The organism is Nonomuraea sp. NPDC050310, from assembly GCF_040655795.1.
Lineage (GTDB): Bacteria > Actinomycetota > Actinomycetes > Streptosporangiales > Streptosporangiaceae > Nonomuraea.
In genome coordinates this window covers 109,573-166,901 of sequence record NZ_JBFAKP010000010.1, presented here as the reverse complement: position 1 = coordinate 166,901, position 57,329 = coordinate 109,573, and the positions used below count along the sequence as shown (strand labels likewise).

The window sequence follows — 57,329 nt, the reverse complement described above, 5'->3', positions numbered from 1 at the left end:
CACGTAGTCGTCGGCGCCGGAGTCGAGCACCGGCACCATCTCCGCGTCCCCGTCGCGCGCGGTGGCGACGATGACCGGCACCTTGGAGACCGCGCGGATCATGCGCAGCAGCTCGCGGCCGTCGAGGTCGGGCAGGCCGAGATCGAGCACGATCAGGTCGGGCCGGTCGTCCAGGGCCTGGCGGAGTCCGTCGAGCGCGGTCGGCGAGGAGGCGACGGCGTGCCCGAACTCGCGCAGCCCGCGGGTGAGCGCGGTGCGAATCGTCGCATCGTCTTCGATCAGCAGGATGTCCGCCATAGAGGGCTACCGTAACCGCTGGCGGAGCGTGGTCCATGCCGGCTTATCGTCGGCTTAACCTGGCCTTAGCCCGAGATGCGGAAGAGTGGGGGAGATGACCCGTCTGGTGCTGGCCTGGGGCGCGATCGTGGTGGCGGCGACCGCCGCGGCGGTCGCGGTGCTCGGCCTGTTCGGCGGGCTGCTCGGCACCCACGGGCACGTGATGAGCCAGGACGAGGTGCGCGCGGCCCTCGCCTCGGCGTCGGCCTCCCCGCGCCCGGCGCTCAGCCCCGCCTCGCCGCGCCCGTCGCTCAGTCCATCCTCGCCGCGCCCGGCCGTGACCGGCGAGGCGACCGCACTGACCTCGCCCGGCGGCACCGTCGTGGCCGTCTGCGAGGCCGGCCAGGTCATCCTGAGGTCGTGGAGTCCCGCGCAGGGCTACTCCATCGACGAGGCCGACCCTGGTCCGGCGCCGGTCGCCCGGGTGGAGTTCGACGGCGACGACCGCGAGGACGTCGAGGTGCGCGTGGCCTGCTCCGGCGACCGGCCCGCGCTGGTGACCGGCTAGCTCTCCGCGCTCAGCGCCGCCTTGGTGAGCTCCGCCTGCCGCCGGATCTGCCGTAGCACGACCGCGTTGAGGTGCTTTCCGGCGAAGGTGTCCACCATGTCGTCCAGGACGGCGTAGGCCCGGTCGAGGTCGCCCTTGCGTGCCTCGGCCCTGGCCAGGCGGCGCATCGCCAGGTTGAGGGTGATGTTGTCGACGCGGCCCTCGCGGACCACCGAGCCGAGCTGGGTGATGCTCTCCTGCGCGTCCGGCGGGCGGATCTGCAGCCGGCTGCCCTCCAGGTGCTTGAACTCCCGCTCGGCGTTGAGCCCCTTCACCAGGCGCGCGTAGGTGGCCAGGGGATGCCCGCCGTACCGGTCGATGACCTCGTCGAGAGCCGCGTTGCCGGAGCTGAGGGTGGGGGAGTCGGAGCCGAGCAGGGAGAAGAGCTTGCCCTGCTCCTCGCCGAGCATGAGCTCGGCCACCTTGTGGTCGGCATCGGCGACCGGGTAACGCACCCGCACCAGGCAGGTCGGCGAGACGATGCGCGAGCCGTCGGCGGCGATGTACTGCGCGCGGACGCGGTACTCGCCCGGCTGCTGGAAGTAGTGCCCGTCGCGCCCGTGCCCGATGTAGGCGCTGCGGTACATGGCCGGGTTGCCGGCGTCGAGCCGCACGTCGAGCGAGTGGTCCACGCAGTGCCGCATCATCGGCCGGTAGAGCACGGTCCGCCCGGACGGCTGGGTGATCGAGACCTGGGTGAACTCGGTGTCGGGGTGCAGGTGGCTGTGCGTGTGCCGGGGCTCGCCGGCGGTGGCCAGCTTCAGCTCGACGACCACGGGCTCGCCGAAGCCGAACCACTCCTTGGCCCTGACCTCCAGCCGCAGCCCCGAGTGGTCCTCGACCGGCTGCTCGAAGGGCTGGATCTCGGCCGCGCCGCTGCCGAAGGCGTTCGCGCCCATCGCCACGTCGCGGTAGAAGCCGTGCCGCAGGTGGATGAGCTCGGTGTCGGTGAACTGGAAGGGGAAGGCCGCCCAGTAGCCGCGCTCGCCGCCGGGCCGGTAGTTCTGGACGTAGTTCATCCACGACAGGTCGCCGAAGCCGCCGTCGGGGCCGAGCGGCTGGGGCGGCGTGGCCAGGTTCTTCTGCCAGGAGTGCAGTAGGTTGAAGGCGTGCCCCAGCTCGTGCACGTAGGTGCGGAGCTGCGCGCGTTGCGCCTGCGGGCTGTCGCCCTTGATCGCGTCGTGGAAGACCGCCGCGCCCTGGCGCTGGCAGGCGTCGTTGTAGTCGAACATGATGCCGCGGTAGCCGCCCACGTGCTTGCTGGCCACCAGCAGCCACACCCGCCAGGCCGCGCCGTCGCCGAAGGCGGTGAACGCCTGCGTCATCGCATGGTGCAGCTCGGCGTCGTCCCAGGCCAGGTCGGCGCCGGAGCCGTCCACCGGGATCACGCCCGGCGGACCGGTCACCAGCTCGACGCCGGCCTCGGCGTAGGCCTCGGTCACGCCGAGCACCCGGGGATCGCCCGGCGGCCCGGGCAGCGAGCCGGTGTCGTAGGCGACGAAGGGCACGGCCCCGACCACGGAGTCGATCTCCAGCAGCACCCGCCGGAAGTACGGCGAGGCGAACTCCAGCGGGTACCGCACCCCGTCCAGCAGCAGCTCGGTCTCGCCCAGCTCGACGTCCCTGCCGGTCACCGGGTAGGTGAACGCGCCCGTGCCGCCCACCACCGCCCCGCGCCGCTCGGGCGCGTGCACGACGAACGAGCCGACGTAGGACAGCGTCTCCCCGGCGCGCGCGAACAGGTCCCCGCTCACCCGCCCGGTCGCCCTCGGGCCGTCGAGATCCACCCTCAGCTCGACCTCGGAGTCACCGTTCCGGCCGCGATAGAGCCCGCTGATCATTGGCGTCCCTCCTCAGGAGGGACGCTTCACCGCATCGGGGCGGTTGTCAACGCCCGATCTGCAGGGAGCTGAGCAGTTCCTCCGACGCGCGGGTGATCTCGGCGACCGCGCGGTCGAAGGCCTCGGCGTTGTGCTTGGCCGGCGCGCGGAAGCCGGAGATCTTCCTGACGTACTGCAGGGCGGCCGCGCGCACGTCCTCCTCGGTGACTTCCTCGGTGTACGGCGGGCGCAGCGTCTTGATGCTTCTACACATGTCTCAACGGTAATAGCCGATCCGCTGGCTGATCTCACCCGCGCCCTCGACGAGCGCCGCCGCCACCTCCGCGAGCCGCTCGGTGGTCAGCCGGTAGGACGGCCCGGAGGCGCTCACCGCGGCCACGACCGAGCCGTCGGCGCCTCTGACCGGCGCCGCGACCGCGTTCAGCCCCACCTCCAGCTCCTCCACCGTGGCCGCCCAGCCGCGGCGGCGGATCTCGTCGAGGCCGAGCGCGTCCGGATCGGTGACGGTCGCGGCGGTGTAGCGCTCCAGCACCGGCGCGAGCGGAAGCGCCCCGAAGGCCAGCAGCACCTTGCCGCTGGAGGTGGCGTGGGCGGGCGTACGCTGGCCGACCCAGTTGTGGCCGCTGATCGCCGCCGGGCCGCGCACCTGGCTGATGTTGACCGCGTGGCCGTCCTGCGGCACCGCCAGGTTGACCGTCTCGCCGACCGCCTCGGCCAGCCGGCGGCAGACCTCGCGGCTCTCGCGGGACAGGTCGAGCTGCGCGCTGGCCGCGCCGGCCAGCCGGACGACGCCGAAGCCCAGCCGGTAGCGGCCGCGCTCGCCGCTCTGCTCGACCAGGCCGCCCTGCTCCAGCGCGGCCAGCAGCCGGAAGGCGGTGGACTTGTGCACGTCGAGCTCGGCGGCCAGGTCGGTGACGCGGGTGGCGCCCTCGCGGGCGAGGATCTCCAGGATCGCGATGGCCCGGTCGACCGACTGCACGGAGCTGTTGCTCATGGCGCAACAGCGTAGCCGCGTCAGGCCCGCAGCGGGTTGAGCTCCGTCCCGAAGGCGTAGGCGATCTTCCGCATGCCCTCCGCGAGCTCCTCGCGGTCGAGGGCGTCGATGCGCTCGGCCGGGCCGGAGACCGACATCGCGGCCACCACCCGCTCCCCGTCGTGCACCGGCACGGCCAGGCAGTGCACGCCCAGCTCCTCCTCGCCCAGGTCGAGCGCGTACCCCTGGTGCCGCACCCGCGCCAGCTCGCCCAGCATGGCCTCGGTCGTGGTGATGGTGTTGGCGGTCTTGCGCGGCATCCCGGTGCGTTCGAACAACGCCACGGCCTCCGCCTCCGGCCGGTCGGCCAGCAGCACCTTGCCCACCGCCGTGCTGTGCGGCAGCAGCCGCTTGCCCACCTCGGCGAACATCCGCAGCCGCCGCGGCGAGCTCGACTGGGCCACGTAGACGATGAAGTCGCCCTCCAGCACCGCCAGGTTGGCCGTCTCGCCGGACAGCTCCACCATCCGCGCCAGATACGGCCGGGCCCACTCGCCGACCATCCGCTCGGCCACCCCGCCGAGCCGGACCAGCGCCCCGCCCAGCGCGTACCGCCGGTCCGCCTCCTGACGCACGTACCCCCGGGCCAGCAGCGTCTGCAGCAACCGGTGGATCGTCCCGTACGGCAGGCCGGTGCGCGCGGCCAGCTCCGACAGCCCCGCCTCGCCCCCGTGCGCCGCCAGCGCCTCCAGCACGTCGAAGGCGCGCTCCACGCTCTGCACGCTCACAACCCCACCCCCCGGAGCGACGCGTCCAGCACCTGCGCGGTGTGCGCGACCCGCACCCGCCCGCCCCGCCGCCGCATGGCCGAGGCGATCTGCAGCGTGCACCCGGGATTGGCCGACACCAGCAGGTCGGCCTCGATCCCGGCCAGCCCGGCGGCCTTGCGGTCGCCCAGTTCGGCCGCCGCCCGCGGCTGGAAGATGTTGTAGGTGCCGGCCGAGCCGCAGCAGATCTCCGGCTCGGGCAGCTCGCGCAGGGTCAGGCCGGGGATGGCCGCCAGCAGGTCGCGGGGCTGGCGGCGGATGCCCTGGGCGTGGGCCAGGTGGCAGGCGTCGTGGTAGGCGACGGTCAGCGGCAGCGGGTGGCGCGGCGCGACCGGGCCCAGCTCGGCCAGCCACTCGGCCAGGTCGACGGTCCTGATCCGGGAGGCGCGGCGGGCCCACTCCGGCTCGGCCTTGAGCAGGTCGGCGTACTCCTTCATCGATGAGCCGCAGCCGGCGGCGTTCACCACGACGGTGTCGACCCCGGCGCGCTCGAAGGTGCGGATCGTGCGTTTGGCCAGCCGTACCGCCTGGTCCTCGCGGCCGGAGTGCACGCTGAGCGCGCCGCAGCAGCCCTGCCCGGGCGGGATGACCACGTCGCAGCCCTCCATCGCCAGCACCCGGGCGGTGGCCGCGTTGACCTGCGGGAAGAACTCGCGCTGCACGCAGCCGAGCAGCATGCCCACGCTCGCCCGGCGCGGGCCGCGGGCCTTGACCAGCCGGGGCAGCCGAGAGCGCGGGCCGGGTTCGGGGGCGAGGGCGGCCATCGCGCCCAGGCTCGGGTGCACCCGCTCCAGGAAGCCGCGCAACGGGCCGGTCAGCCGCATCGGCAGCCGCAGCAGCCGCAGCCGGCGCGGGTAGGGGAAGAGGCTGAAGACCAGCCCGCGGATCGCGCGCTCCTGCGGGTCGCGCACGTGCACGCGCTCGACCTCGGCCCGCGTCTGCTCGATCAGCCGGTCGTACCGCACGCCGGAGGGGCAGGCGGTGACGCAGGCCATGCAGCCGAGGCAGGCGTCGAAGTGCCCGGCCATCTCGGGGGTGAGCGGGGTGCCCTCGACGTGCTGGGCCATCAGGTGGATGCGGCCTCTGGGGGAGTCCATCTCCTCGCCCCACAGCACGTACGTCGGGCACGCCGGCAGGCAGAAGCCGCAGTGCACGCAGTCGCCGATCAGCTCCGGATCCATTCAGAACCCTCCGAGAAGGCGCCCGGGCGCCAGCACGCGACCGGGGTCGAACCGCTCCTTGACCCGCTGGAGCAGGGGGTTGGGCGCGGCCTGCGGCTGACCGAGCACGCGCACGCGACGCCCGTCGCCGTGCAGGCGATCGGGCCCGGCGGCGGTGTAGGCCACCAGGTGGTCGGCCAGCCACAGCCGCGTCCTGGCCTCGCCCAGCGCGTCCAGGAGCGCGGGCAGGCCGGTGGGCAGGGTCCTGACCTCGGTCACCGGCTCGTCCAGCCCGGCCCAGCCGGCCGGCTCCCCGGCGAGCAGGTCGCCGCCCACCTCCAGGCGGAGCGCCTGCGCCCTGGCCTCGGCTGCGGCGCCCTCGACCAGGACGGTCACCGTCCCCTCCGGCCAGTCGAGAGTGATCGCGCTCGGCTCGGCCTGATGCGCGGCCAGCACCGGGAAGACCTCGCGCGGGTCGCGCCGCGTCACCAGCCAGCGGCGGTCCTGCGGCCGCGGGTGCAGCCGGAAGGTCGCCTCGGCGATGACGCCGAGCGTGCCGTAGGAGCCGGTGAAGAGCTTGCCGAGGTCGTAGCCGGCGACGTTCTTGACCACCTTGCCGCCCGAGCGGGCGATCGTGCCGTCGGCCAGCACCACGGTGATCCCGATCAGCAGGTCGCGCGGCGTGCCGTAGCGCAGCGCGCGCGGCCCGGCCAGGCCGGTGGCCAGCGTCCCGCCGACGGTCGCGCCCGGCAGCGGCAGGTCGAGCGCGAGCTCCTGGCCCGCGGCGGCGAGCGCGGCGGCCAGCCGGTCGAGGGTGAGCCCGGCCTGCACGCGCACGACCAGGTCGCCGGCGGCGTGCTCCAGGACGCGGTCGAGGCAGCACAGGTCGAGCAGCACGTCGCAGCGCTCGGGCGGGCCGCCCCAGTCGAGCTTGGTGCCGCCGCCGACCGGGACCGCCGCCAGCCCGCGCTCGGCGCAGGCCCGCAGCACCGCGGCGAGCTCCTCGGTGCTCTCCGGCAGCGCCACCCACGTCGCGGGCACGCCCGCGACCACGTCGTCCGGCCCCGCCGCGCGTACGGTGACCCCGTCGATGCTCAGAACTGCTCGGCCCTCCCCGACTCGACCAGCGGGTGCACGCCCTTGCGCACGCCCGGCACCTCGCCGCACAGCCGCGGGGTGGGGAAGACCTTGCCCGGGTTGGCCAGGCCGCGCGGATCGAAGGCGCAGCGCACGAGCTGCATGGTGTCCAGGTCGTCGGGCGTGAACATCTTCGGCATGTAGCGCGCCTTGTCGACGCCCACGCCGTGCTCGCCGGTGATGGAGCCGCCGTGCGCCAGGCACAGGTCGAGGATGGCGCCCGAGACGGTCTCGGCCCGCTCGCCCGCGCCCTCCTCGGCGTCGTCGAACAGGACCAGCGGGTGCAGGTTGCCGTCGCCGGCGTGGAAGACGTTGGCCACGGCGATCCCGTGCCGCGCGGACAGCTCGTCGATGCCGGCCAGCACGCTCGGCAGCGAGGTGCGCGGGACCACGCCGTCCTGCACGATGTAGGCCGGGCTGATCCGGCCCACCGCGGCGAAGGCGGACTTGCGGCCCTTCCAGATCGCCGCCCGCTCCAGCGCGTCGGCCGCCACCCGCAGCTCGAAGGCGCCGGAACAGATCTCCTGGAGCTGCTCGAACTGCCGCCGCACCTCCTCGGCCGGGCCGTCGAGCTCGACGATCAGCACGGCGCCCGCGCCCCGCGGGTACTCGCACGCGACCGCGGCCTCGGCGGCCTCGATGGCCAGGGCGTCCATCATCTCGATCGCCGCGGGCACGATCCCGGCCGCGATGATCGCCGAGACCGCCCGGCCGCCCTGTTCCAGGTCGGCGTAGGCGGCCAGCACGGTGATCACCGACTCGGGGGTACGGCTCAGCCGTACGGTGATCTTGGTGGCGATGCCCAGGGTGCCTTCCGAGCCGATGAAAGCGCCCAGCAGGTCGAAACCGGGATCCATCCGGTCGAGCGTGACCAGGTCGCCGTCCGGGGTGACCAGCTCGCAGGCCAGGACGTGGTTGACGGTGAAGCCGTACTTCAGGCAGTGGGCGCCGCCGGAGTTCTCCGCCACGTTGCCGCCGATCGAGCAGACCTGCTGGCTGGAGGGGTCGGGGGCGTAGTAGTAACCGTCGGCCCGCACCGCCTCGGTGATCGCCAGGTTGGTGACGCCGGGCTCGACCACCGCGCGGCGGTTGGGCAGGTCGATCTCCAGGATCCGGCGCATCCGCGAGGTCACGATCAGCACGCCGTCGCTGCGCGGCAGCGCGCCGCCGGACAGGCCCGTGCCCGAGCCGCGCGCCACGAACGGCGTGCCGTACTCGTTGCAGAGCCTGACGACGGCGGCGATCTGCTCGGCGGACTCCGGGAGGACCACCACGCCCGGGGTGACGCGGTGGTAGGTCAGGCCGTCGCACTCGTAGGTGCGCAGCCGTACCGGATCGGTGATCACCGCCTCGGGCGGGAGGAACTCCCGCAACCGGGCGGTGAAGGCGGACAGGTCGCGCACGTCACCCCTCCCGTCGGTCCGGAAATATCATGGCATGCGGGCGTAGGCCGGGAGGGTCAGGAACTCCGCGAACCGGTCGTCCAGCGCGACCTCCTTGAACAACGCCTCCGCCTGCGCGAACAGCTCCTTGTCGTAGCCCGGCTCCTCGGCGATCTTCGCCAGCTCCTCGGCGATGATCTGCTCGACCAGTTCCTTGGTCACCACCTGGCCGGTGTCGCCGAGCTCGATGCCGTTGTGGATCCACTGCCAGATCTGCGAGCGGGAGATCTCGGCGGTCGCCGCGTCCTCCATCAGGTTGTGGATGGCCACCGCGCCCAGCCCGCCCATCCAGGCGGCCAGGTAGCGCAGCGCCACGTCCACGTTGCCGCGCAGGCCGTTCTCGGTGATCCCGCCCGGCGTGGCCGAGACGTTGAGCAGGTCCTCGGCGGTGACGCGGACGTCCTCGCGCTTGTTGCCGAGCTGGTTGGGCGCGCCGCCGAGCACGCCGTCGAAGACCTCCCGGCAGATCGGCACCAGGTCGGGGTGGGCCACCCAGGAGCCGTCGAAGCCGTCGCCGGACTCGCGGGTCTTGTCGGCCCGCACCTTCTCCAGCGCGACCGCGTTGACCTCGGGGTCCTTGCGGCTCGGGATGAACGCGGCCATGCCGCCGATGGCGTGCGCGCCGCGCTTGTGACAGGTGCGCACGAGCAGCTCGGTGTAGGCGCGCATGAACGGCGCGGTCATGGTGACGGCGTTGCGCTCGGGCAGCAGGAACTCCCGGCCGCGGGTACGGAACTTCTTGATCACGCTGAACAGGTAGTCCCAGCGGCCGGCGTTGAGCCCGGCGGAGTGCTCGCGCAGCTCGTAGAGGATCTCCTCCATCTCGAAGGCGGCCGGGTAGGTCTCGATCAGGACGGTGGCCCGGATCGTGCCGCGCGGGATGCCGAGCAGGTCCTGGGCCCGGTTGAAGACGTCGTTCCAGAGCCGCGCCTCCAGGTGCGACTCCATCTTCGGCAGGTAGAAGTACGGCCCGCGGCCCTTGTCGAGCTGGCGCTGGGCGCAGTGGAAGAAGTACAGCCCGAAGTCGAACAGGGAGGCCGAGATCTCGGCCCCGTCCACCACGGCGTGCTTCTCGGGCAGATGCCAGCCGCGCGGCCGGACCACGATGGTGGCCAGCTCGGCGTCGGGCTTGAGCGCGTAGGACTTGCCGCCGGTCTCGAAGTCGATGGTGCGGTCGAGCGCCTCGCGCAGGTTGAGCTGGCCGAGCACGCAGTTCTCCCAGAGCGGGGAGTTGGCGTCCTCGAAGTCGGCCAGCCAGACCTTCGCGCCGGAGTTGAGGGCGTTGATGGTCATCTTGCGGTCCACCGGGCCGGTGATCTCGACGCGCCGGTCCTCCAGGCCCGGCGCGGGCGGCGCGACCTGCCACTCGCCGTCGCGGACGTGGGCGGTCTCGGGCAGGAAGGCGAGGGTGCCGCCCGCCGACAGCTCCGCCTGCCGGGCCCGCCGGGCCTCCAGGAGCTCCAGGCGCCGGGCGCCGAACTCGCGCTGCAACGTCCCGACGAACTCCAGCGCCTCCGGCGTCAGGACCTCGTCGAACCTGCCCAGCATGGGGCCGGTGATCTCCATGCGCCGCCCTCTTTCCATTCCGTGGAAAACGACTTCTGAATGATGGAAGCGAAGCTACTTCATGGGATTCCATGGGTCAAAGGCCGGGGGTCCCCCTAGCGCCGCTCGGGGTCGTTCCCCGATGTGAGGCCTGCCGTACCTCAGCAGGATGGACGTCATGAAGAAGACGTTCGCGATCGCCGGGGCGCTGGCCGCCGGTGTGCTGCTCACCGGGTGCGGGATCGGCGACCTGGTCGGGTCGCGCAACCAGGAGCAGGTCTCCTACGACGTCACCGACAAGGTGGCCAAGCTCACGGTCGACAGCGGCGCGGGCGACATCGTGGTCAACGAGAGCGACCGGACCGGCATCCGGGTCACCGAGACGCTCCACTGGCGCTCGGGCAAGCCCCGGACGGCGCACGAGGTCGGCGGCGGCGGGCTGAGCCTGAACTACAACTGCCCGGACACCTTCGGTGACTGCGGCGTCGACTACCGGATCGAGGTGCCCAAGGGCATGGCCCTCCAACTGGCCACCGACGCCGGGAACGTGACGCTGCGCGCGGTCTCCGGCGCCGCGGACGTGAGCACGCGCGCCGGGAACATCGACGCGGACGGGGTGCTGGCCAAGCGGTTCGAGGCCGAGACGGACGCGGGGGAGGTCGAGGTCTCCTTCGCCGGCGAGCCGGACCAGGTGCGGGCGAAGACCGGGGTCGGGGACGTGACCGTGTACGTGCCCAAGGGGAGCTACGACGTCGAGGCGAGCACGGGTGTGGGGGACAGGAAGGTCGAGGTGCCGGACGACCCGGCCTCACCGCGCAAGATCACGCTGACCACGAACGCGGGAAACGCGCAGGTCCTCGAGACCTCCTGACGGCCGGCGCGCCGGTGTGGGCGCTGATAAGGAGATGAATCCTGTCGGGGGCGCGTGTCACCATCTTTGGGAGGGCACCCTCGGGGAAGAGACCCGGGTGTCCAGACGTTCCCTATTAGAGATGACAGGAATGCACGAAGAAATTCAGTTTGACCTCGAAGAGCGCCACGCGCTCCGCCGGGTGGCCGGTCTGTCGACCGAGCTGCAGGACGTCACCGAGGTCGAGTACCGCCAGCTTCGGCTCGAGCGCGTCGTCCTGGTGGGGGTCTGGACGTCCGGCACGGCGAACGACGCCGACAACTCCCTCCTGGAGCTCAAGCTCCTGGCCGAGACCGCCGGATCCGAGGTCCTCGACGGCCTGATCCAGCGGCGGCAGAAGCCCGACCCCGCCACCTACATCGGCTCCGGCAAGGCGCTGGAGCTGCGAGACATCGTCGAGTCCACCGGCGCGGACACCGTGATCTGCGACGGCGAGCTCACCCCTGCCCAGCTCCGCGAACTGGAGGAGATCGTCAAGGTCAAGGTCATCGACCGGACCGCGCTGATCCTCGACATCTTCGCGCAGCACGCCAAGAGCCGCGAGGGCAAGGCCCAGGTCGAGCTGGCGCAGCTCCAGTACCTGCTGCCGCGCCTGCGAGGCTGGGGCGGCAACCTCTCCCGGCAGGTCGGCGGCCGTGCCGCCGGCGGTGTCGGCATCGGCGGCCGCGGCCCCGGTGAGACCAAGATCGAGCTTGACCGGCGGCGCATCCGCGAGCGGATGGCCAAGCTGCGCAGGCAGATCTCCGGCATGTCGGTGGCGCGCGAGACCATGCGCTCGCACCGCGCCTCCCGCGAGGTGCCGGCGGTCGCGATCGCCGGGTACACCAACGCCGGCAAGTCCTCCCTGCTCAACCGGCTGACCGGCGCGGGCGTGCTGGTGGAGGACGCGTTGTTCGCCACCCTCGACCCGACCGTGCGCAAGGCGCGCACGCCGGAGGGCCGGCTGTTCACCCTCGCCGACACGGTGGGCTTCGTGCGGCACCTGCCGCACCAGCTCGTCGAGGCGTTCCGCTCCACGCTGGAGGAGGTGGCCGAGGCCGACCTCATCCTGCACGTCGTGGACGGCTCACACCCCGATCCCGAGGGGCAGATCGCCGCGGTCCGCGAGGTCTTCGCCGACATCGAGGGCGCGCTCGACGTGCCCGAGATCATCGTGGTGAACAAGGCGGACGCGGCCGACCAGGACACCGTCGACCGCCTCACCCGGCGCTTCAACGGCGACAGCATCGTCGTCTCGGCGCGCACGGGGGCGGGCATCGAGGAGCTCATGGCGCTGATCGAGGAGCGGCTGCCGCGCCTCGACCACGAGGTGCAGTTGCTGGTGCCGTACGACCGGGGGGACCTGATCTCCCGGGCGCACAAGGAGGGCGAGGTGCTCTCCGTCGACCACACGGCCGACGGCACGGTGCTGCACGCCAGGGTGTTGTCGAGCCTGTTCCACGAGCTGGAGAAGGTTGGCAAACCGGTCGAACATGTCTGATTCCGGATTTATCCGGATTTCATAGGTGAAAATAGACAGGGGCTGGCAGGGTGTTAAGATAAGCCCAGCTTTCCCCTACTATGGCGCGGGTTTCGGATGCTGGCTGCTGTGAGTCAAGTCACCTGCGGGGGTCCCAGGGATGATTGGGCTTTCTTCCGAATAACCCTGTACAGCAAGCGCACCTGTGAAATAACGTAACTGAACTGAAATCGCCGGATCATGAGTCCGGCGATCGGTCACCGCACAATCTTGCGCGGGTGAGAGCAGGAGACCCCATGTCGTCCGGACCCGGAGCGGACTCAGTGGGCGCGGCGCCAGCCGTTAGCTCAGTGCTGTCTTCGTGGTCCGTGCGTGCCTGCACTCTGGGTGAGGCGGTGATGCGGTGACCGTACGGCTCCTGACCAACATCGGCCGCTTGTGGACTGGGCACGACGTGCTCAGCAACGCGGCGATCCTGGTCCACAACGATCGCATCGCCTGGGTCGGCCGTGCCGCCGACCTGCCCCAGCACGTGCCCGGCGTCGTCGACGACATCGTCGATGTCGACCACGTCGAGAACCTGGGCGGTGCGCTGGTCACCCCCGGCCTCATCGACGCGCACACCCACCCCGTCTACGCCGGCAACCGCTACGCCGAGATGGCCATGCGGTCCGGCGGCTCCAGCGCCTCGGCCATCACCGCGGCCGGCGGCGGCGTGGGCTCCACCGTCACCGTCACCCGTGGCACCGACCCCTGGACGCTCTGCAACGGCGTGCGCGAGCGGCTGCGCTCCTGGCTGCAGAGCGGCACCACCACCGTCGAGGCCAAGACCGGCTACCACCTCACCCGCGACGGCGAGCTCGCCGACGTGCGGCTCCTGCGCGAGCTGGAGAAGGAGCCGATGATGCCCCGCGTGCACGTGACCTTCCTGGCCGCGCACGTGGTGCCCCCTGAGTACTTCGGCCGCCAGCGTGACTACGTCGAGGCCGTGGGCGCCTGGTGCGCCGACGCCGCCGCGGCGGGAGCCGACTCCGTCGACGTCTACTGCGACGACGGCCACTTCACCACCGAGGAGTCCCGCTGGGTGCTGGCCTCCGGCCGCAACGTCGGGCTCCTTCCCCGTATCCACGCCGGGGTCTTCAGCCGCCGTGGCGCCGTCCAGCTCGCCGCCGAGCTCGGCTGTGCCTCGGCCGACCTGCTGCACTTCACCTCCGACGAGGACATCGCGATCATGTCCCGGTACGGCGTGCCCGCGGTCATCTGCCCGGCCACCGCGATGCAGCGTGGCAGCGTGCCGCCGGTCAAGCGCATGCTCAAGGCCGGAGTCACCGTCGCCCTCGGCAGCGACCACAACCCCGGCCACTGCGGCATCACCTCGATGCCGCTGGTCATCTCGCTGGCCGTGGCCATGTTCGGCATGAGCGTCGGCGACGCCCTCCGGGCCGCCACCCTGGGCGGTGCCACCGTCCTCGGCGCCCCTGACCGCGGCATCCTGGCTCCTGGGCGGCTGGCCGACATCGTCCAGTGGGACGCCGACCACGAGGGCGCCTTCGCCTGGTCCTACGGCCTCAAGCCCAAGCGCGTCTGGCGCGGCGGCACCCCGGTGCAGTAGCCCATGCCTTCGCCTGGTGTCCCAGGCTTCGCTTGATGTCCCAGGCTTCGCTTGGTGTGCCGGCCTTAAGTCGAAGCCCGGCCGCAGTACCTTTGGACCCGGGACCGCAGCAGGCGACCCTGCAAAGAGAGGCCGCCGACGCCGGGGTCCAGTGCCACGAGCCGTCCATGCAATAGTGATGTATGCCACCTACGGTTGCTGTCGTCACGGATTCGACCGCTTACCTCCCCGCTGAGGCGGGCGTCACCATCGTCCCCTTGCAGGTGATCGTGGACGGCGCCGCCCACCCCGAGGGCACCGTCGACCTCAGCCGTAGCGCCCTGAGCCGGGCCAAGACCTCCCAGCCCCCACCCCAGCTCTTCGCCGACACCTACGCCCGACTCGCCGCCGCCGGCTTCACCGCGGTCGCCTCCATCCACCTGTCCGGCGAACTCTCCGGTACGGCTGCCGCCGCCACCGCCGCCGCAGGGACGGCCCCCATCCCGGTCGAGGTCGTCGACAGCCGCTCCATCGCCATGGGCCTGGGCTACCCCGTCCTGGCCGCCGCCCGTATCGCCCAAGCCGGCGGCGACCTCCCCTCCGTCGTCGCCGCCGCCCGCCGCTGCGTCACCTCCACCCGTACCTTCTTCTACGTCGACACCCTCGACCACCTGCGCCGCAGCGGCCGTATCGGCGCCGCCGCCTCCCTCGTCGGCTCCGCCCTGATGATCAAACCTTTGCTGGAGGTGACCGCCGGCCGTATCGCCCTGTTGGAAAAGGTCCGCACCCCCGGCCGGGCCCTCCTCCGCCTGGAGGAACTGGCCACCAAGGCCGCCGCCGACCTGGGCGCCCTGGACGTCGCCGTCCAACACCTCGCCTCCCCGGAGCGGGCCGCCACCCTCACCACCCACCTCACCGACCGCCTCCCCGACGCCACCATCCGCCTCGTCGAGGTCGGCACCGTCGTCGGCGCCCACGTCGGCCCCGGCATGCTCGGCGTCACCATCTCCGCTTAAGGGCCCGTCTGCGGATCGACCCCGAGTTCATCCTGCGCTTCTAGACTGCCCCGGCTCCTTCGCTCCTTCGCTCCTTCGCTCCTTTGCGCCCTGCGCTCCCGCGCGCCCGCGCCTTGCGTTGCACCACGCACCCCTAAGCTGCCGCGACGCCGCTCTGGCGCCTTGCTGCCCGGTGCTTGCCAAGCGCGGAACCTTGTCGCCTCGGACCTACTGGCGCCTGCACCGGCCTGCCGCATCCCCTTATCCACACCCGAGCCTCCCCACCCGGTTATCCCCAGAACCACACTCGGCCCCGCGAGCCGGTCCGTCGCCCCACCTAACCTCCCTGAGTGCGCGCCGACGAGCAGGACCGCCTGATCGCCGAGAAGCGGCTCCACGCGATCGTCACCACGGGGCTGCCTCGGCGCCCCACCACGCCCACCCCCACGCCGGACACCCCCACGCCGGACACCCCCACTCAGGGCACCCCCATACCCGTCACGCCCATCCCCGCTCCCGCCCCGCCACCCCCTACCGCCGCCACGGCCATCCCCACCACCACCGCCGCCGGACCCGCCCCTGCCCCCACCCCGGCGAGGCCGCCCAACGCCGACCCACCCACGGCGGACCGCCCCCCGCCATCCCCCACTGCCAAGCCACCCACCTCACCTTCACCCGCCTACGACGACTACCTCACCTTCGGCTACCCCATCACCCACCCCCAGACCAGCAAGCCGCCCAGACTCAACCCCTACCAACAGCAGCCCTCCTCGCCGCCCCCACCCCCCGCCGCGGGGCACCCCCACCCCGCCCCAAACCCCCCAACCTTGGAGCCCCCCAACCTGCCCCCTACCTTCGAGGCCTTCCGCGCGACGGTGGCCACCCAACTAGCCCCAGCCCGCCCCCAAACCCGAGCCCTCATCCTCCTAGGCGTGGTAGCCGCAGCCATCGCCGCCTTCTGGCTGTGGCGCGCCCAACCCCACCCCGAGCCCCTTCCCGTCCCCACCCCCAACCCAGCCCCCTCCACCCAGCAACAACACCCCCGCACCTCCCCCACCCCCACCGCAGAACTGATCGTCCACGTAACCGGCAAGGTCCGCCGCCCAGGCGTCTACACCCTCCCCGCAGGCTCCCGAGTAACCGACGCTCTCCAATCCGCCGGCGGCCCCCGCCCAGGCGCCGACACCAGCACCGTCAACCTCGCCCGCCGCCTGACCGACGGCGAACAAATAGCCATAGGCACCCCCGCCGCCCCCAACACCCCGCCCCCCGCAGCCGCCCCCGCAACGACCGCCCTCGTGAACATCAACACCGCCACCCCCGACCAACTCGAACAACTCCCCGGAGTAGGCGAGGTCCTGGCCCAGCGCATCATCACCTTCCGCGACACCCACGGCGGCTTCCAGTCAGTCGACCAACTCCGCGAGGTCAGCGGCATCGGCCCCCGAACGTACGCCGAGCTCAAGGACAAGGTGCAGATCTGACATGCCCAACCCCCCACCCCCCACCGCCACCCCCGCCCGCACCCAGCCCCAATCCGATGCACAGGCCCCCGCCCGGACCCAAACCCACGCACAGCTCCACGCCCGGCCCCAAACTCACGCACAGCTCCACGCCCGGCCCCACGTTCGGACCCAGGCGCACGGCTGGACCGCGGCGCAGAATTGGACCCTGGTGCTCCCCGCCCTGGGCGCCTGGTCCAGTGCCCTGATCCTCCTCGGCTGCCCACCCCTGACCGGCTTCCTCGTCACCGCCGCCTGCGTCCTAGCCGCCCTAACCCTCCACCGCCGCCCCACAACCCGCCGCTCAGCGTCCCGCCTTCTGCTGGCCCGCGGCTCCGCGGCTGGCTACTCCGTGCCTGGCCACCCTGAACCAGGTCGTCCCGAACCAGGTCACCCCACAACCGACCATCGTGCAGCCCGTCGTGCCCCTTCCAACCTCACAATCCTCACCACCCTGGCCGCAGTAGCAGCCACCTCCACAGTCGTCGCCCTGAACCTCCTGTCCATCTCCTCAGGCCCCCTCCCAGCCCTGACCAAACGCGGCGCGACGATCACCGCCCAGCTGGTCCTGACCGACGACCCGAAGATCCGCTCCCCCCGCCCCGGCAGCTACTTCCACCGAGACCAGATCGTCGTCACAGCCAACCTCCGCACCCTCATCACCGGCTCCCACCGCCTGGCCATGGACATCCCCGTCCGCCTCTACGCCTTCGGCCCGGGCTGGCGCACTCTGCTCCCCAGCCAGCGCATCGAGGTGACCGCCCGCCTGGCCCCAGCCGATCCCAGCCAACTCACGGCCGCAACCCTGCTCGCCCGAACCGAGCCCCGCGTCCTGTCACCCCCGTCCTGGATCCACCGCCTCGCCGGCGACCTGCGAAAGGGCCTCCGCAACGCCGCCGACGTACTCCCACCGGACCAGCGCGGGCTCCTCCCCGGGCTGGTGGTCGGCGACGTCTCCCGCATGGACCCCCAAGTCGCCGCCGACTTCCGCGACGCAGGCCTCACCCATCTTCTGGCCGTGTCAGGAGCCAACCTCGCCATCGTCTCCGGTGCGGTCCTGGTCCTCGGCCGCGTCGCCGGCCTCTCCCTCCCAGCGCGCGCCGTCCTGGCCGCCGCCGCCATGATCGCCTTCGCTGTCGTCGCCCGGCCGTCCCCGAGCGTCCTCCGCGCCCTTGTCATGGGCCTGGTCGCCGTCATAGCCCTGGGCACCGGCCGCACAAAGGACGGCATCACCGCCCTCTCGGCGTCGGTGGTCATCCTGATCCTCTTCGAACCGGCTCTCGCCCGCTCGTACGGCTTTGCCCTCTCCGTCTGCGCGACGGCAGGCATCCTCCTCCTGGCACCTCGCCTCCGAGATCGCCTGTCCAACCCCAGACAAGAAGGGGCGCAAGATGCGCCTGGGTCGGACCTGCTCACGCTGGACCAGCGCAAGCGTGGCTCGTTCGGGGCGAAAGCGGCCGACCCAAGGTCGCTCACGCTGGATCAGTGTGTGCCGGGTCCGCTCGGAGCTGAGCAGCCATGGCCGGACCGGTACCCGCGGGAGTACAGCAGGCAGGAGCACGGCAGACAGGAGTACGGCAGGCAGGAGTCCGGCAACCTGGGCCAGGCCCGGCGGGAGTTCGGCAGGCTGGGCCAGGCCCGGTCGGAGTTCGGCAGGCTGGGCCAAGCCCGGCCGGAGTACGACCGGCTGGGCCGGTCCGGGCCGGAGTTCCGTAGGTGGGAGAAGCCCAGGTGGTGGCGGGTGCGGCTGCCGAGGTGGGTGTCGGAAGCGGTGGCGGTTCCGGTCGCTGCCCAAGCGGCGGTGACGCCGGTCCTGATCTTGATGGCTGGGCAGCTCACCCTGATCGCCATCCCTGCCAACCTCCTGGCAGGTCCGGCAGTCGCGCCGGCCACGGTTCTGGGGTTCGCGGCGGCGGTGGTCGCGCCGGTGTCGCCGGAGGTGGCGCAATGGCTCGTCATCCCTGCTGGCTATGCGGTGGGCTGGATCATCGCGGTAGCCGGATGGGCGGCTCAGGCACCGCTCACGAACATCCCCTGGCCGGCGGGAATCGGTGGCCTCCTCCTGCTCGCGGTAGTGTGCGCGGTGGCCGTGCCTCTGTGGCGGCGGTGGAGGAAGGCGCTGGTCGTGGTCATGGGTGCCGTGCTCGCGGCGGTGCTTGCCGTACCACCCGTGATTGCTCCCTGGCCGCCCGACAGGTGGCTGATGGTGATGTGCGATGTCGGGCAGGGGGATGGGCTGGTGATCGCGGCGGGCCAGGGGAGAGGGGTGGTCGTCGACACCGGCCCGGATCCGGTGCGCATGGATCGGTGCCTGCGCGATCTCGGCATCCGGGAGATCCCCTTGATCGTGCTGACTCATCCGCACGCTGACCACATCGGTGGGTTGGCGGGGGTGCTCCGGCATCGCCGGGTAGGCGCCTTGTTGGTCAGCGGTGCACATGGAGCTGAGCTCAAGCCGTCGTCACGGGACGCGCCTCGACCGGTCGCCCTATCGGCTCAACCCGGTGCGAGGTGGACGTTCGGTCCCTCGGAGGTGACCGTGCTGGCGCCGCACGAGAGCGAGGAGTTCGTTGGTCCGGGGGAGGGGAGCGTGCTGAACAACGCGAGCGTGGTGCTGCACGTGCGCTGGGCTGTGGGGTCGGCGTTGCTGAGTGGGGACATCGAGACCGAGGCCCAGGTGCAGTTGGTACGGCAGGGCGTGCCTCAGGCGGACATTCTCAAGGTTCCGCATCATGGTTCGGCTCGGCAGGATCCCGGGTTCCTCGGTGCGGTGGGGGCTCGGGCGGCGTTGATCAGTGTGGGGCGGGGCAATGACTATGGGCATCCGGCTCCTGGGGCGCTCGCTGCCTTGGCCGGGGTGGGGGCGCGGGTCTTTCGTACTGACCAGATGGGGGCGCTGGCGGTTGTGGAGCGGGACGGGAAGCTGGCCATCGTCCGGGGAGCGAAGCGGGCGGAAGAGGCGGCGGGTTCGTCGTCCAGACGGACGGCTGGGCTCGCAGAGGGGGCTGCTGGGCATTCGCATGCCGGGGGAGGTCCTTGATCGGGCAAGCGGGTGGCGAGCTGCGGGTTGGGGGATGCGGTGAGCTCGGCAAGACGCGGGCACACGGCGAGGGCCAGTCGTGGGCGGATGGCGAAGGGGAGGGGTGCGGGGGACAACGGGAGGAGCGGCGCAGGGGACAGCGGGAGGGAGCGGCGCAGGGGACCGGGGCGTGGGGCTAGGGCAGAGGGCTGGCCGTGGGGCAGGGCCGTGGGGCCGGGGCGTGGGCGGACCGGGGTGGGGCGGATAAGGGCGGGTGGGTAGGGGCGGGCGGATAGGGCCGGGCGTAGGACCGGGGCGTGGGACCGGGGCGTGGGACCGGGGTGGGGCGGGGCAGAGGGCCGGGCAGAGGGCCGGGCAGAGGGCGGGGCAGAGGGCCGGGCAGAGGGCGGGGCGTGGGGCCGGGGCGTGGGCGGACCGAGGTGGAGCGAACCGGGCGGATAGGGGCGGGCGGATAGGGGCGGGTGGATAGGGGCGGGTGGATAGGGGGAGGTGGATGGGATGAAGGGTGGGTCGGGGATCGGGGGCGTTGAGTACCGGCTTGCCGGTGGGACGTGGCATGCTGCACGGCATGGCCCAGACTTCGCCCGCACCCGTGACCCTGATCGTCGGCGAGGAGGAGCTGCTCGTGGATCGGGCGGTGGCCGCGGTGGTGGGGGCGGCGCGGGGGGGCGATCCTACGGCGGAGGTGCACGATCTGCTGGGGGGGAAGGTCGAGACGGGGGAATTGACCCGGTTGACCTCGCCGTCGCTGTTCGGGGACCGGTCGGTGGTCGTGGTTCGGCAGGCGCAAGACCTGTCCAAGGACGTGGTCGCGGAGATCCTGGCGTATGCCAAGAATCCGGCCGAGGACACGACGCTGGTGCTGGTGCATCCCGGTGGGGTGAAGGGGAAGGCGCTGGTCGACGGGGTGAAGAAGGCTGGGGCGCAGCTGCACACCGTCGCGAAGGTGACGAAGCCGGGTGAGCGGCTGGAGTTCATCCGGGGGGAGATCAAGGGGGCGGGGCGAACGATCTCGGCTGATGCGGCGCAGGCGCTGCTGGAGGCGGTCGGGAACGATCTGCGGAGTCTCGCGGCGGCGTGCAGCCAGTTGATGTTCGACACGCAGGAGAAGGCGATCAGCCTGGCGGCGGTTGAGCGGTACTACCGGGGGCGGGCCGAGGTGACCGGGTTCAACGTGGCGGACTCGGCGGTCGAGGGGCGGCTGGCGGAGGCGCTGGAGCAGGTTCGGTGGGCTGTCGGCAGTGGGGTGGCGCCGGTTCTGCTGGTGAGTGCGTTGGCTCGGGGGTTGCGGGGGCTGGCTAAGGTGCAGAGTGCGCCGCGGAACGCTCGGGGGCCGCAGGTGGCTGCGCAGCTTGGGATGCCGCCGTGGCAGGTGGATCGGGTGCGGGGGCAGCTTCGGGGGTGGGGGCCGCAGGGGCTGGCCCGGGCCATCCAGGCGGTTGCCCATGCTGATGAGCAGGTCAAGGGCGGGGGCGCGGACACGGGGTATGCGCTGGAGCACGCCATCCAGCAGATCGTGGCCAATCGGAATGGTCGGTGACGTTCGGCCTGCGGTAGGTGGTCGGTCGGAGTGGGTGGTGACGTTCGGCCTGCGGTGGGTGGTCGGTCGGAGTGGGTGGTGACGTTCGGCCTGCGGTGGGTGGTCGGTCGGAATGGTTGGCGACGGCCGGCTCGCGGTGGGTGGTTGATCGGGACGGGTGATGGCCCCGGCCTGAGGTGAGTGGGCGAGTCGGTGAGGTCGGCCGTAGCCGGCTCAGGCCCAGTCCGTTCAGATGGCCGGCGGGGGAGGGATGGGGCGGGTGGGTCCAGCCCTGGTTGGGGAGATCTGGATGGTGCCTGGCCTCCGTCACCAAGCCAGGCGCCGCCGCCGGGATGCCTGCCGTACCCCTGGGTAGTGCCCCGCCCCGGTTGGGGAGGACGGGGTGGGGTCCGGCCGCTGGGTGCAAGGCACGCGCCGCCTGCCGTACCCCAAGGAAAGGGCTATGACCCCTGGAGGGCCGCCTCGTGAAGGATGCCGTCGCTGATCTCGAGGACGCGGTCGGCCAAGGTGATGAGGCTGGGGTCGTGGGTGGCGACAAGGGCGGTGACGCCCTCGCTACGGACGAGGGCCCGCAGGAGCTGCATGATCTGCCGCCCGGTCTGCGAGTCGAGCTGCCCGGTGGGCTCGTCGGCGATGAGCAGGCGGGGCCGGTTGGCCAGGGAGCGGGCGATGGCCACCCGCTGCCGCTGGCCGCCGGACAGCTCGTAGGGACGCTGGTTGACGTGCTGCTCCAGCCCGACGAGGGACAGGAGCATCCGCACCCGCTTGTCCCGCTCGTCGGCGGGCATGCGGACGAGCCGCATGGGCACGCCGACGTTCTCGGCGGCCGAGAGCACCGGGATCAGCCCGAAGGACTGGAAGACGAACCCGAGCATGTCGCGGCGCAGCGCGAGCAGGGCGTCCTCGCCCAGGCTGGTGACGTCCTGGCCGGCGACGACGACGCGTCCGGCGTCGGGCCGGTCGAGGCCGCCGATCTGGTTGAGGAGGGTGGTCTTGCCGGACCCGGAGCGGCCGCGGATGGCGACGAGTTCGCCGGGGTAGGCGCTGAAGGTGACGTCCTGGAGGGCGACGACCTCCTTGGGCCCGCTGCGGTAGACCTTGCGCAGCCCTTCGACCACGACCAGGGGCTCACTCACCGGTTTCCTCCTTGGGGCTCGACGGCCAGACGCCGATGTGGTCGGACTCGAGTTCGAGGCGGACGCGGCGCTCCATGTTGAGCGCGTTGGTGAAGTCGCGGGGGAGCTGGAGCCGGCCGACGCGGTCGAGGACGGCGTACTCCTGGGCGTGTTCGCCGTCGCGGCGCAGGGTCTCGCTGGAGGTGCGGCCGTCGCGGATGCCGATGGTCCGCCCGACCTGTTCGGAGACGAGGGAGTCGTGGGTGACGATGACGACGGTGACGCCGAGTTCCTTGTTGGCGGTGCGGAGCGCCTCGAAGACCAGCCCGGAGGTCTCGCTGTCGAGCTCGCCGGTGGGCTCGTCGGCGAGGATGAGCTGGGGGGAGTTGGCGAGGGCGACGGCGATGGCCACGCGCTGCTGTTCGCCGCCGGACATCTCGGCGGGTTTGCGGTCGGCGCAGTAGTCGACGCCGAGCAGGTCGAGCAGGCTGCGCGAGCGCTGGGCGCGTCCGCGCTTGCCGGCCAGGCGCAGCGGCAGCTCGACGTTCTCGCGCGCGGTGAGGTAGGGCAGGAGGTTGCGCGCGGTCTGCTGCCAGATGAAGCCGACCACGTCGCGGCGGTAGCGGAGCCGGTCGCGGGCGGTCATGGCGAGCAGGTCGATGCCTGCCACCCGGGCCAGACCGGCGGTCGGCACGTCCAGCCCGGACAGCACGTTGAGCAGCGTCGACTTGCCGGAGCCCGAGGCGCCGACGATGGCGACCAGCTCGCCCTTGTCGATCAGCAGGTCGAGGCCCTGGAGGGCGACGACCTCGACGCCTTCGGTCTTGTAGATGCGCACCAGGTTGTCGCAGACGATGTGCGCGTCGCCGCCGAAGGCGGCCTTCTCCTGGGAGGCCTGGTTCTCCAGCTCCGAGAGTGTCTGTTCCACTTAGTCCCCCACTCGTAGGACCGAGCCGAGCGTACGGCGGCGCGTGATGGTGGTGTGCACGAGGGCTCCCAGGATGGCGACCACGGTGAGCCCCACGCCGAGCAGGATCGGCGTGAGCAGGTCGGGGTCGGTCGGGTCGACGGCCAGGTCGCCCGCGTAGGAGGACAGGTCGATGCCCGGCCCGAGCGCGGCGGGCAGGCCGAGTCCCAGCCCGAGGCCGACCAGCGCGGTGATGACGATCAGGGGGGAGACCTCCAGCACGGTGAGCCGTTGCGCCTGCCCGGTGGACAGTCCCAGGGTACGCAGGAACGACAGGGCCGCGGCCCGGTCGGCGGCGCTGATCACCAGGGAGACGATCACGGCGACGATGGCGTAGGCGGCCAGCGCCAGCGTGACGACGAGCAGGGCGAGCTGGATCATCTCCGTCAGCGGGTCCTCGACGATCGCGGCGTGGCGCTGGGCGTAGGTGGTGACGCGGCTGTCCACCTTGGCCGCGGCGGTGAGGGCGGCCACGTCCGCGTCGCCCTTGATCAGCAGGGCGTTGACCGCGGTGCGGGTGCCGGCGCGCTCGTTGGCGTCGAAGGGCACCAGCGCGAACATCGAGCCGTGGAAGAAGCCGGGCACGGAGGCGATCTCGCCCTTGGGGGTGAGGGTCATCCGGCTCTGCCAGCCGATGTCCAGTTTGGGGCGGTCGCGCAGGTCGGGGGAGACCAGGGCGGGGATGCCGTCGCCGGTGGGCGGCGCGGGCAGGTCGAGCGGGCTGTCCTTGGCCAGGTCGCGGTAGGCGGCCAGGTCGATCGCGATGATCTCCAGCTTCTGGGTGCCGATGCCGAGCTGGACCCGGCCGGTCTGGGCGGGCACGACCGTCTCGACGCCGGGGACCTGCTTGATCCGCTCGATCGCGGCCGCGTCGTACTCCAGGTCGGTGCGCATGGTGATGGGCGCGCCGGCGGCCTGCCAGGCGGCGAGGGTCTGGGTGCGGGTCAGGCCGGTGGAGATCACCGAGGCGAAGACCGCGACGGCGAGCGCCGGCAGCAGGATCAGCACGGGCAGCGTGCTGAAGGACCGGGCGCGGGCGGCCCGCGTCAGCCCCAAGAACGGTACGGCAGGCCGCCCGCGCGAGGCGAGCCGGACGACCAGGCGCAACGGGTAGGGGTAGCAGCGCAACGTGATCAGCGCCGCGGCCAGCGTCAGCGCGACCGGGACGAGCAGCAGGAACGGGTCCTGGCCCTGGGTGGCCACGTCGGTGGCGAGGCCGCGCGAGCGCACCATGTACGCCCCGCCGAGGGCCAGACCGATCACCAGGATCTCCAGCGTCACCCGCCGCGCCGAGGGCCTAGGCGAGGCCACGTCGCCGCGCCGTTCGTTCAGGGGCGAGCGGTGGGCGTTCGCCTGCCGTACCGCGGCGAAGGCCAGGGCGGTCAGCGGCACCAGGGCCGGGGCGAGGTGCACGATCGGCGTGGTGCCGCCGGGGACGAGGTAGGACAGGCCGTAGCCGATCAGGGCGGCCGGGAGGGTGGCGAGGGCGATGACGGAGGTGCCGGTCCAGGTGATGCGGGCCAGGGAGCCGCCGCGGGCGCGCATGAGCGACAGGGTCGGGTCGAGGCGCTCGGTGACGAGCTGGGTGGCCAGCGCCGCGACGCCGAGCGCGACCACGAGCAGGCCGCCCAGCAGCAGGTACAGGATGGTCTGCGCGGTGGCCAGCTCGTCCATGAAGGATTCCAGGACGGCCTTCAGCCGGGTGTCCAGGACGTAGGGGCTGAAGCTGGGCGAGATCAGGCCGAGCTCGCGGGTGAAGTCGTCCATGGCGTCGAGCAGGCCGTCGAAGCCCTGGGTGCCGACCTGGCCGGGTTCGACCCCCATGATCCAGGCGTAGACGACGCGCCGGTCGCTGTCCTGGAGGGCGGGCAGGCTGCTGGCGTCGATCAGCGCGGTGTAGTAGAGGTCGGCGTCCGCCGCGCCGGGGCGGACGACCTCGTTGATCTGCAGGAACTCCTGGTTGTGCCGCCAGTAGGGATCTTCGGCGCGCTTGGGCTCGAAGACGCCGACGACCTTGACGGTGGTGGGGTCGGTCGCGCCGATGCGGTACGTCGCGCCGAGGGCGAAACCCATCTGCCCGCCCACGGCGGTGCGGGCGACGCCGATCTCCATGACGTTGTCCTTAGTGGCGGCGGGCGCGCGGCCCTCCACCCAGGTGACCTGCCGGTCGCCGTTGGAGAGCCAGCCGACGTTGAGGAACTTGGTCGTGGTGCCGACCATCGGGGTGTTGACGCTCTTCAGGCTCAGGTGCGAGGTCCCCGCGCCCGGCGGGGTGACGATCCGGCTGAGAGCCGGCGGCAGTTCGTCGCGGAAGGCCTTGTCGAACTGCGTGAACTGCTCATGGCTGCTGATGCCGGAGTCGCCGCCGCGCGGCTCGTAGCGCACGGTGAGGTCGATCTGGTCGGCGCCGGCCGCGCGCAGGTCCTTGCGCAGCGCGTCGTCGAAGGAGGCCTGCATCGCGCGGGGCAGCCCGCCGACCAGCAGGCAGGCGCTCAGGGTGAGCACGGCCAGTACGGCTACCGCCCCGGCGTTCACCCTGGCCAGCAGCAGCGCCTTCACTGGTCCTCCCCGATGCGCAGCACCCGGCCCAGCCCCTGCTTGCGCATGCTGCGGGCCAGGAGGGCGACGATGGCGAACAAGATCACGGTCACGGCCACGAGCATCGCCGCCGTCGCCGGCCACGGGATGTCGAGCAGCACCGCGGGCGTGACCGCAGAAGCCTGCCCGGTGAGTACGATGTGCGGCACCACCAGCGAGCCCACCACCAGGGCGAGAGCCGTACCGGCGATGATCGACAGGCCGATGACGAAGGCCTGCTCGACGGCGAGCAGCCCGAAGATCTGCCGGAAGCTGACGCCGAGCGCCCGCAGGATGGTGAACTCGCTCATCCGCTCGCGGGCCGCGACGCTCGCGTTCACCAGGAAGCCGAGCGCGGCGAAGACGAGCGCGGCCGCGAAGCCGAGGATGAGCGCGCCCTGCAGGCCGCTGGCCAGCGGGTCGTCGCGGAACTGCGCGATCAGGGCCTGGCGGTCGACGGTCGTGACGCTCCAGGCGGGCTGCGTGCGCAGGGCCCCGGCGGCCGGCGCCGTGTCCGGCGCGGCCAGCCACCACTCCGTCGCCGGGCGCGCCAGGTCGCCCTGGACCAGCCCCCGGTACTGCAGGGCGGTCCAGTCGACCAGCAGCGCGTGCCGCTCGGGCGTGGTGGTGGGCATGCGCTCGACCACGCCGACGACGGTGACGTCGATGGGCCGGCGCTCGAAGGTGACCTTGGTGGTCGCGCCCGCCCGCACCTTGAGCTCGGCGGCGAGGCTCGCGGTCAGCACGACCGGCAGCGGCTTGGCCTGCTGCGGCGGGCCGTCGGGGAGGTAGACGGTGGGCGGCTGGCCGGGCGTCGAGGTGTCGACGAGCTCGAGCTGCGGCTTCCAGGACAGCTCCCGGCCGTCGGCGGTGATCCGCTCGACCTTGATCGGGACCATCCCGCCGTTGGTGTTGGTGCCGACGAGGCTGCGCAGGCGCAGCGGGTAGGTGAGCTCGCCCGAGCGTCCGGCCATGGCCCGCAGGTCGATCTCGACCCGGTTGGCGCCGGGGCGGATGCCCGTCAGCGGCACGTCCCGCCAGACGCCGAACTTGTCGGAGAGCACGGCCCGCACCGGCGAGCTGCCCACGTACGGGGTGTTGACCTTGAGGTCGAAGACGAGCTTGGCGGGCGTGCCCGGGAGCTCCAGGCCGGCCGGCGTCTGGACCGCCAGCGCCCGGCCCAGCTCGGCGGGGTTCTGGTCGGACAGATCGGCGCGCAGGTGCAGGAGCCGGCCGAGCTTGGCCGAGTCGGTCGCGAGCAGCACGCTGGTGGTGGCCCCGAACTCGACCTCCTGCCGCAGCACCGGCGCGAGCTCGGTGACGCCCGGCAGGGCGGCGAAGGCGGTGCCCCGGCCGAACGCGCCCAGCTCGGGGCCGTCGGCCGGGCCGGACAGCCGCAGGTCGCTCCCGGCCAGGTGCACGGCCTGGTCCACCTGCGAGGACCGCCAGGTCGCCGCGGTGGCCAGCGAGACGATGCCGATCGCGATGGCCATGGTGAGCAGCAGGGCGGGCCCGGCGTAGCGCAGCGGGCGGCGCGCCACCTGCCAGGCGCCGAGCGCGGGGGCGAGGCTGGGCCGCTTCGAGGTGATCCGTTCGGCGATCTTCGACACCCGGGGGACCAGGCGCAGGCCCAGCATGCCGCCGGTGAGCAGCGCCAGCGCCGGGCCGGAGATGATCAGCGGGTCGATGCCGAGGCCGCCCGCCGCCGTCGTGGTGACCGGGGCGCCGTAGTGCTGGAGCTGCCAGATCGCCAGCGCGGCCACGACCAGCAGCGCCAGGTCGGCGCCCGCGCGCTGGATCAGGCCGCGCGCGCCGCCGCGGCCCCGCGACGACTGCTCCTCCACATAGGTACGGCGAGCACCGGCGAGGGCGGGAAGCGCCAGGAGCACCGCCGACAGCAGCGCGACCGACAGGGCGATGAGGAAGGTGCCGAGGTCGGGGGTGAGGGCGAGCCGCACCCCACTGGACTTGATCCACGGCAGCGAGTTGACCAGCGACAACAGCGGCGAGGCGAGGAACGGCGCGACGAGCGCGCACGGCAGGGCGACCAGCAGCGCCTCGCCGCCGGCCAGTCCCGCGAGCCGGAAGGTGCCGGCGCCGCGCGAGCGCAGCAGGGCCACCTCCATCCGGCGGTGGTCGGCCAGCAGCCGGGCGGTGAGCATCAGCGCGTAGGCCGACAGCAGGAGCAGTTGCAGCACCGGGATGAGCATGGTCGAGCGGGCGACCAGGGAGGCGGTGCCGAGCTGGGTGAGCATCTCGGGCAGCCGGCTGGCGGCGGCGCAGGAGCGGCAGCCCGCCTGCTGTAGGTCCTCGCGCAGCGTGGTCACGCTGGCGGCCAGCGGCTGGAGCTGATCGGGCGAGATGCGGGTCAGGTCCGGCAGGGCGGTCCAGGTGGAGTTGACCGTGGACGCCAGGCGCGCGAGGAAGGTCTCGCCGGAGACCATGAGCGGGCCGTAGGTGGTGAAGTCGCCGGTCTCCGCGCCGCGGCTGAGCAGCGGCTCGCCGCTCCACTGGTCGCCGAAGGGGTCGTTGAGCTGGAACAGGCCGGTGATCTTGACGCGGACCCGCTTGCCGTCGAGCCGGGCGGCGGTGTCGAACTCGTCGCCCGGCTTGAGGCCGAGGGTGTTCGCGGCCGTGGTGGACAGGACGGCCTCGATGACCCGGCCCCCGTGGCCCGGCCAGGCGCCCTCGATGAGCTTCGCCTGGCGTTGCAGGTCGTCGTGGCTGCCGAACCGGAGCAGTTCGGGGTGCTCCAGGCGTTCCTGGCCGGGACGGACATAGGAGTCGGAGCGCATGCTCGTGGTGATCGCGACCGGTACGCCCGGATAGGTCTCGGCGAACTGCGCCCGGACGATGCGGTCGAGCTCGGCGAAGGTCTTGCCGGTGACCGGCGTCGAGACGGTGGCCGACAGCGTGCGGAAGCTCGCGGTCTCCATCGTGCGGCGGACGCCGACCTCGGCGATCGTCGAGGCGTACATGGTCAGCGAGACCAGCGTGGTGGTGGCCAGCAGGATCGAGCCCAGCGCGGCGAGCAGGAGCAGCGGCTCGCTGAACGCGCGCTTGATCACCAGCGGCACCCGCCCCCGCATGAGCCCCCCTTTGTCCCGTCTTGAAGGCACTCTGTCAGACGGTTGACGGGGGGGAGCAAGGTGATCTTCTCAACGGTTGCGTAGCCGATACGCTGCGGCGATGCCTGCGTGATATCGGAACTGTGACACAACCGCGACGTCATCCACATCTTCATGCTCTTTGCCACGAAGTATCGATGCGCCGGGCTCCGGACACGCGAAAACGCCGCACCCCGTCCCGGGGGTGCGGCGCTCGGCGAGCGTTACTTGGCGGCGGCCAGCTCGGCGGCCTGCTTGGCGATCGCCGACTTGCGGTTGGCGGCCTGGTTCTTGTGAATGACGCCCTTGCTGACAGCCTTGTCGAGCTGGCGGGAGGCGGCGCGCTGCGCCTCGAGCGCCGCGGCGGCGTCGCCGCTCTCGGCAGCCTCGCGGAACTTGCGCACCGCGGTCTTCAGGGAAGACTTGACGGCCTTGTTGCGCAGGCGCGCCTTTTCGTTCTGCTTGTTGCGCTTGATCTGGGACTTGATGTTCGCCACGAAGAAGCCTCGGTGAAGGTCTGAGATTGGATGGGACGCGCGGGCTCGGTGAGAGGGCGCGCCACACGCAGTTGTTCAGGTTACCAATAAGCCAGGGCGTCGCTCAAATCAACGACCCGGCTGGAACCAGCTCTCAGTGTACTCGCGCCAGTCCTGTTCCGTGGCCGCGAAGTCCACGTAGAGGGCCAGACCCACCCGTTCCCGCCTGCCGTACGAGGTCAGGGCCAGGCGGGTGCCCTGCGCGGCGGCCGCCACGCTCTCGGCCTCGTCGGCCCAGGAGACGCCGTGGTCGTGGTAGGCGGGGGCGCCGATGAGCACCAGTCTGTCCTTGGGGACGAGGTCGAGGGCGAGCTCCGTCTGGCGGACGACATGCCCGCCGTACAGGGCGGTCGCGGGCAGGAAGGCGTCGTAGGTCATGACCGCGACCTGGTCGGCGCGGGCGGCGACGTCGCGAAAATAGCCCTGCGACCAGTACTTGTCGTGGGTCGCCGCCACCCGGGCGGCCAGGCGCATGCCGGGGTACGGCTCGATCTGCGGGGTGGAGGTGGAGATCAGCTTCGTCAGCGGGCGGGTGCGGTCGAGCAGGTCGAGGAAGGCGGTGTCGCCGTCGCCGATCGGCTCGAAGTTGTAGTGGACGCCGTCGAAGCCGGCCTTCAGCGCGGTCGCGACCGAGGCCAGGATGTTCTGCCGGGTCTTGACGTCGTCCAGGTCGAGCACGCCGTCGACCTTCTGGCCCAGCCAGGCCGAGACGCGGACGCCGGGCAGCTCCTCCCGCACCCATCGCACGAGATTCCCGGCGCCCGGGTACAGGGCCGGATCCAGCGTGCCGTCCGGGGAGAAAGGCCCGGTGTGCACGTACAAATCCTTGATCCCGGTACGGCGGAGCCGCCCGGCGAGGTGGCGAAGGTCACCCTGCTTGCGCCGCCCGTCCACCCACATGTGACCCATCCACAGCGCGTCATTCCCGGTGCTCTTCGCCCACGCCTCCGGGTCGCCGGTAAACTTGACACGGTGAGCGCCGGCGACGAGCCCGGCCAGCAACACCACGAGCGCTACGGCGAGCGCCAGGAGGCGCAGGCCGGAGCGGAGGACGGTCCGGGAAGCCATTCGGACATGTCACCATGGATTTGACGTTGAGCTCAACCCTGTCGAAACGGACCCCGGTGCGCATTCAGCCTGGCCAGACTGACCCCGCGTTGATTCGCAACTTCTGCATCATCGCGCACATCGACCACGGCAAGTCGACCCTTGCCGACCGGATGCTGCAGATCACCGGCGTGGTCGACGACCGCTCCATGCGCGCTCAGTACCTGGACCGGATGGACATCGAGCGCGAGCGCGGCATCACCATCAAGTCCCAGGCGGTCCGCCTGCCGTGGGACGGGCACGTGCTCAACATGATCGACACGCCGGGCCACGTCGACTTCACCTACGAGGTCTCCCGCTCGCTCCAGGCGTGCGAGGGCGCGATCCTGCTGGTCGACGCCGCCCAGGGCATCGAGGCGCAGACGCTGGCCAACCTGTACCTGGCGATGAACAACGACCTGCACATCATCCCGGTGCTCAACAAGATCGACCTGCCCGCGGCGCAGCCGGAGAAGTTCGCCGACGAGATCGCCGGCCTGATCGGCTGCGACCCCGGCGACGTGCTGCGGGTCTCCGGCAAGACCGGCGTGGGCGTGCGCGAGCTGCTCGACCACGTCGTCGCCACGGTCCCCGCGCCGGTCGGCGACGCCGACGCGGCCGCCCGTGCGCTGATCTTCGACTCCGTCTACGACACCTACCGCGGCGTCGTCACCTACGTCCGGGTCATGGACGGCCACCTGTCCAAGCGTGAGCGCATCCTGATGATGTCCACGCAGGCGCAGCACGAGACCCTCGAGATCGGCGTCATCTCGCCCGAGCCGAAGATCTCCGACCGCGGGCTCGGCGTCGGCGAGGTGGGCTACCTCATCACCGGAGTGAAGGACGTGCGCCAGTCGCGGGTCGGTGACACCGTCACCTCGGCCGTGCGCGGCGCCACCGAGATGCTCGCCGGCTACGAGCACCCCAAGCCGATGGTCTTCTCCGGCCTCTACCCGATCGACGGCGACGAGTACCCCGAGCTGCGCGAGGCCCTCGACAAGCTCCAGCTCAACGACGCCGCCCTCGTCTACGAGCCGGAGACCTCCGCCGCGCTCGGCTTCGGCTTCCGCGTCGGCTTCCTCGGGCTGCTGCACATGGAGATCGTGCGCGAGCGGCTCGAGCGCGAGTTCGGCCTGTCGCTCATCTCGACCGCGCCCAACGTGGTCTACCGGGTGGTCATGGAGGACGGCAAGGAGCTGACCGTCACCAACCCGTCCGAGTTCCCCACCGGCGGCAAGATCGCCGAGGTCTACGAGCCGGTCACCAAGTCCACCATCCTCGCGCCGGCCGAGTTCATCGGCGCGATCATGGAGATCTGCCAGGGCCGCCGCGGCGCGCTGCAGGGCATGGACTACCTGTCCGAGGACCGGGTCGAGATCCGCTACACCCTGCCGCTCGGCGAGATCATCTTCGACTTCTTCGACCAGCTCAAGTCGCGCACCCGCGGGTACGCCTCGCTCGACTACGAGCCCGCCGGCGAGCAGGCCTCCGACCTGGTCAAGGTGGACATCCTGCTGCAGGGCGAGGCGGTCGACGCCTTCTCCGCCATCGTGCACAAGGACAAGGCCTACGCCTACGGCGTCGAGATGGCCAAGAAGCTCAAGGACCTCATTCCGCGGCAGCAGTACGAGGTGCCCATCCAGGCGGCCATCGGCGCCCGCGTCATCGCCCGCGAGAACATCCGCGCGATCCGCAAGGACGTCCTCGCCAAGTGCTACGGCGGTGACATCACCCGTAAGCGCAAGCTGCTGGAGAAGCAGAAGGAGGGCAAGAAGCGGATGAAGATGGTCGGCCGCGTCGAGGTCCCCCAGGAGGCCTTCGTCGCCGCCCTCTCCACCGAGGCCCCCTCCGGGGACAAGTCCAAGAAGTAGCTCCGTCCGCGTTGCAGGACCCTCCTCTTCAGGGGGGTCCTTTTCTTTCGGTACGGCAGGCGCCGGGAAATGTCGGTGCCGATCTCTACCATCACCACAGTCGAACTGATGTGCGAGACAGGTGGGAGTGGTGTGGCATGAGTGTCGCCGCGGAGCGGTTCGAGCGGGCCGCCATCCTGGGGGTCGCCATGGCCGAGGAGACGAGGCGCATCCTGCGGGCGCACGTGACCCCGGCCGAGGTGGCGGCCGACGGCACGGTTCTGATCAACGTGCCCTACCCCGAGTCGGCCGTGCTGCAAGTGGTCCTGGAAGTGGCCGCCGACTGTTTCGCCCGCGCCGGGGCGAGTCCCGAGGAAGCTCGCCGTGAAGCCCTGGAAGCGGTCTTACAACTGGCCGAGCTGGAATCTGAGTCGCAGCTCAACGGCAGGTTCGGCTAGCGTCTGCAAACATGCGGCTTATTTCAGTAAATGTCGGGTCAGCAGTGGACGCGGAGTGGGCGGGCAACCTCAAGCGCACGGCCATCGACAAGCGCCCGGTCGAGGGCCGCGTCGCCGTCCGCACCGGCGGGCTGGCCGGGGACGAGCGGGCCGACCTCGCCAACCACGGCAAGCCGACCCAGGCCGTCTACGCCTACGCGCGGGAGGACTACGACTGGTGGGAGGGCGAGATGGCGCGCACTCTGCGGGACGGCCAGTTCGGCGAGAACCTCACCACGGCCGGCCTCGACGTCAACGGCGCCATGCTCGGCGAGCGCTGGCGGATCGGCACCGCCGTCGTCGAGGTGACCGCCCCGCGGGTGCCGTGCGTGGTCTTCCGCAACTGGCTCGACGAGCGTGGGTGGGTCAAGCGCTTCACCGCCGCCGGGCGGCCCGGTGCCTACCTCAGCGTGATCGAGGAGGGCGACCTCGGCGTGGGCGACACGGTTGAGATCGTCCACCGGCCCGGCAACAGTGTCACCGTCGCCGAGTCCTTCCGTGCCTACCACGGTGACGCCGAGCTCATGCGCCGCCTGCTGGCCTACCCGGGCCACGCCCCCCACTGGGACAAGGTCGCCGCCCGAGTCCTCCCCACCGAACCCACCCCCGCCTCCTGACACCGGGGCCACCCCACAGGCCCCGCACCACCGCGTACGCCGCGGTTCGTCTCGCCCGGGTCGAGTCCCGCCGCTCTGGGCGGGCTGGGGCCGCCTCCGGCCAGGCCGGTTCACCTCGGGGCTCAGAGTCCGCCCCTCGGGCAGGCGGGGGCTCCCGCCTACCGGGGGGCCGTCGGCTGGGCCAGGCTCTCCACGCCGCGGCCGGCCGTACACGAGGGGCCGCCGCCTGCCGGGTCGGGGGCCCGGACGGCAGGCGGGGCCGGGTGGTTGCGGGGCGCGCCCACCCAGAGGGCGCGCCGCGCAACGTCGGGGTCCACCGCCGGAGCGGCAGAGGGGCTACCAGCGGACGCGGTAGAGGGTTACCGCAGGACGCGGGAGAAGGGTTACCGGAGGACGCGGGAGAAGGGTTACCGGAGGACGCGGTAGAGGGCGGTGGTGAGGGAGGCGGTGCTGTCGTCCTGGTCGATGGACCACATCATCGACCCGCCCAGCCCCCGCAGCCGGATGTACAGCGCCTTCTGCGTCAACGAGGCCGGGTCGTCGTAGGACCAGAACTCGTTCCCGTCGTAGAGCCACAACGAGCCGGTCCGCACGTCGCGGTAGCGCTTGCCGGGCTTGGCGGCGAGGTCCTTGTAGTCCTCGCTGCCCGCGGCCCACTTGCCGGGGGCCGGGCCGGTGGCGGGCTGCCAGAGGCCGTCGCCCCGGGGGCCGGGGTCGGTGACGCCGGTCCAGCCCTGGCCGTAGGCGGGCACGCCGACGACGATCTTGCGGGCGGGAGCCCCACGGGAGAGGTAGTCGCGGACGGTCTGGTCGACGCTGAACTTCACCGGGTTGGGGTCACGCCGGTCGGTGAAGAGGTTGCCGTTGTGCCCGGTGATCGGGTCCCAGCTTCCGTGCAGGTCGTAGCCCTGGATCGTGGCGAAGTCGAGCAGCCCGAAGACCTTGGCGACCTCGAAGCCGGCGTCGATCTTCGCCGCGGCGGCCGGGAGGAAGGCGGTGAGCTGGGCGCGGCGCGAGTAGGCACGCATCTGGGAGCGGAGTTCGGCGACGAAGGCGGTGAAGTTCTGCTTGTCCTCGGGCCGGATCACGTTGCCGGGCGCGCCCTCGGAGCCGGGCCATTCCCAGTCGAGGTCGATGCCGTCGAAGACGCCGGCGCCGGTGCCGTCGGGCGTGCCGGGCAGGTTGCCGCGCAGCCACAGGTCGATGCAGGACTTGGCGAGCTTGGCCCGCGACTCCGGGGTGAGCACGGCGTCGGAGAAGTGCTTGGAACCGGTCCAGCCGCCGAGCGAGATGAGCACCTTCAGGCCGGGGTGCTTGGCCTTGAGCTTCTTGAGCTGGTTCAGGTTGCCGTTGAGCGCCTGGCCGGGCTCGTCGGCGACGCCGTCCACGCTCTGCTCGGCCGGGACCGGGCGCTGCCAGTCGGCCCACGGGTCGGCGGAGTAGCACTCGGAGTCGGCGTTGACGAAGCCGAAGGCGTAGTTGATGTGCGTGAGCTTGGCGGCGGCGCCGCTGGTGTCCATGTCCTTGACATGGAAATTGCGGCCGTAGATGCCCCATTGGATGAAATAGGCGACACGCTTGTAGTCACGGTGCGCTTCGGCGGGCACGGCGGAGACCAGGGATAAGCCGAGAACGGTGGCCAGCAGAAGGACGATCTTCTTCACAGGGCGGCTCCTCGAACTTATAGGAAACTTTCCTATAAGTTGAGCGGATCGTAGGACGGAGGGGACGGCCAGTCAATGGGTCCCCGCCCGGGCGCCGGGTTTCCCCCTGAGTGCGCCTTCGAGCGGCTGGTGAGCGGGGCACTGGTGGGGAGGCGGCACACTTGGAGACGTGCCTTCCACCCTTCCCGACGGCGATCCGGTCCCCGCGACCGGTGAGCTCCCGCCGAGCGCCGCGGCCGGCCTGGGCGAGCGGCCGTTCGGCTTCTACGTCCACGTGCCCTTCTGCGTGACCCGCTGCGGGTACTGCGACTTCAACACCTACACCGCCTCCGAGCTCGGCCCCGGCGCCTCGCAGCGCGACTACGCCGACACCGCGATCGAGGAGGTACGGCTGGCCCGCCGGGTGCTGGGGGAGACCGACCTGCCCGTCCAGACGGTGTTCTTCGGCGGCGGCACGCCCACCCTGCTCCCCGCCGAGGACCTCGGCCGGATCCTGGGCGCGATCGACGCCGAGTTCGGGCTCGCCCCGGGCGCCGAGGTGAGCACGGAGGCCAACCCGGAGTCGGTCGACCAGGCCTACCTCGAGACGCTGCGCGAGGCGGGCTTCACCCGGATGAGCTTCGGCATGCAGAGCGCCCGCGAGCACGTGCTGCGCGTCCTGGATCGCCACCACACGCCCGGCAGGGCCGGCGTCGCCGTACAGGAGGCCAGGAAGGCCGGGTTCGAGCACGTCAACCTGGACCTGATCTACAGCACGCCGGGGGAGAGCGACGACGACTGGCGGGCGTCCCTGGAGGCGGCCATCGCCGCCGGGCCCGACCACGTGTCCGCCTACGCGCTGATCATCGAGGACGGCACCAAGCTGGCCGCGCGCATCCGGCGCGGCGAGGTGCCGATGCCCGACGACGACACCGCGGCCGACCGCTACCTCATCGCCGACCGGATGCTGAGCGAGGCCGGCTTCACCTGGTACGAGGTCTCCAACTGGGCCACCTCGGAGGCCGGGCGCTGCCGGCACAACCTGCTGTACTGGACCGGCGGCGACTGGTGGGGCGTGGGGCCGGGCGCGCACAGCCACGTGGGCGGCACGCGCTGGTGGAACGTCAAGCACCCCGCCCCCTACGCGCAACGCCTGGCCGAGGGCCGCTCGCCGGCCCACGCCCGCGAACTGCTCAGCGCGGACGACCAGCGCGTCGAACGGCTGATGCTCGAACTGCGGCTCGACTCCGGCTATCCGCTGGCCGACGTCGCGCCCGGCGCGCGGACGGCGGTGGCGCGGGCGCTGGGCGACGGGCTGCTCGACACCGAGGCGTTCAAGCGCGGGCGGATGCTGCTCACCCTGCGGGGACGGCTGCTCGCCGACGCGCTGATCCGCGACCTGGCGTAGCGCCGGCCCCCGGCGTGGGGTGTGGTCAGGTGACCATGCGGATGTTGATCGGGTAGCGGAAGCGCTCGCCCCGGTTGGCCGCGACGGCGCCCATGATCTCGAAGATCAGCGCGCAGATCCACACCGCGAACATCAGCAGGAAGCCGATGAAGACCATGGTGAGGAACAGGCTGACCATGTAGGCGATGAAGACGGTGATCTGGAAGTTCAGCGCCTCGGCGGACTGGTCGCGGACGTAGGGCGACTGGTCCTTCTTCACGAAGTACATGATCAGCGGGCCGACGAAGCCGGTCAGGATGCCCAGCAGGTGCGACAGCATCGCCATCGAGGTGTCGTCCGTGCCGGGACGCGGGCCGTACACGCCCGGGGTGTACGGCTGGCCGTAACCCGGGGCGGCCTGGTAACCGGCCTGCGGGTAGCCCGCCTGCGGATAACCGGCCTGGTAACCGGGCTGCTGGTAGCCGGGCTGCTGATACCCGGGCTGCTGATACCCGGGCTGCTGGTGACCCTGCTCGTAGCCCTGCTGATAGCCCTGCTGGTATCCGGCCGGAGCGCTCGGCGGCTGGCCGTACCCGTAGCCGGGCTGGCTGTAGCCCTGCGGGCCGTAGCCCTGAGGCCCGTAACCGGGCTGTCCGTAACCGGGCTGGCTCGGCGCCTGCTGCCCGTAGCCCGGCTGGCTCGGGGCCTGCTGTCCGTAGCCGGGCTGGCCGTACCCCTGCGGGCCGTGACCGGGTTGTCCGTAACCTGGCTGGGCGTCGGAGTTCGGGATACGCCGCGTCGCGTCGTCGTCCGAGGGCTGACTCATGCTCCGAGGCTAATCGGAGTCACCCGGGTTAGTCACGAAGTCGATGAGCTCCTCCACCCGCCCCAGCAGTTCGGGCTCCAGATCCGCGTAGGAGGACACCGACCCCAGGATGCGCTTCCACGCCTCCGCGGGCTCCATCCGCCAGCCGAGCGCGGCGATGACGCCTTCCTTCCACGGCACCCCCTTGGGCACCGAGGGCCAGGCCGGGATGCGCAGGACCGACGGCTTGACCGCGGCCCAGATGTCGACGAAGGGGTGCCCGACCACCAGCACGTGCGGCGAGGTGATCTGAGCGGCGATGCGGCTCTCCTTGGACCCGGCGACCAGGTGGTCGACCAGCACGCCCAGGCGGCGATCCGGGGAGGGCCCGAACTCCTCGACGATGGCCGCCAGGTGGTCGACGCCTTCGAGGTACTCCACGACGACGCCCTCGACCCGCAGGTCGTGGCCCCAGATCTTCTCCACCAGCGCCGCGTCGTGCACGCCCTCGACGTAGATGCGGCTCTCGCGGGCGACCCGGGCCCGCAGCCCCTCGACCGCGATGGACCCCGAGGCGCTCCGTGCCGGCCCGCGGGGCGCGGCGGCCGGGCGGACCAGGGTGACCGGCTTGCCCTCCAGCAGGAAGGCGGCGGGCGCCAGCGGGAACAGCCGCCGGCGGCCGAAGCGGTCCTCCAGGGTGACGGCCTCCTTGTCGCAGCCCACCACCGCGCCGCAGAAACCGCTGTCGGCGTCCTCGACCACCAGGTCGAGCTCCGCGGGCACCTGGGGGATCTTGCCCTTCAGCGGCCGTCGCCAGTTGCCCGCGAGCACGTCTCCGTCGTATCGCGTCACCTTTGGGACGGTAGCAGCAGCCGCTTGCGATTGGCGCTGCGGCGCAGCAGGACGACGATCGTGACGACGACCGCCACCAGGAAGCCGCCCAGCGACAGCAGGATCAGCCCGCCTATGCCGCCCAGCACCCCGGCCAGGCCCTTGAGCGGGGCGGCGCCCACGCCGAAGCGCCCGGCGACCTGCTCCTGCGTGGTGCACAGCACCTGGTAGTCGCCGGCCGAGGGCACGCTGACCCTGCCGATGACGTGCCAGGTGAGGTTGTTGATGGTCACCGTCTCGTTGCCGGTGGCCTGGGAGAGCTGGGCGTCGCCCAGGCTCTTGCAGGTGTAGTTGGCGCGCGGGCCGGTGTAGTACAGGGTCGGCTCGTCGGCCGGGTCGAGCCGGACGGTGACCTGCTCCCCGGAGGCGAAGGTCCGGACCGGGCCGAAGCCGGACTCCGACAGGTTGGCCACGAACAGGACGCCGCCGACGATCGCCGCGACCACCGCCAGAGCCCAGGCGCCGCCGATCCACCACAGCGACGGCTTCACCTTCGGGCGCGGCTGCTGCTGGTAGGGCTGGGCGCCGTAGGGCTGCTGGAAGTACTGCGGGGGCGCGGCGTAGGGCTGCTGCTGGCCGTACCCGCCGTAGGGCGGCTGCTGCCCGGGCGGGGGCTGACCGGGCCCGCCCTGGGGCGGCGGCGGCCCGCCGTACTGGGGACCAGGGCCGTACTGCGGGCCGGATCCGTACTGAGGGCCGGATCCGTACTGAGGGCCGGGCCCGTACTGAGGGCCCGACCCGTGATGAGGCTGCTGGTACGGCGGAGCCTGGGGGCCGGTGGGAGGCTGGCCGGGAGGGGGCGGGGGCACGTCGTCCCGCGACACGCGCCGGGTGGAGTCCTCGGGCGGGGTCTGGGAATCGTCGGTCATATCTAGCAGTCTGACTCCATGTCGCCACATATCGCCATACCGGGGTCCCCGGGCCCCTTCGCGGCACGGGCCAAGCAGGCCTTATCGCACCACGCGGGCGCGCGCCGTACACTTGGCACTCGGGAACACAGAGTGCCAGATCTGACGTTCTCGGTAAGGTCGACGCAGGAGGTGAGCACGTGCTCGACGACAGGAAACTCGCGGTCCTCCGCGCCATAGTCGAGGACTACGTGTCCACCAACGAACCGGTGGGCTCCAAGGCGCTCGCGGAGCGCCACAACCTCAACGTCTCCCCGGCCACCGTCCGCAACGACATGGCGGTGCTGGAGGAGCAGGGCTACATCGCGCAGCCGCACACCAGCGCGGGCCGCGTGCCGACGGACAAGGGCTATCGCCTGTTCGTCGACCGGCTCTCGCAGGTCAAGCCGCTGTCGGTGGCCGAACGGCGGGCGATCGAGACGTTCCTGGTCGGCGCGGTCGACCTCGACGACGTCGTGACCCGCACCGTCCGCCTGCTGGCCCAGCTCACGCGCCAGGTCGCCGTGGTGCAGTACCCCACGCTGACCCGCTCGACGGTGCGGCACGTCGAACTCGTGCCGCTCACCGACCGCCGCGTGATGCTGGTGCTGATCACCAACACCGGCCGCGTCGAGCAGCGGGTGATCGAGCTGCCCGAGGTCATCGAGGAGGCCCGGATCGCGCACCTGCGCGCCGTCCTCAACGCCTGCCTCGACGGATGCGGGCTGAGCGCCGTGCCCGACCTGGTCGCCGACCTGCCCGAACGGGTGCCGGCCGAGGACCGCCCGGTCGTGGCGACGATCCTGTCGGTACTGCTGGAGACCCTGGTCGAGCGGCACGACGAGAAGATCGTCTTCGCCGGTGCGGCCAACCTGGCCGGCGCCGACTTCTCCAGCGGCCTGCGGGACGTGCTGGAGGCGCTGGAGGAGCAGGTCGTGCTCATGCGGCTGCTGGGCGAGACGTCCCCGGACACCCCGGCCGCCCTCACCGTCCGGATCGGCTCGGAGAACCCCTACAGCGGACTGCGGGGGACGTCGATCGTGGCGACCGGATACGGTTCTGGCGGTCAGCAGCTCGCCCGCCTGGGCGTGCTCGGCCCCACCCGGATGGATTACCCCGTCACCATGGGCGCGGTGCGCGCCGTGGCACGTTACGTCAGCCAGATCCTGGCTGCTTCATAAGAGGTCGATAAGTGGCAAACAGCGACTACTACGCCACCCTCGGGGTCCGGCGTGAGGCGAGTCAGGACGAGATCAAGAAGGCGTACCGCCGTCTCGCCCGTGAGCTGCACCCTGACGTGAACCCCGATCCCGCGACCCAGGAGCGGTTCAAGGAGATCACCCAGGCCTACGAGGTCCTGTCCGACCCGAACAAGCGGCAGATGTACGACCTCGGCGCCGACCCCTTCGCCAACGCCGGGGCGGGCGCGGGCGGCTTCGGCCAGGGCTTCCCGTTCAGCGACATCATGGACGCCTTCTTCGGCACCGGCGGCGGCCAGCGCGGCCCGCGCTCGCGCGCCCGCCGTGGCCGCAACGCGACCATCCGCGTCGAGCTCGACCTGAAGGAATCGGCCTTCGGCACCACCCGCGAGCTGCACGTGGACACCGCCGTGCGCTGCGAGGTCTGCGAGGGCGCCGGCACCGCGCCGGGCACCCACCCCGACACCTGCGACATGTGTCACGGGCGCGGCGAGATCTCCCAGGTCACCCGGTCCTTCCTGGGCCAGGTCATGACCTCGCGCCCCTGCCCGCAGTGCGGCGGCTTCGGCAGCATCATCCGCCACCCCTGCCAGGAGTGCTCCGGCGACGGCCGCGTCCGCACCCGGCGCACCATCAAGGTCCGCATCCCGGCGGGCGTCGAGGACGGCACGCACATCCAGCTCGCCGGCGAGGGCGAGATCGGCCCCGGCGGCGGCCCGCCCGGCGACCTGTTCCTGGAGATCGTCGAGCGCCCGCACGAGATCTTCGAGCGGCGGGGCGACGACCTGCACTGCACCGTGCAGATCCCGATGACCGCCGCCGCGCTCGGCACCTCCTTGACCATCGAGACGCTCGACGGCGCCGAGGAGATCGACGTGCGGCCCGGCACGCAGTCGGGGCAGGTCATCACCATGTACGGGCGCGGCGTGCAGCGGCTCAGCGAGACCGGGCGCGGCGACCTGCTCATCCACGTCAACGTGGAGACGCCGTCGCGGCTCGACCCGGCCCAGGAGGAGCTGCTGCGCGAGCTGTCGAAGCTGCGCGGCGAGGAGCGGCCGCCGGGCAAGTTCGCCCCCGGTCAGCAGGGCTTCTTCTCCCGGCTGCGGGACGCCTTCAACGGCCGCTGACCTCTCGCCCGGTCGCGGGCGTGGGACGATGGTGACGTGAGCGTCCCGGTGTTCCTGGCCGACCGGCTGGAGTTCGGCAAGAGCGAGATCGTGCTGGGCGGCCCCGAGGGCCGCCACGCGGCGACGGTACGGCGGCTGCGCCCGCCCGAGCGGGTCGACCTGACCGACGGCCGGGGCGCCGTCGCCGAGTGCGTGGTCACCGAGCAGCTCAAGGACGCCCTGCGCCTGGAGGTGCTGCGCAGCTACGAGCTGCCGCCGCCCGCCCCCCGCCTGATCGTCGTCCAGGGCCTGCCCAAGGGCGAGCGCGGCGAGCTGGCCGTCGAGATGATGACCGAGGCCGGCGTCGACGTGATCGTCCCATGGGCGGCCAAGCGCAGCATCACGCAGTGGAAGGGCGAGCGTGCCGCCAAGTCCCTGGCCCGGTGGCGGGCCACCGCCCGCGAGGCCGGCAAGCAGGCCAGGCGCTTCCACCTGCCCGAGGTGACCGAGCAGGCGAGCACCGCCCAGGTGGCCGAGCTGCTCGCCAAGGCCGCGCTCGGCGTCGTGCTGCACGAGGCGGCGGAGGTACGGCTCTCGCGGATCGACCTGCCGGCCGAGGGCGACATCGTGCTCGTGGTCGGCCCGGAGGGCGGCATCGCGGACGAGGAACTCGACCGGTTCGCGGCAGCCGTACCGGCTCTGCTGGGGCCGACGGTGTTGCGGACCTCCACGGCCGGCGTCGCCGCGGCCTCTGTCCTGCTCGCGCGCACCGGCAGGTGGTGACGGCTCAGCCGGTCGGCTCGGCCAGCGGGCTGTACTCGATCGTCGGCGCGGGGTCGGCCGGGCTCTCCTCCGGCGGGCACTCCTCGCCCGGGCAGGCGCCGTCCGGTTCCACCGAGGTGGTCTCGGAGGGCGAGGGCGACGGGCTCTCCTCGGGGCAGTCGCTCTCCTCCGGCGCCGGCGTGGGGCACTCGGTCGGCGTGGGCGAGGGGGAGGTCGAGGGCTGGCTGGTGGACTCGGCGCGCTGGGACTTGGGCTGCTGCTGAGGCTGGCGCGCGGTGGGCGTGCCCGGGTTGGGCACGGCCGGCGGGTCCTGCGGGGACTGCTCCGGCGGCTTGCTGCGCGAGGTGGAGGAGGACGACGGCTCGGCCGGTCCGATGGGGGTGCCGCCGTTGTCGACGACGTTGGTGATGACCGTGTTGCGCCATTCGGGGACGACCATCACGACCGTGCCCGCCACGAGCAGCGCGCTCGCGACGCCCGCACTCGCCCGCCACCAGAACAGGTTCCGGACACCGCGCCGCGAGATGCGGGCACGGATGATCTCGAGTCCTTCCGGAGACGGCACGACCTGGTCCGCCTCCGCACGAAGCACACGGCGCAGCAGGTCGCCGTGATCGTCGGGGCGCTGGGAAGTCATGTGATGCTCTCCAGGACGGAACGCAAGGCGGCCATGCCACGTGCGGTGTGGCTCTTGACCGCGCCCTTGCTGATGCCCATCGCATGGGCGATCTCAGCCTCTGACAGGTCTCCGTAGTAGCGAAGGACGAGGGCCTCTCTCTGTCGGGTCGGCAGGGAGCGCAGGGCCTCGATGACGGCGGAACGTTCTAACTCGCCGATGGCGCCGTTCTCGGCGCTCGGGGCGTCCGGCATGCCCTTGGGTGCGTACTTCTCGACGACCGCGCGGTGACGCAGCACGGAACGGGACCGGTTGACAACGGATTGTCGCAGATAGGCCAGTGCTTTGTCGGGGTCGCGGAGCCGGCGCCAGGCCCCGTGCAGGGCGACGAACGCGTCCTGCACGACTTCCTCCGCGGTCGCTATGTCGCGTACGAGCAACACAGCGAGACGCACCAATGACCGAAAGTGCGCGCTGTAGAGCGCGGTCACGGCCATGTCGGCGTCCCACCCGACTTGCACCGCCCCGAGCGACCTGTCGGCCAGCAAGGTTTCGGTGGTCACATCAGTGGGACGCGCGGCCTTCCCAGTGGGTTTACGCTCTTCCGGTTCTGGAGGGTTTCCCGGTTCCTTGGGGTGCATGACCCAGTCGTGTCCTCGCCAGGTGGCCTCGCCCGACCCTGAATCTGTCGAATTTATCGGGTGAAGTGTCGCACACTCACCCTAACCGTGGGGATCTTCCAACGCACGAAACGATGGATTACCAATTCACAACGGCATGGTCGGCATAGGGTCGGACCCAGGTGAGACTATGCCCGATCCCCCTCCCGGGCGGAAGACGCCGCCCTTCCGCTCCTGCCTGAAGCCGGCGGCGGAGTCCCTCACCGGGCTCGCCGTCGTCCTGGAGGGCCTGGCCAGCCTGCTGAACCTGGCGCCGGTCCTCCCGCCCCTGCTGCCCAACGTGGTCGTCGCCGGCGGCTACGCGCTGGCCGTGCTGGTGGCGGCGTGGCGGATGTCGCGGGCCCCGCAGGGCCGGGTCGGCGTCCGGCTGGCGCGGCTGCGGGCCCGGCAGGCGGCCGTCGCGGCCTTCCTCTACCGGCTGGCCGGCGGGCGGCGGGACGAGCGCGGGTGGCGCGTCGTCCTCCGGCTCGTGCTGGTCGCCGCCGCGGTGACCGGGGGCTGGGCCTTCGTCCGGTGGGCCGAGCGGGCCGACCTGGGCACGTGCGGGCACCCGGTGCAGGTACGGCTGGCCGTACCGGTGGAGCAGTGGGCGGCGCTGACCGACCTGGCCGCGCGCTACGAGCGCGAGCGCGCCGGCTCGTCGGGCTGCGCCCGGGTCCGGGTGGCCGTCGAGCGCGCGCCCGCCCCGGCCGAGCTGACCAGGGCCGCCCAGGACGGCTGGATCGACGAGCCCGGCGCGGAAGGCGTGCACCGCCCGCTGGTCGCCGTCCACCCCGACCTGATCGTGACCGCGCACGCCGAGCACCTCGCCGAGCTGGTCGCCGACCGGGAGACCCTGCTGAGCGCCGCCAACCTCGGCACCATCGCCACCTCGCCCCTGGTCGTCGCGGTCACGCCCAAAGTCGCCGAGGGCCTGACGCAGACCGACAAGCGCGAGTCGCTGGAGCGGCTGCGCTCGCTGCTCGGCGGCCGGCTCGCCCGCCCGCGCGGCGACCTGTCGGAGAGCGGCCTGGTCGCCACCGACGCGCTCTACCCGCCGGCCGAGATCGGCAAGGACCCCAACGGCGACGCGGGCAACCTCAACGACATCAACGCCGAGCTCGGCCTGTCCCCGGCCGGGGTGCCGCTCTCCGACGCCGTGGACCTGCTCTGCCACGCGCGGCAGGAGCTGGCCGACGGCGAGGATCCGGCGCTGGCGATGGTGGTCCCGGAGCACCTGGCGCTCACCTTCGCGCGGATGCCCGAGTGCGGCGAGCCCGAGCCGGGCGCCGCGGTCAGCTCGTTCTACCCGCCGAGCCTGCCGGTGCTCGCCTACGACCTGGTCCACCTGCGCTGGCGGGCCCAGCAGTCCTACGAGCGCGAACGCTGGACGGAAGACCTCGCGGCCTGGCTGGCGGCGGCCGGCGACCGCCTGGAGGACGAGCATCGCCTGCGCCGCGCCGACGGCGGCTTCCGCTCGGTCTCCACCCCGGTGGCCGACGTGGTCGCGCCGGGCGAGGTCAACGTCCGTGCGCTCCAGGACCGCATCGCCCGCGCCCACCCCCGCACCTCGTTCGCCATCGCGCTGGACGCCTCCGGCTCCATGGCCGACCAGGACGCGCTGGGACGCAGCGCGCTGGAGCTCGCCAAGAGTGCCGCCCGCGACCTGCTCGGCCGGCTGCAGGAGGGGCGTGACGAGGCGGCGGTGCTGACCTTCTCCGCCGCCGCCCCCGGCGCGCGGCTGCCCGGCGACACCTTCCGCGAGCTCGACCAGGCGGTCGAGCGGGTCCGGACCACCGGCAGCGACCTGCGCCTGGACCGGGCGCTCGACCAGGCGGCCCGGCGGCTGGCCGACAGCGGGCGCGAGCGCATCCTGGTGCTGCTCACCGACGGCGGTGGCGCGGGCGCTCTGCCGCCGGAGCCGTCGCCGCGGCGCGACTTCACCGTGCTGGCCCTGCTCACCGGCGGCGGCGACTGCGGCGAGCTGCGCGAGCGCCTGCTGCAGGAGGGCGACGCCTGCCACCGGATCGCCCCGTCCGACGACCCCGCCGACGTGGTCCACGAGGAGCTGATCAAGCTATGGCTGACCGCCGGACCGTGAGCGGGATGGCGATCGCGCCGCTGGTGTGGTTCGCCGCGACCCTGCTGGTGCTCGGCTTCGTGCCGGCCGTGGCCTGGAAGCTCGGGCACCGCGAGGAGTGCCCGCGGCCGGCCGCCGTGCGCGTGGCCATGGCCCCCGACGTCTCGGCGGACGACATCTGGCGGACCGTCATCGCCGCCTACCGGGGCGCCGAGGTGCAGGTCACGGAGGTTTCCGAGGTCGCCGACCTGATGACCGCCGAGCTGCGGGCCGACGGCGCCTCCCGGTGCCCCGGCTACGACGTCTACGCCCTCGACGTGGCGGCGACCGCCGAGTTCGCCGCCGCCGGGCTGCTGGACCCCTACCCAGGGAAGCTGACCGGCCTGGTCGGCGACCTGGCCGAAGGTGGCTCCTGGGACCGCATCCAGTACGGCGTGCCGTTCGCCGCCGACGTCGGGCTCCTCTACCGCCGCCCCGACCTGCCGGAGCCCCGGTCGTGGGCGGAGCTGTGGGCCACCGGTGAGACTCTGGCCGCCCAGCTCGCCGACTACGAGGGCGGCACGGTCAACCTGCTGGAGCTGGCCGGAGACCTGGCCGCCGCGCGCACCGCCGACGACAACGAGCAGTTCGGCGGCTCGTGGTCCTGGCGGGAGGGGGAGTCCCTGGCCGCCTTCGCGCAGGGCAGGACCGGCTACCTGCGGCACTGGCCCTACGCCTACCACCGGCTGCGCGCCCAGGGCGTGCCCTTCGAGGTCTCCGCGCTGCCCGGCACCCCGGCGCTCGGCGGCACCAACCTGGCGGTCGCGGCCGGGTCCGGCAAGGCCCAGGAGGCACGGGCCTTCATCGAGTACCTGCTGTCGCCGGAGGTCCAGCGCCGGCTCTTCGCCTGCGGCGGCTACCCGCCGGTGGTCGCCGCCGCCTACACCGACGTGCGGCCCTGCGACCTGCCCCGGCCCGCCGACGCCGCCGACCCGCCCGACCGGGAGCGGCTGTCGGCCTTCGCCGAGCTGGTCAAGGGCCAGCTCGAGCGGGCCGAGCGGCCCAAGCTGGAGCACTACCCCGAGTACGGCGAGGCCTACCGGCGCTGCCTGACGCTGGCCGTACGCGAGAAGGAGCCGGAAGGGATGGCCGACGTGCTGGCCGGTGCGCGGGCGGGGCGGATGACCGGCGGGGAGGCCTGCGGATAGGGTGAACGCCGTGACGGACTGTCTCTTCTGCAAGATCGTCGCCAAGGAGATCCCGGCCGAGGTCGTCTACGAGAACGACCGCGCGCTGGCCTTCCGCGACATCAACCCGCAGGCCCCCACGCACGTGCTGGTGATCCCCAAGGAGCACCACGCCACCGCCGCCGCGCTGGCCGAGGCCGACAGCGGCCTGGCCGACGAGGTGCTCAAGGCGGCCCACGCCGTCGCCGAGCAGGAAGGCGTGGCCGAGGGCGGCTACCGGATCGTCTTCAACACCGGCCCCGGCGCCGGCCAGACGGTCTTCCACGTCCACGCCCACGTTCTGGGCGGGCGGGATCTCACCTGGCCGCCGGGCTAAAACCCCCGAGACCTTTCCGCAGGTCCCGGATAGCATGGGGTTGACGAGTACCACTCCAGACCAGGAGGCACCAGGCCGTACGGCCTGCCCATGTCCGAGCCACACGAATCCCGCAGACCAGCCCCGCCGACTCGCACTCAGGCGAAGGTGCTGATTCCGGACGAACACTCGATGGTCAGCCTCCTGGGCTCCAGGGACGAGTTGCTGCGCGTCATCGAGGGCGCTTTCCGCGCCGACATCCACGTCCGGGGCAACGAGATCACCATCACCGGCAGCCCGGAGGAGAGCGGCGCCGTCGTGCGCCTGTTCGAGGAGCTGGTCGAGGTGCTGCGCACCGGGGGCGAGCTGACCCCCGACGGCGTCGAGCGCAGCATCGCCATGCTCAAGATGACCTCCGAGCGGCCGGCCGAGGTGCTGTCCCTCAACATCCTGTCCTCCCGCGGCCGCACCATCCGGCCCAAGACGGCCAACCAGAAGCGCTACGTCGACGCGATCGACAAGCACACGGTCGTCTTCGGCATCGGCCCCGCCGGCACCGGCAAGACCTACCTGGCCATGGCCAAGGCGGTCAGCGCCCTGCAGGACAAGAAGGTCAACCGCATCATCCTGACCCGGCCGGCGGTCGAGGCGGGTGAGCGGCTGGGCTTCCTGCCCGGCACCCTCTACGAGAAGATCGACCCCTACCTGCGCCCGCTCTACGACGCGCTGCACGACATGCTCGACCCCGAGACGATCCCGAAGCTCATGGCGGCGGGCACGATCGAGGTCGCGCCGCTGGCGTACATGCGCGGGCGCACGCTCAACGACGCCTTCATCATCCTCGACGAGGCCCAGAACACCTCGCCCGAGCAGATGAAGATGTTCCTGACCCGGCTGGGCTTCGGCTCCAAGATCGTGGTGACCGGTGACGTCACCCAGGTCGACCTGCCCTCCGGGGTGGAGAGCGGCCTGCGCGTCGTCCAGGGCATCCTCAGCGACATCCGCGACATCCACTTCGCGCGGCTGTCCAGCGAGGACGTCGTGCGCCACCGGCTGGTCGGCGACATCGTCGACGCCTACGGGCGCTACGACGCCGAGCGGCAGAAGGAGCTGGCGGCGGTCAAGCAGCAGGGGCGCAGCCGGTACGGCACGCGCACGGGGGAGCGGTCATGAGCATCGAGGTCAACAACGAGTCCGGCGTCGAGGTGGACGAGCAGCGCATGATCGCGCTGGCCGGTCACGTGCTGGCCGCGATGGACGTCAACCCGCTGGCGGAGTTGTCGCTCATCGTGGTGGACGAGGACCACATGGCCGAGCTGCACGAGAAGTGGATGGGCGAGCCCGGCCCCACCGACGTGCTCTCCTTCCCGATGGACGAGCTGCGCCCGGGCGGCGGCGCCCGCGGCGACGGCGAGGGCCCGGTCGACCCGGCGCTGCTCGGCGACGTGGTGCTCTGCCCCACGGTCGCCGAGCGGCAGGCCGCCGAGGCCGGGCACAGCACGCAGGACGAGCTCGACCTGCTGCTCACCCACGGCATCCTCCACCTGCTCGGCTACGACCACGCCGAGCCGGAGGAGCACAAGGAGATGTTCGGCCTGCAGGCCAAGCTCCTGGAGGAGTGGCGCGACCGGTGAACGGCTGGTTGCTCCTGGCCGTCGTGCTCGTGGTGTGCGGCGGCCTGATCGCCAGTGCGGAGACCGCACTGTCGCGCATCTCCCGGGTGCGCGCGGAGGAGTTCGTGCGCGAGGGCCGGCCGGGCGCCAAGCGCCTGCAGGCGATCGTGACGGACCCGCCGCGCTACCTCAACCTGCTGCTGCTGCTCCGGCTGAGCTGCGAGCTGGTCGCCACGGTGATCGCCGCGGCGCTCTTCATCGACCTGATGGGCGACCAGGGCTGGGCGTACGTGACCGCCGCCGCGGTCATGGTGGTGGTGAGCTACGTCATCGTGGGCGTCTCGCCCCGCACCCTGGGCCGCCAGCACGCCGAGCCGATCGCGCTGGCCAGCGCGCCGGTCGTCTACGTGCTGACGAAGGTCTTCGGCCCGCTGCCGTCGCTGCTGATCCTGGTCGGCAACGCGCTCACCCCCGGCAAGGGCTTCAAGGAGGGCCCGTTCACCTCCGAGGCCGAGCTGCGCGACCTGGTGGACCTCGCCGAGGAGCGCCGGGTGATCGAGCCGGACGAGCGCGAGATGATCCACTCGGTCTTCGAGCTGGGTGACACGCTCGTGCGCGAGGTCATGGTGCCGCGCACCGACATGGTCTTCATCGAGCGGGGCAAGACGCTCGACCAGACGCTGTCGCTGGCGCTGCGCAGCGGCTTCTCGCGCGTCCCGGTGGTGGGCGAGAACGAGGACGACGTCATCGGCATCGCCTACCTCAAGGACGTGGCCCGGCGCATCTCCGAGCTGCGCTCGGGCGCCGAGCGGGTCGACACGATCATGCGCACCGCCAGCTACGTGCCGGAGAGCAAGCCGATCGACGAGCTGCTGCGCGAGATGCAGGCGCGGCAGATCCACCTGGCCATCGTGATCGACGAGTACGGCGGGACGGCCGGCCTGGTCACCATCGAGGACATCCTGGAGGAGATCGTCGGCGAGATCACCGACGAGTACGACCAGGAGGCTCCCCGGGTGGAGGAGCAGCCGGACGGCGCCCTGCGGGTGACCGCCCGCATGCCGATCTACGAGCTGGCCGAGCTGTTCGACACCGAGATCGAGGTGGACGACGTCGAGACGGTCGGCGGCCTGCTGGCGCACGCGCTGGGCCGGGTCCCGATCGCCGGGTCGGAGGCGGAGGTGGCCGGGCTGCGGCTGACCGCCGAGAGCCTCGCCGGCCGGCGCAACCGGATCAGCACCGTGCTGGCCCGCCGCGTCAAGACCGACGAATCCGACGAGCCCCTGCAAGCCACCGCCGACCAGGACTAGTCCTGGATTTTTCGGCATCAAGCGTTCTACAAGTGGATTGCAAGCTTCCTCCGGCAGTCTCTTCCTCAGACACCCTGTGCGGTGGGTGTCTGGGGGATCGTCCGGACACCGGGAGGGGTTCGCGGTCGCGAGGAGGATCCCAGGGGGGAGAGCAACGCGAGTTGCTCGACGGTTAAGGGTGCTCTCGCCTGGCGAGGGCACCCTTAAGCGTTTATTGGCGACTCCCGTGGATTGCCTCTTTCGTGGCCTGGGCACATGCTTGATCGTGAATCGGGGATCTTGGATAGTGATCGCCTGCTGCGCCCTGCTGATGACGGGATGCGGCGGCGAGGGGGCCCAGAACGCCGACGGTGAGGTGCGCCAGGAGCTACGGCGGCTGCGCGAGATCCTCAACCGCAGCCCGGCGTTGCCCGACGGTTTCTCGGCCAGGGCCCGCCCGGCCTGGTCGCCGCCCTTCGCCGTGCCCAGCCGGCCCTGCCGGGCGGTCCTGCAGGCCGCCGCCGGCCACGCGCCGCCGCGCGGCATCCGCGCCCAGGCCGCGGTCAGCTACGAGGGCGACCTGCTCGGCGAGACGGTCGCGGTCGGCATGGCCTCCTACACCGGCGAGGAGGCCGACTGGCACCTGCGCGACCTGGGCAAGTCGCTGAACGAGTGCACGAGCCTGACCGCGCGCGGCGGCACCACGCTGACGTTGCGCCGGCTCGACGTGGAGTCGGTGGGCGACGACGTGGTGGGCGGGCAGGCCAAGGGACGGCTCAACGGCTACCCGTACGCCATGAACGTGCTGCTGGTGCGCACCGGCGACACCGTCATCTCGCTGGTGCACACCGGGCTGGCCGCGGTGGACGGCCGGCGCACCCAGCAACTGGCGCGCTCGTTCCTCAAGTAACCTGGGCTCTCGTGGACCCAGAAGACAACAAGCTCATCGTTTTGGCCCGCTCGGCCCGCGCCCGCAACGAGTCCGTGGAGGGCGCCGCCGTACGCGACGAGACCGGGCGCACCTACAGCGGCACCGACGTCGCGCTGGCCGCGCTGAAGCTGTCGGCGTTGCAGGTCGCGGTGGCCACCGCGGTCTCCAGCGGCGCGCGTTCCCTGGAGGCCGCGGCCCTGGTCACCGCGGGCGAGGGCCCCGGCGCCGGCGACGAGGAACTCGTGCGCGAGCTGGGCGGCGTCCTGCTGGTCGCCGGCCCCGACGGGACGCTGCGGTCCTGACATGGCGATGTCCCCCTACCTGGCCGAGCTACGCGCCGAGGTCGGCTCCCGCCTGCTGCTCCTGCCCGCGGTCACCGGCATGGTCTTCGACTCCTACGGCAGGCTGCTGGTGGCCCGGCACGAGGACCTCGGCTTCTGGGCCCCGCCCGGCGGCGGCGTCGACCCCGACGAGGTGCCCGAGGAGGCCATCGTGCGCGAACTGGCCGAGGAGGTCGGCCTCGAGGTCGAGGTGCGGGGGCTGATCGGCGTCTTCGGCGGCCCCGAGTTCCGCACCGTCTACCCCAACGGGCACGAGTGCGCCTACGTCAACGCGGTCTACGCGCTGGCCGTCGTGGGCGGCACGCCGACGCCCGACATGGAAGAGATCACCGAGGTCAGATGGGTCGGCGAGGAGGAGGCGTCGGGGCTCGAGATGCCCGCCTGGGCGCCCCGAGTGCTGCCCGCGGCCTTCGCCTGGTGGGACAATCACTAAGTGACCACAGAACATCACGCCGGATTCGCGTGCTTCGTCGGACGGCCCAACGTCGGCAAGTCCACGCTGATGAACGCCCTGGTCGGGCAGAAGGTGGCGATCACCTCCAGCAAGCCCCAGACCACGCGGCGGGCCATTAGAGGCATCGTGCACCGGCCGGACGCGCAACTGGTCATCGTGGACACCCCCGGCCTGCACCGGCCGCGCACGCTGCTCGGCGAGCGGCTCGACAGCCTCGTGCTCTCCACGCTCACCGAGGTGGACGTGATCGGGTTCTGCGTGCCGGCCAACGAGAAGATCGGCAAGGGTGACCGGTTCATCGCCGACAAGCTGGCCGCGGTGCGCAAGACGCCGATCGTGGCCATCGTGACCAAGACCGACCTCGCCTCCCGCGAGCAGATCGCCGAGCAGTTGCTGGCCGTCTCCGAGCTCGGCGAGTTCGCGGCGATCGTGCCGGTCTCGGCCGAGTCGGGCGAGCAGCTCGACATCGTCGCCGACGTGCTGATCGAGCACCTGCCGGAGTCGCCGCCGCTGTACGAGGGCGGGCAGCTCACCGACGAGCCCGAGCAGGTGCTGGTCGGCGAGCTGATCCGCGAGGCGGCGCTGGAGGGCGTGCGCGACGAGCTGCCCCACTCCATCGCGGTCGTCGTCGACGAGATGCTCCCGCGCGAGGGCCGCGACGACCTGCTCGACATCTACGCCCATCTGTTCGTCGAGCGGCCCTCGCAGAAGGCGATCATCATCGGGCACAAGGGCGAGCGGCTGCGCGACGTCGGCACCCGCGCGCGCAAGCAGATCGAGGCGCTGCTCGGCACCCGGGTCTACCTCGACCTGCGGATCAGTGTGGCGAAGGACTGGCAGCGCGATCCGAAGCAGTTGCGCCGGCTCGGCTTCTACGACTGATCGCCAGCACGGCGAAGAGCACCACGGCCAGCGCGCAGCCCAGCGCGCCGTACCAGCCGGGCCTGAGCACCGAGCCGACCGTGATGTAGCCGAGGTCGAGCCCCACGTCGCTGCGCCCGGCGACGTAGGACACCACCAGGGCGGTGGCTCCCGCGCCGGGCAGGGCGGCCAGGGCGGTGAGCCAGCGCCGCCGGGTGAGCAGCCCGGCGACGCCCAGCGCCGCCGCGGCCAGCCCGGCGAGGAGCGTGTAGAGGCCCAGCGGGTCTTCCAGGCCGCGCGTGGTGGCGGACAGGCCGCCGCGGAACAGGCCGACGCCCGCCTCGACCGCCATCCACGGCGTGGTCGTGCTCAGAACCAGCAGGCCGCCGGCGAGCGCGACGGCGAAGGCGGAGGTTCGTGGTGAGGCCATGCCTTCACTGTAGGAGGCTTTCCCCCGGTTGGCACTCGCGCCGGGGGAGAGCCGGCCGTTGCGGTCAGGCGCAGTTCCAGCGGATGCCCTGGAAGTTGGCGTAGCGGGCCCACTGGTAGGTGCGCCCGTAGCCGTTCCCGTTCACCAGGAAGCACGGGCTGTCCGGGCCGACCCGCTTGACCTGGAACGAGATGCGGTAGGTGCAGTTGTTGGTCACCTTGACGGTCTGGGAGACGCGGCCGGTCCAGTGGTCCACGCGCACGCAGTTGGCGGCCTGAGCGGCCTGCGCCGGCTGAGCGGCCTGCGCGGCGGGGGTGGCGGCGGCCAGGGCGCCGAGGGAGAGGGCACCGGCGGCGAGCACGGAGCCGAGCTTGGCGAAGGTGTTCATGGTGGTCCTCCTTGGTCGGATGCTCCGGGGCGGTTCCCGGCGACAGGAGGAAAGTAGGCCGGGGCGTGTTGAGGTCTTGTTGAGTCCGCGTCAGGCCCCGGCCGCGGCCAGCCAGGCGTGGGCCTGTTCGTCCAGCTCGCGGGCCTGTTCGGCGTCGCCTTCCGCCCGGTTGACGCGGGCGAGGGCCTGGAGGGCGCGGGCGCCGAGCAGCCGGTCGCCGAGCCGGGTGGCGAGGTTCCGTGCCTGCTGGGCGGCCTGCCGGGCGGCGGCCGGCTCGCCGCGGTCCAGCTCCGCCTCGGCCAGTTCGAGCAGCGCGTCGGCGTGCCGGTGGCGTTCGCCCAGCTCAGCCAGCCCGGCGGCGGCCTCGGTGAGCCGGGCCACGGCCTCGCCCGCGCGGCCGGCCAGGCGCAGCGTGCTGCCCAGGGCGAGCAGGGTGAGGGCCTGCTCGTGCGGGCGGCCGGCCGCCTCCAGGCAGCGGCCCAGGCTGCGCTCGGCCTCGGCCAGGTGCCCGAGGGCCAGGTGCGCCTGGCCGAGCCGGCGGCGCACGGGCACGGTGTCGGCCCCGGCGCGCAGCGCCAGCCCGAGCGCGCGGCGCAGCACCTCGTGCGCCTCCTCCCAGCGCTCCTCGGCCAGCAGCAGGTCGCCCAGATCGCGCTCGGCCAGGGCCTCGGCCCGCGGCTGTCCGGTACGGCGAGCCGCCTCCAGCCCGGCCGTCGCCACCTGCCGCCAGTCGGCCAGCAGCCGGTGCCGGTCGAGGAACGGCGTCAGCAGGTGGGCCAGCCGGTGGCAGGCCTCGTCGAGCCCGGCCCGGCCCAGGTCGGCGGTGAAGGCCACCAGGAAGCCGTGCTCGGCCAGCAGCCACTGCACCGACTCGCGGATGTCGCGGGTGGCCAGGATCGTGGCCGGATCCCCGGAGACCAGCGTGAACCGGGCGATGCGCACCCGCGCCATGACCTCCTCGGCCAGCTCCGCCAGCACCTGCGGGATCGCGTCGAGCCGCTCGCGGGCGAACAGCCGGGTCAGCGGGTGCAGCCGGTAGCGCGGCTGGCCCGCCACGTCCACGCCGTGCGGGTCGAGCAGCCCGGCGTCGGCCAGCGGCTCGGCGTGCGCGGAGCCGACCAGCCACTCGCCGAAGTCGGGCGCCGACAGCGCGCCCAGCCGGCACAGCGCGGCCCGCGCGGGCTCGGCCAGCCCCTCGTAGCCGAGCGCGAGCACGCTGCGGACCTCCAGGTCCCCGGCGTGCAGCCCGTCGAGCAGGCCGCGCTCGTCGGCCAGCAGCCCGGCCAGGTGCGCCGCGCTCCACCCCGGCCGCGCGGCCAGCCGCGCCCCGGCCACCCGCAACGCCAGTGGCAGGCCGCCGCAGCAGGCCACCAGCTCGTCGTACGGCCCGCGCTCCCCGGCCAGGTCGCTCAGCAGGGCCGTGGCCTCGTCCGGCTCCAGCAGCCCCACGGCCACCCGCCGCGCCCCGGTGAGCCCGGCGAGCGTGGACCGGCTGGTCACCACCGTCGGCGCGGCGGTCAGCAGCGGCCGGACCTGTGCCTCGGCGGTGACGTTGTCGAGCACCACCAGCACCCGCCGGTTGGCCGCGTACGTCCGCAGCAGCCGCTCGCGCCGGTCGGCCGCGGCCGGCACCGCCCGGGCCGGGCAGCCGAGCCAGCGCAGGAAGTCCTCCAGCACCGCGCCCGGCGGCGTCTCGCGCAGGTCGGCGTAGAGGATGCCGTCCGGGAAGCCGGTCCTGGCCCGCCAGGCGGCGTGCACGGCCAGCGCCGACTTGCCCACGCCCGCCGGCCCGTGCACGACGGTGACCTGCGGGCCGACCACCTCGTCGAGCAGGGCGGCCCGGCCGGTGAACGGCGTGACGTCCGGCGGCAGCAGCAGCGGCGGCCCGGCCGCCACGTGCAGCGAGACGTCGTCGTGCAACATCCGGTGGTGCAGGAGTTGCAGATCGGGGTCGGGCTCGATGGCGTGCGCGGCGTCCAGTTCGGCGCGCAGCCGCCCGTAGCACTCCAGCGCCTCGGCCCGCCGCCCGCTGCGGTAGAGCGCCAGCAGGAGCAGGCCGTGCAGGCGCTGGGCCAGCGGGTGCCGCTCGACCAGGCCGCGCAGCTCGGCCAGGGCCTCCCGGTGCCGCCCGGCGTTCAGCTCGGCCTCCAGCCGCCGCTCGAGCGCCAGCAGCCGCAGCTCGGCCAGTTCCTCGCGCAGCCGCCGGGTCTGGGTCCACCGCTCGGCCCGCGGGTCGACGTCCTCCAGCGCCTGGCCGCGCCACAACGCCAGCGCCGGGCCGTACTCGCCCCGCTCGACCAGGTCGCGGAAGCGGTTGACGTCGAGCTGGGTGGGGGCGATGGCCAAGGTGTAGGTGCCGGAGACGGTGGTGATCACGTCCTTGCCGAGCACCTGCCTGAGCTGGCCGACGTAGCCGCGGACCAGGGAGTCGGAGCGCTCGCCGTCCTCGTGCGGCCACAGCAGCCGCCGCAACTGCGGCACGGTCAGCGGACGCCGGGCGTTGAGCAGGAACATCGTCAGCAGATCACGATGTTTGGGCGCGGTGGGGGTCAGGTCCTGACCGCCGTCGCTCACTTCCAGTGAACCCATGATCCGGAAGTCCATAGGGCCCTAGGATGGCACAGCCGATGGCTCCCTTGACTGCTTCCGACCCACAGCGGCTGGGCCGCTACGCCCTGGCGGGCCGGCTGGGCGCCGGCGGCCAGGGCGTGGTCTACGAGGCCTACGGCGAGGCCGGCGAACGCGTGGCGATCAAGGTGCCGCGCGCGGGCGACCCGGCGGCGCGTGACCGGCTGGCGCGCGAGGCCGCGGCGGCGCAGCAGGTCGCCGCCTTCTGTACGGCACGCGTCATCGAGGTCGATCTCGCGGTGCCGTACATCGTGAGCGAGTTCGTGCCGGGCCCGAGCCTGCGCGAGGTGGGCCGGCTCGACGGCGAGGGCCCGCACCGGCTGGCGGCCGGGGTGGCGGCGGCGCTGGCGGCGATCCACCAGGCGGGCATCGTGCACCGCGACCTCAAGCCGGACAACATCATCCTCGGCCCGGACGGCCCCCGCGTGATCGACTTCGGGGTGGCCAGGCAGGCCGGGCCGACCACGAGCGGGCCGGTGCTCGGCACGCCGACGTACATGGCGCCGGAGGTGCTGGCCGGACGGGCGGCCGGGCCGGCGGCGGACGTGTGGGCGTGGGGCCTGGTGGTGCTCTTCGCCGCGACCGGGCGCGACGCGGTCGAGGGGGCGCTGGGCGCGCTCGGCTTCCGGCCGGAGCTCGGCGCGCTGCCGGAGGCGCTCCGGGACCCGGTGCGCCGGGCGCTGGAGCGCGAGCCCGCCCACCGGCCCTCCGCCCGCGACCTGCTGCTGGCGCTGCTGGGCGAGGTGGCCGACCCGCTGGCCGCCGGTGGCGAGGCCGCGGCCGACCTCACCGGGCAGGGCGGTCCCGACCTGGGCACGGTCGCCGAGGAGCTGTTCGAGGAGCTCACCGAGGCCGAGCGGGCGCGGGCGCCGGAGGTCTTCCTGCGGCTGGTGGACGGCGAGGGCGAGCCGCGCCGCACGCCGTACGACGAGGTCGGTGAGGCGGGCCTGCTGGCCGGGTACGTGGCCGCCGGGCTGGTGAGCGAGAGCGCGGACGGCTACGCGCTGGCGGGCCCGGCGCTGGTGCGGGCCTGGCCCCGGCTGCGCGGCTGGGTGGCGGCCAACCGGGACGGGCTGCCGGTCCACCGGCGGCTGACCGAGGCGGCCCGCTCGTGGCAGGAGCACGCCCGCCGGCCGGCCGACCTGCTGCACGGCAGCGTCCTCGACCGCACCCTGCGCTGGGCGGCCACCGAACGGAAGGACGTGACGCTCACCGAGCTGGAGAGCGACTTCCTCGCCGCCGCCACCCGGCGGGAACGCAGCGCCTCGCGCCGCCGCGGCCTGCTCGCCGGCGCGCTCGGCGTGCTGCTGGTCGCCGCGCTGGGCGGGCTGGGGCTGGCCGAGTACCGGCGCGGCGTCGCCGACCGGCAGCGGGACGAGGCCACCGCCAGGTCGCTCGCCCTGCGCGCCGCCGACCTGCGGCAGAGCGACCCGCGGGCGGCCATGGCGCTCAGCGTGGCCGGCTGGCGGCTCGCGCCGGACCTGGCCGAGACCCGCGAGGCGCTCAACAGCTCGCTGGCCCAGCCGCTGCTCGACGTCTTCGCCGAACCGGAGGCGGCGCCGGGCACCACGTACGCGCTCAGCCGCGACGGCCGCACGCTGGTCGCGGTGGCGGGCGGCC

General features: G+C 72.3%; 50 protein-coding genes (2 of these 50 only partly in view). 26 read left to right on the top strand and 24 right to left on the bottom strand.

The genetic code is table 11. The features are described from left to right. Positions 1-297: the 5' portion of a response regulator transcription factor gene (locus AB0I67_RS23880; protein WP_357927384.1), read on the bottom strand. 384 nt of this gene lie to the left of the window's left edge; 297 of the gene's 681 nt are visible here — the first part of the coding sequence; its start codon is at positions 295-297; its stop codon lies off the left edge, out of view. A 94-nt stretch (positions 298-391) separates the two neighbouring features. Here AB0I67_RS23880 and AB0I67_RS23875 point away from each other — a divergent pair, with 94 nt between their 5' ends. After that, entirely contained in the window at positions 392-844 is a 453-nt protein-coding gene (locus AB0I67_RS23875) for a hypothetical protein (RefSeq protein ID WP_357927382.1), read from the top strand. On the opposite strand, the gene AB0I67_RS23870 is transcribed toward AB0I67_RS23875, so the two are convergent. From AB0I67_RS23870 to aceB, 8 genes are read right to left on the bottom strand one after another with little or no spacing between them, the layout of a single operon-like run. Further along, entirely contained in the window at positions 841-2,724 is a 1,884-nt protein-coding gene (locus tag AB0I67_RS23870) for a hypothetical protein (RefSeq protein ID WP_357927380.1), read from the bottom strand. The genes AB0I67_RS23875 and AB0I67_RS23870 overlap by 4 nt on opposite strands. A gap of 46 nt (positions 2,725-2,770) precedes the next feature. After that, positions 2,771-2,977 carry a DUF2277 domain-containing protein gene (locus tag AB0I67_RS23865; protein ID WP_357927378.1) on the bottom strand — a complete coding sequence of 69 codons (207 nt, stop codon included), beginning with the start codon at positions 2,975-2,977 and terminating at the stop codon, positions 2,771-2,773. A gap of 3 nt (positions 2,978-2,980) precedes the next feature. After that, positions 2,981-3,718, bottom strand: a complete 738-nt coding sequence (locus AB0I67_RS23860) for an IclR family transcriptional regulator (RefSeq protein WP_357927376.1) — start codon at positions 3,716-3,718, stop codon at positions 2,981-2,983. A 20-nt stretch (positions 3,719-3,738) separates the two neighbouring features. Next, positions 3,739-4,485 (bottom strand): IclR family transcriptional regulator, encoded by a 747-nt coding sequence (locus AB0I67_RS23855; protein WP_357927374.1) that lies wholly within the window; start codon positions 4,483-4,485, stop codon positions 3,739-3,741. After that, complete coding sequence (locus AB0I67_RS23850) at positions 4,482-5,705, bottom strand: heterodisulfide reductase-related iron-sulfur binding cluster (RefSeq protein ID WP_357927372.1); 1,224 nt, start codon at positions 5,703-5,705, stop codon at positions 4,482-4,484. Before AB0I67_RS23850 ends, AB0I67_RS23855 begins: the two co-directional genes overlap by 4 nt. Continuing rightward, a complete protein-coding gene (locus AB0I67_RS23845; RefSeq protein ID WP_357927370.1) occupies positions 5,706-6,725 on the bottom strand; it encodes an FAD-binding oxidoreductase in 1,020 nt (339 codons plus the stop codon). A 53-nt stretch (positions 6,726-6,778) separates the two neighbouring features. Beyond that, positions 6,779-8,224, bottom strand: coding sequence for an FAD-linked oxidase C-terminal domain-containing protein (locus tag AB0I67_RS23840; RefSeq protein WP_357927369.1), 1,446 nt, complete (start codon positions 8,222-8,224; stop codon positions 6,779-6,781). 27 nt (positions 8,225-8,251) lie between these two features. Beyond that, positions 8,252-9,829, bottom strand: a complete 1,578-nt coding sequence (gene aceB, locus AB0I67_RS23835) for a malate synthase A (RefSeq protein WP_357927367.1) — start codon at positions 9,827-9,829, stop codon at positions 8,252-8,254. A gap of 157 nt (positions 9,830-9,986) precedes the next feature. Here aceB and AB0I67_RS23830 point away from each other — a divergent pair, with 157 nt between their 5' ends. From AB0I67_RS23830 to holA, 7 genes are all read left to right on the top strand, one after another. Further along, positions 9,987-10,679 carry a DUF4097 family beta strand repeat-containing protein gene (locus AB0I67_RS23830; protein ID WP_357927366.1) on the top strand — a complete coding sequence of 231 codons (693 nt, stop codon included), beginning with the start codon at positions 9,987-9,989 and terminating at the stop codon, positions 10,677-10,679. A 130-nt stretch (positions 10,680-10,809) separates the two neighbouring features. Next, a complete protein-coding gene (hflX, locus tag AB0I67_RS23825) occupies positions 10,810-12,198 on the top strand; it encodes a GTPase HflX (protein WP_357927365.1) in 1,389 nt (462 codons plus the stop codon). A gap of 382 nt (positions 12,199-12,580) precedes the next feature. Further along, on the top strand, positions 12,581-13,789 hold the full coding sequence (gene hutI, locus AB0I67_RS23820) for an imidazolonepropionase (RefSeq protein WP_357927363.1): 1,209 nt from the start codon (positions 12,581-12,583) through the stop codon (positions 13,787-13,789). A 182-nt stretch (positions 13,790-13,971) separates the two neighbouring features. Then, positions 13,972-14,784, top strand: a complete 813-nt coding sequence (locus tag AB0I67_RS23815) for a DegV family protein (protein WP_357927361.1) — start codon at positions 13,972-13,974, stop codon at positions 14,782-14,784. A gap of 329 nt (positions 14,785-15,113) precedes the next feature. Continuing rightward, positions 15,114-16,247 (top strand): ComEA family DNA-binding protein, encoded by a 1,134-nt coding sequence (locus AB0I67_RS23810; RefSeq protein ID WP_357927359.1) that lies wholly within the window; start codon positions 15,114-15,116, stop codon positions 16,245-16,247. Positions 16,248-16,437: 190 nt separating this feature from the next. Next, entirely contained in the window at positions 16,438-19,305 is a 2,868-nt protein-coding gene (locus tag AB0I67_RS23805) for a ComEC/Rec2 family competence protein (protein ID WP_357927357.1), read from the top strand. A gap of 556 nt (positions 19,306-19,861) precedes the next feature. Continuing rightward, entirely contained in the window at positions 19,862-20,845 is a 984-nt protein-coding gene (holA, locus tag AB0I67_RS23800) for a DNA polymerase III subunit delta (protein WP_357927356.1), read from the top strand. 440 nt (positions 20,846-21,285) lie between these two features. Here the strand turns inward: holA and AB0I67_RS23795 are convergent, their stop codons facing one another. From AB0I67_RS23795 to AB0I67_RS23770, 6 genes are all read right to left on the bottom strand, one after another. After that, positions 21,286-21,981 (bottom strand): ABC transporter ATP-binding protein, encoded by a 696-nt coding sequence (locus AB0I67_RS23795; protein WP_357927354.1) that lies wholly within the window; start codon positions 21,979-21,981, stop codon positions 21,286-21,288. Continuing rightward, on the bottom strand, positions 21,974-22,888 hold the full coding sequence (locus AB0I67_RS23790; RefSeq protein ID WP_357927352.1) for an ABC transporter ATP-binding protein: 915 nt from the start codon (positions 22,886-22,888) through the stop codon (positions 21,974-21,976). Before AB0I67_RS23790 ends, AB0I67_RS23795 begins: the two co-directional genes overlap by 8 nt. Next, a complete protein-coding gene (locus tag AB0I67_RS23785) occupies positions 22,889-25,486 on the bottom strand; it encodes an FtsX-like permease family protein (RefSeq protein WP_357927350.1) in 2,598 nt (865 codons plus the stop codon). Beyond that, on the bottom strand, positions 25,483-28,593 hold the full coding sequence (locus AB0I67_RS23780; RefSeq protein WP_357927348.1) for an ABC transporter permease: 3,111 nt from the start codon (positions 28,591-28,593) through the stop codon (positions 25,483-25,485). The genes AB0I67_RS23785 and AB0I67_RS23780 overlap by 4 nt, the downstream gene beginning before the upstream one ends. Before the next feature lie 242 nt (positions 28,594-28,835). Continuing rightward, positions 28,836-29,108, bottom strand: a complete 273-nt coding sequence (gene rpsT, locus AB0I67_RS23775) for a 30S ribosomal protein S20 (RefSeq protein ID WP_357927346.1) — start codon at positions 29,106-29,108, stop codon at positions 28,836-28,838. Positions 29,109-29,216: 108 nt separating this feature from the next. Next, positions 29,217-30,215 carry a hypothetical protein gene (locus AB0I67_RS23770; protein ID WP_357927344.1) on the bottom strand — a complete coding sequence of 333 codons (999 nt, stop codon included), beginning with the start codon at positions 30,213-30,215 and terminating at the stop codon, positions 29,217-29,219. A 14-nt stretch (positions 30,216-30,229) separates the two neighbouring features. On the opposite strand from AB0I67_RS23770, the gene lepA reads away from it, so the two are divergent. The 3 genes from lepA to AB0I67_RS23755 all read left to right on the top strand — a co-directional run bounded on the left by lepA (position 30,230) and on the right by AB0I67_RS23755 (position 33,197). Further along, positions 30,230-32,104, top strand: a complete 1,875-nt coding sequence (gene lepA, locus AB0I67_RS23765) for a translation elongation factor 4 (protein ID WP_357927342.1) — start codon at positions 30,230-30,232, stop codon at positions 32,102-32,104. A 137-nt stretch (positions 32,105-32,241) separates the two neighbouring features. Next, positions 32,242-32,541 carry a hypothetical protein gene (locus tag AB0I67_RS23760; RefSeq protein ID WP_357927340.1) on the top strand — a complete coding sequence of 100 codons (300 nt, stop codon included), beginning with the start codon at positions 32,242-32,244 and terminating at the stop codon, positions 32,539-32,541. 11 nt (positions 32,542-32,552) lie between these two features. Next, complete coding sequence (locus AB0I67_RS23755) at positions 32,553-33,197, top strand: MOSC domain-containing protein (RefSeq protein WP_357927338.1); 645 nt, start codon at positions 32,553-32,555, stop codon at positions 33,195-33,197. Between the two features lie 407 nt (positions 33,198-33,604). Here AB0I67_RS23755 and AB0I67_RS23750 read toward each other — a convergent pair whose 3' ends face one another. Continuing rightward, positions 33,605-34,861, bottom strand: coding sequence for a glycoside hydrolase family 18 protein (locus AB0I67_RS23750; protein WP_357927336.1), 1,257 nt, complete (start codon positions 34,859-34,861; stop codon positions 33,605-33,607). A gap of 169 nt (positions 34,862-35,030) precedes the next feature. Here AB0I67_RS23750 and hemW point away from each other — a divergent pair, with 169 nt between their 5' ends. Next, entirely contained in the window at positions 35,031-36,248 is a 1,218-nt protein-coding gene (gene hemW, locus AB0I67_RS23745) for a radical SAM family heme chaperone HemW (RefSeq protein ID WP_357927334.1), read from the top strand. 25 nt (positions 36,249-36,273) lie between these two features. Here the strand turns inward: hemW and AB0I67_RS23740 are convergent, their stop codons facing one another. From AB0I67_RS23740 to AB0I67_RS23730, 3 genes are read right to left on the bottom strand one after another with little or no spacing between them, the layout of a single operon-like run. Continuing rightward, positions 36,274-37,053 carry a DUF4870 domain-containing protein gene (locus AB0I67_RS23740; RefSeq protein WP_357927332.1) on the bottom strand — a complete coding sequence of 260 codons (780 nt, stop codon included), beginning with the start codon at positions 37,051-37,053 and terminating at the stop codon, positions 36,274-36,276. Between the two features lie 9 nt (positions 37,054-37,062). Then, complete coding sequence (locus tag AB0I67_RS23735) at positions 37,063-37,884, bottom strand: DUF3097 domain-containing protein (RefSeq protein ID WP_357927330.1); 822 nt, start codon at positions 37,882-37,884, stop codon at positions 37,063-37,065. Beyond that, the gene (locus tag AB0I67_RS23730) at positions 37,881-38,792 is read right to left on the bottom strand and encodes a hypothetical protein (protein ID WP_357927328.1); all 912 of its coding nucleotides are present in this window, start codon (positions 38,790-38,792) and stop codon (positions 37,881-37,883) included. The genes AB0I67_RS23735 and AB0I67_RS23730 overlap by 4 nt, the downstream gene beginning before the upstream one ends. A gap of 179 nt (positions 38,793-38,971) precedes the next feature. On the opposite strand from AB0I67_RS23730, the gene hrcA reads away from it, so the two are divergent. Genes hrcA through AB0I67_RS23715 form a run of 3 tightly spaced genes read left to right on the top strand, consistent with a single transcriptional unit; the run spans position 38,972 to position 41,898 of the window. After that, positions 38,972-39,991 (top strand): heat-inducible transcriptional repressor HrcA, encoded by a 1,020-nt coding sequence (hrcA, locus tag AB0I67_RS23725; protein ID WP_357927326.1) that lies wholly within the window; start codon positions 38,972-38,974, stop codon positions 39,989-39,991. An 11-nt stretch (positions 39,992-40,002) separates the two neighbouring features. Continuing rightward, positions 40,003-41,136, top strand: coding sequence for a molecular chaperone DnaJ (dnaJ, locus tag AB0I67_RS23720; protein ID WP_357927324.1), 1,134 nt, complete (start codon positions 40,003-40,005; stop codon positions 41,134-41,136). A gap of 36 nt (positions 41,137-41,172) precedes the next feature. Continuing rightward, positions 41,173-41,898: a 16S rRNA (uracil(1498)-N(3))-methyltransferase gene (locus AB0I67_RS23715; protein WP_357927322.1), complete on the top strand. Its 726-nt coding sequence runs from the start codon at positions 41,173-41,175 to the stop codon at positions 41,896-41,898. A 4-nt stretch (positions 41,899-41,902) separates the two neighbouring features. Here AB0I67_RS23715 and AB0I67_RS23710 read toward each other — a convergent pair whose 3' ends face one another. Together AB0I67_RS23710 and AB0I67_RS23705 are read right to left on the bottom strand one after the other, a co-directional pair. Then, positions 41,903-42,535: a hypothetical protein gene (locus AB0I67_RS23710; RefSeq protein WP_357927321.1), complete on the bottom strand. Its 633-nt coding sequence runs from the start codon at positions 42,533-42,535 to the stop codon at positions 41,903-41,905. Next, a complete protein-coding gene (locus AB0I67_RS23705) occupies positions 42,532-43,011 on the bottom strand; it encodes a SigE family RNA polymerase sigma factor (RefSeq protein WP_357927532.1) in 480 nt (159 codons plus the stop codon). The genes AB0I67_RS23710 and AB0I67_RS23705 overlap by 4 nt, the downstream gene beginning before the upstream one ends. Positions 43,012-43,324: 313 nt before the next feature. Between AB0I67_RS23705 and AB0I67_RS23700 the strand changes: the two genes are divergently transcribed. The 10 genes from AB0I67_RS23700 to era all read left to right on the top strand — a co-directional run bounded on the left by AB0I67_RS23700 (position 43,325) and on the right by era (position 52,284). Further along, positions 43,325-45,274, top strand: coding sequence for a vWA domain-containing protein (locus AB0I67_RS23700; protein ID WP_357927319.1), 1,950 nt, complete (start codon positions 43,325-43,327; stop codon positions 45,272-45,274). Further along, positions 45,253-46,440, top strand: a complete 1,188-nt coding sequence (locus tag AB0I67_RS23695; RefSeq protein ID WP_357927317.1) for an extracellular solute-binding protein — start codon at positions 45,253-45,255, stop codon at positions 46,438-46,440. Before AB0I67_RS23700 ends, AB0I67_RS23695 begins: the two co-directional genes overlap by 22 nt. A 10-nt stretch (positions 46,441-46,450) precedes the next feature. After that, positions 46,451-46,795 carry a histidine triad nucleotide-binding protein gene (locus tag AB0I67_RS23690; RefSeq protein WP_357927315.1) on the top strand — a complete coding sequence of 115 codons (345 nt, stop codon included), beginning with the start codon at positions 46,451-46,453 and terminating at the stop codon, positions 46,793-46,795. Between the two features lie 90 nt (positions 46,796-46,885). Beyond that, positions 46,886-47,947 carry a PhoH family protein gene (locus AB0I67_RS23685; RefSeq protein WP_357927313.1) on the top strand — a complete coding sequence of 354 codons (1,062 nt, stop codon included), beginning with the start codon at positions 46,886-46,888 and terminating at the stop codon, positions 47,945-47,947. Continuing rightward, complete coding sequence (gene ybeY / locus AB0I67_RS23680; RefSeq protein ID WP_357927311.1) at positions 47,944-48,408, top strand: rRNA maturation RNase YbeY; 465 nt, start codon at positions 47,944-47,946, stop codon at positions 48,406-48,408. Before AB0I67_RS23685 ends, ybeY begins: the two co-directional genes overlap by 4 nt. Then, positions 48,405-49,697, top strand: coding sequence for a hemolysin family protein (locus AB0I67_RS23675; protein ID WP_357927310.1), 1,293 nt, complete (start codon positions 48,405-48,407; stop codon positions 49,695-49,697). The genes ybeY and AB0I67_RS23675 overlap by 4 nt, the downstream gene beginning before the upstream one ends. Before the next feature lie 286 nt (positions 49,698-49,983). Then, the gene (locus tag AB0I67_RS23670; RefSeq protein ID WP_357927308.1) at positions 49,984-50,586 is read left to right on the top strand and encodes a hypothetical protein; all 603 of its coding nucleotides are present in this window, start codon (positions 49,984-49,986) and stop codon (positions 50,584-50,586) included. An 11-nt stretch (positions 50,587-50,597) separates the two neighbouring features. Beyond that, positions 50,598-50,909 (top strand): cytidine deaminase, encoded by a 312-nt coding sequence (locus tag AB0I67_RS23665; RefSeq protein ID WP_357927306.1) that lies wholly within the window; start codon positions 50,598-50,600, stop codon positions 50,907-50,909. A 1-nt stretch (position 50,910) separates the two neighbouring features. Next, entirely contained in the window at positions 50,911-51,381 is a 471-nt protein-coding gene (locus tag AB0I67_RS23660; protein ID WP_357927304.1) for an NUDIX domain-containing protein, read from the top strand. Beyond that, a complete protein-coding gene (era, locus tag AB0I67_RS23655) occupies positions 51,382-52,284 on the top strand; it encodes a GTPase Era (protein WP_357927302.1) in 903 nt (300 codons plus the stop codon). It begins immediately after the preceding gene. Here the strand turns inward: era and AB0I67_RS23650 are convergent. The 3 genes from AB0I67_RS23650 to AB0I67_RS23640 form a co-directional block, all read right to left on the bottom strand. Beyond that, on the bottom strand, positions 52,220-52,693 hold the full coding sequence (locus AB0I67_RS23650; protein WP_357927300.1) for a hypothetical protein: 474 nt from the start codon (positions 52,691-52,693) through the stop codon (positions 52,220-52,222). The two genes, era and AB0I67_RS23650, sit on opposite strands and share 65 nt — an antisense overlap. Positions 52,694-52,757: 64 nt before the next feature. Next, positions 52,758-53,081 carry a hypothetical protein gene (locus tag AB0I67_RS23645; RefSeq protein WP_357927298.1) on the bottom strand — a complete coding sequence of 108 codons (324 nt, stop codon included), beginning with the start codon at positions 53,079-53,081 and terminating at the stop codon, positions 52,758-52,760. A 90-nt stretch (positions 53,082-53,171) separates the two neighbouring features. Next, positions 53,172-55,670 (bottom strand): BTAD domain-containing putative transcriptional regulator, encoded by a 2,499-nt coding sequence (locus AB0I67_RS23640; RefSeq protein WP_357927296.1) that lies wholly within the window; start codon positions 55,668-55,670, stop codon positions 53,172-53,174. 38 nt (positions 55,671-55,708) lie between these two features. Between AB0I67_RS23640 and AB0I67_RS23635 the strand changes: the two genes are divergently transcribed. Beyond that, positions 55,709-57,329: the 5' portion of a WD40 repeat domain-containing serine/threonine-protein kinase gene (locus tag AB0I67_RS23635; protein WP_357927294.1), read on the top strand. It continues 1,748 nt past the right edge of the window; 1,621 of the gene's 3,369 nt are visible here — the first part of the coding sequence; its start codon is at positions 55,709-55,711; its stop codon lies off the right edge, out of view.

What these genes read in the sequence shown, in the direction of transcription:
- AB0I67_RS23830 (WP_357927366.1), top strand. Translation starts at nt 9,987, where the DNA reads ATGAAGAAGACGTTCGCGATCGCCGGGGCGCTGGCCGCCGGTGTGCTG.
- AB0I67_RS23645 (WP_357927298.1), bottom strand. Translation starts at nt 53,081, where the DNA reads ATGAACACCTTCGCCAAGCTCGGCTCCGTGCTCGCCGCCGGTGCCCTC.
- AB0I67_RS23695 (WP_357927317.1), top strand. Translation starts at nt 45,253, where the DNA reads ATGGCTGACCGCCGGACCGTGAGCGGGATGGCGATCGCGCCGCTGGTG.
- AB0I67_RS23740 (WP_357927332.1), bottom strand. Translation starts at nt 37,053, where the DNA reads ATGAGTCAGCCCTCGGACGACGACGCGACGCGGCGTATCCCGAACTCC.
- AB0I67_RS23760 (WP_357927340.1), top strand. Translation starts at nt 32,242, where the DNA reads ATGAGTGTCGCCGCGGAGCGGTTCGAGCGGGCCGCCATCCTGGGGGTC.
- AB0I67_RS23815 (WP_357927361.1), top strand. Translation starts at nt 13,972, where the DNA reads ATGCCACCTACGGTTGCTGTCGTCACGGATTCGACCGCTTACCTCCCC.
- holA (WP_357927356.1), top strand. Translation starts at nt 19,862, where the DNA reads ATGCTGCACGGCATGGCCCAGACTTCGCCCGCACCCGTGACCCTGATC.
- aceB (WP_357927367.1), bottom strand. Translation starts at nt 9,829, where the DNA reads ATGGAGATCACCGGCCCCATGCTGGGCAGGTTCGACGAGGTCCTGACG.
- AB0I67_RS23685 (WP_357927313.1), top strand. Translation starts at nt 46,886, where the DNA reads ATGTCCGAGCCACACGAATCCCGCAGACCAGCCCCGCCGACTCGCACT.
- AB0I67_RS23860 (WP_357927376.1), bottom strand. Translation starts at nt 3,718, where the DNA reads ATGAGCAACAGCTCCGTGCAGTCGGTCGACCGGGCCATCGCGATCCTG.
- AB0I67_RS23755 (WP_357927338.1), top strand. Translation starts at nt 32,553, where the DNA reads ATGCGGCTTATTTCAGTAAATGTCGGGTCAGCAGTGGACGCGGAGTGG.
- AB0I67_RS23875 (WP_357927382.1), top strand. Translation starts at nt 392, where the DNA reads ATGACCCGTCTGGTGCTGGCCTGGGGCGCGATCGTGGTGGCGGCGACC.
- AB0I67_RS23850 (WP_357927372.1), bottom strand. Translation starts at nt 5,705, where the DNA reads ATGGATCCGGAGCTGATCGGCGACTGCGTGCACTGCGGCTTCTGCCTG.
- AB0I67_RS23730 (WP_357927328.1), bottom strand. Translation starts at nt 38,792, where the DNA reads ATGACCGACGATTCCCAGACCCCGCCCGAGGACTCCACCCGGCGCGTG.
- AB0I67_RS23640 (WP_357927296.1), bottom strand. Translation starts at nt 55,670, where the DNA reads ATGGGTTCACTGGAAGTGAGCGACGGCGGTCAGGACCTGACCCCCACC.
- hflX (WP_357927365.1), top strand. Translation starts at nt 10,810, where the DNA reads ATGCACGAAGAAATTCAGTTTGACCTCGAAGAGCGCCACGCGCTCCGC.
- AB0I67_RS23710 (WP_357927321.1), bottom strand. Translation starts at nt 42,535, where the DNA reads ATGACTTCCCAGCGCCCCGACGATCACGGCGACCTGCTGCGCCGTGTG.
- AB0I67_RS23650 (WP_357927300.1), bottom strand. Translation starts at nt 52,693, where the DNA reads ATGGCCTCACCACGAACCTCCGCCTTCGCCGTCGCGCTCGCCGGCGGC.
- AB0I67_RS23700 (WP_357927319.1), top strand. Translation starts at nt 43,325, where the DNA reads ATGCCCGATCCCCCTCCCGGGCGGAAGACGCCGCCCTTCCGCTCCTGC.
- AB0I67_RS23780 (WP_357927348.1), bottom strand. Translation starts at nt 28,593, where the DNA reads ATGCGGGGGCGGGTGCCGCTGGTGATCAAGCGCGCGTTCAGCGAGCCG.
- AB0I67_RS23705 (WP_357927532.1), bottom strand. Translation starts at nt 43,011, where the DNA reads ATGGCCGTGACCGCGCTCTACAGCGCGCACTTTCGGTCATTGGTGCGT.
- AB0I67_RS23660 (WP_357927304.1), top strand. Translation starts at nt 50,911, where the DNA reads ATGGCGATGTCCCCCTACCTGGCCGAGCTACGCGCCGAGGTCGGCTCC.
- AB0I67_RS23870 (WP_357927380.1), bottom strand. Translation starts at nt 2,724, where the DNA reads ATGATCAGCGGGCTCTATCGCGGCCGGAACGGTGACTCCGAGGTCGAG.
- AB0I67_RS23865 (WP_357927378.1), bottom strand. Translation starts at nt 2,977, where the DNA reads ATGTGTAGAAGCATCAAGACGCTGCGCCCGCCGTACACCGAGGAAGTC.
- AB0I67_RS23770 (WP_357927344.1), bottom strand. Translation starts at nt 30,215, where the DNA reads ATGGCTTCCCGGACCGTCCTCCGCTCCGGCCTGCGCCTCCTGGCGCTC.
- ybeY (WP_357927311.1), top strand. Translation starts at nt 47,944, where the DNA reads ATGAGCATCGAGGTCAACAACGAGTCCGGCGTCGAGGTGGACGAGCAG.
- lepA (WP_357927342.1), top strand. Translation starts at nt 30,230, where the DNA reads ATGGATTTGACGTTGAGCTCAACCCTGTCGAAACGGACCCCGGTGCGC.